General features: G+C 61.8%; 63 protein-coding genes and 1 tRNA gene (2 of these 64 running past the window's edge). 36 read left to right on the top strand and 28 right to left on the bottom strand.

The features are described 5' to 3' along the window. Together glp and PMI07_RS27530 are read left to right on the top strand one after the other, a co-directional pair. Positions 1-340, top strand: the 3' end of a protein-coding gene (gene glp / locus PMI07_RS27535) for a gephyrin-like molybdotransferase Glp (RefSeq protein WP_007755065.1). The gene continues 875 nt to the left of window position 1, outside the view; 340 of the gene's 1,215 nt are visible here — the last part of the coding sequence; its start codon lies beyond the left edge, outside the window; its stop codon occupies positions 338-340. 63 nt (positions 341-403) lie between these two features. After that, positions 404-1,837, top strand: a complete 1,434-nt coding sequence (locus tag PMI07_RS27530) for a deoxyribodipyrimidine photo-lyase (RefSeq protein ID WP_007755063.1) — start codon at positions 404-406, stop codon at positions 1,835-1,837. Between the two features lie 24 nt (positions 1,838-1,861). Here the strand turns inward: PMI07_RS27530 and PMI07_RS27525 are convergent, their stop codons facing one another. Together PMI07_RS27525 and PMI07_RS27520 are read right to left on the bottom strand one after the other, a co-directional pair. Then, positions 1,862-2,266 carry a VOC family protein gene (locus PMI07_RS27525; RefSeq protein WP_155956663.1) on the bottom strand — a complete coding sequence of 135 codons (405 nt, stop codon included), beginning with the start codon at positions 2,264-2,266 and terminating at the stop codon, positions 1,862-1,864. A 113-nt stretch (positions 2,267-2,379) separates the two neighbouring features. Beyond that, positions 2,380-3,519, bottom strand: coding sequence for a citrate synthase (locus PMI07_RS27520; protein WP_024164211.1), 1,140 nt, complete (start codon positions 3,517-3,519; stop codon positions 2,380-2,382). An 80-nt stretch (positions 3,520-3,599) separates the two neighbouring features. Between PMI07_RS27520 and PMI07_RS27515 the strand changes: the two genes are divergently transcribed. Beyond that, positions 3,600-4,691: a citrate synthase/methylcitrate synthase gene (locus tag PMI07_RS27515; protein WP_007757736.1), complete on the top strand. Its 1,092-nt coding sequence runs from the start codon at positions 3,600-3,602 to the stop codon at positions 4,689-4,691. Between the two features lie 7 nt (positions 4,692-4,698). Here PMI07_RS27515 and PMI07_RS27510 read toward each other — a convergent pair whose 3' ends face one another. The 5 genes from PMI07_RS27510 to PMI07_RS27490 all read right to left on the bottom strand — a co-directional run bounded on the left by PMI07_RS27510 (position 4,699) and on the right by PMI07_RS27490 (position 9,717). After that, positions 4,699-5,469: an SDR family oxidoreductase gene (locus PMI07_RS27510; RefSeq protein ID WP_007757735.1), complete on the bottom strand. Its 771-nt coding sequence runs from the start codon at positions 5,467-5,469 to the stop codon at positions 4,699-4,701. Between the two features lie 130 nt (positions 5,470-5,599). Next, the gene (locus PMI07_RS27505; RefSeq protein WP_037088535.1) at positions 5,600-7,228 is read right to left on the bottom strand and encodes a CTP synthase; all 1,629 of its coding nucleotides are present in this window, start codon (positions 7,226-7,228) and stop codon (positions 5,600-5,602) included. Between the two features lie 135 nt (positions 7,229-7,363). Next, the gene (gene secG / locus PMI07_RS27500; RefSeq protein WP_007757733.1) at positions 7,364-7,822 is read right to left on the bottom strand and encodes a preprotein translocase subunit SecG; all 459 of its coding nucleotides are present in this window, start codon (positions 7,820-7,822) and stop codon (positions 7,364-7,366) included. 95 nt (positions 7,823-7,917) lie between these two features. Next, positions 7,918-8,688, bottom strand: a complete 771-nt coding sequence (tpiA, locus tag PMI07_RS27495) for a triose-phosphate isomerase (RefSeq protein WP_024164210.1) — start codon at positions 8,686-8,688, stop codon at positions 7,918-7,920. Positions 8,689-8,832: 144 nt separating this feature from the next. Next, positions 8,833-9,717, bottom strand: a complete 885-nt coding sequence (locus PMI07_RS27490) for a dienelactone hydrolase family protein (RefSeq protein WP_037088532.1) — start codon at positions 9,715-9,717, stop codon at positions 8,833-8,835. A gap of 195 nt (positions 9,718-9,912) precedes the next feature. Between PMI07_RS27490 and parE the strand changes: the two genes are divergently transcribed. Then, entirely contained in the window at positions 9,913-11,964 is a 2,052-nt protein-coding gene (gene parE, locus PMI07_RS27485; protein ID WP_037088531.1) for a DNA topoisomerase IV subunit B, read from the top strand. Positions 11,965-12,032: 68 nt separating this feature from the next. On the opposite strand, the gene PMI07_RS27480 is transcribed toward parE, so the two are convergent. Continuing rightward, positions 12,033-14,582, bottom strand: coding sequence for an HWE histidine kinase domain-containing protein (locus tag PMI07_RS27480; RefSeq protein ID WP_024164209.1), 2,550 nt, complete (start codon positions 14,580-14,582; stop codon positions 12,033-12,035). 251 nt (positions 14,583-14,833) lie between these two features. On the opposite strand from PMI07_RS27480, the gene PMI07_RS27475 reads away from it, so the two are divergent. Next, the gene (locus tag PMI07_RS27475; RefSeq protein WP_007760093.1) at positions 14,834-16,042 is read left to right on the top strand and encodes an AI-2E family transporter; all 1,209 of its coding nucleotides are present in this window, start codon (positions 14,834-14,836) and stop codon (positions 16,040-16,042) included. On the opposite strand, the gene PMI07_RS27470 is transcribed toward PMI07_RS27475, so the two are convergent. Continuing rightward, positions 16,020-16,478 carry a GNAT family N-acetyltransferase gene (locus PMI07_RS27470; protein ID WP_007760092.1) on the bottom strand — a complete coding sequence of 153 codons (459 nt, stop codon included), beginning with the start codon at positions 16,476-16,478 and terminating at the stop codon, positions 16,020-16,022. The two genes, PMI07_RS27475 and PMI07_RS27470, sit on opposite strands and share 23 nt — an antisense overlap. Before the next feature lie 122 nt (positions 16,479-16,600). Between PMI07_RS27470 and PMI07_RS27465 the strand changes: the two genes are divergently transcribed. Further along, positions 16,601-17,038: a hypothetical protein gene (locus PMI07_RS27465; protein ID WP_007760091.1), complete on the top strand. Its 438-nt coding sequence runs from the start codon at positions 16,601-16,603 to the stop codon at positions 17,036-17,038. A gap of 7 nt (positions 17,039-17,045) precedes the next feature. On the opposite strand, the gene PMI07_RS27460 is transcribed toward PMI07_RS27465, so the two are convergent. Then, positions 17,046-18,173, bottom strand: coding sequence for a DUF2336 domain-containing protein (locus PMI07_RS27460; protein ID WP_007760090.1), 1,128 nt, complete (start codon positions 18,171-18,173; stop codon positions 17,046-17,048). A 110-nt stretch (positions 18,174-18,283) separates the two neighbouring features. Between PMI07_RS27460 and PMI07_RS27455 the strand changes: the two genes are divergently transcribed. After that, positions 18,284-18,940: an aldolase/citrate lyase family protein gene (locus PMI07_RS27455; RefSeq protein WP_197032569.1), complete on the top strand. Its 657-nt coding sequence runs from the start codon at positions 18,284-18,286 to the stop codon at positions 18,938-18,940. On the opposite strand, the gene PMI07_RS27450 is transcribed toward PMI07_RS27455, so the two are convergent. Then, positions 18,930-19,550, bottom strand: a complete 621-nt coding sequence (locus tag PMI07_RS27450; protein ID WP_007760088.1) for a flavin reductase family protein — start codon at positions 19,548-19,550, stop codon at positions 18,930-18,932. The genes PMI07_RS27455 and PMI07_RS27450 overlap by 11 nt on opposite strands. 8 nt (positions 19,551-19,558) lie before the next feature. Next, positions 19,559-20,137 (bottom strand): nitroreductase, encoded by a 579-nt coding sequence (locus PMI07_RS27445; protein WP_007760087.1) that lies wholly within the window; start codon positions 20,135-20,137, stop codon positions 19,559-19,561. Between the two features lie 108 nt (positions 20,138-20,245). On the opposite strand from PMI07_RS27445, the gene PMI07_RS27440 reads away from it, so the two are divergent. Beyond that, positions 20,246-21,232: a hypothetical protein gene (locus PMI07_RS27440; RefSeq protein ID WP_007760086.1), complete on the top strand. Its 987-nt coding sequence runs from the start codon at positions 20,246-20,248 to the stop codon at positions 21,230-21,232. A 102-nt stretch (positions 21,233-21,334) separates the two neighbouring features. Here PMI07_RS27440 and thrS read toward each other — a convergent pair whose 3' ends face one another. The 4 genes from thrS to PMI07_RS27420 form a co-directional block, all read right to left on the bottom strand. Continuing rightward, entirely contained in the window at positions 21,335-23,347 is a 2,013-nt protein-coding gene (gene thrS / locus PMI07_RS27435) for a threonine--tRNA ligase (RefSeq protein WP_007760085.1), read from the bottom strand. A 126-nt stretch (positions 23,348-23,473) separates the two neighbouring features. Continuing rightward, positions 23,474-23,998 carry a DUF1697 domain-containing protein gene (locus tag PMI07_RS27430; protein ID WP_007760080.1) on the bottom strand — a complete coding sequence of 175 codons (525 nt, stop codon included), beginning with the start codon at positions 23,996-23,998 and terminating at the stop codon, positions 23,474-23,476. A gap of 7 nt (positions 23,999-24,005) precedes the next feature. Next, complete coding sequence (yidD, locus tag PMI07_RS27425) at positions 24,006-24,380, bottom strand: membrane protein insertion efficiency factor YidD (protein ID WP_037088529.1); 375 nt, start codon at positions 24,378-24,380, stop codon at positions 24,006-24,008. Between the two features lie 4 nt (positions 24,381-24,384). Next, a complete protein-coding gene (locus PMI07_RS27420) occupies positions 24,385-24,834 on the bottom strand; it encodes an iron-sulfur cluster assembly scaffold protein (RefSeq protein ID WP_007760075.1) in 450 nt (149 codons plus the stop codon). A gap of 285 nt (positions 24,835-25,119) precedes the next feature. Here PMI07_RS27420 and folE point away from each other — a divergent pair, with 285 nt between their 5' ends. The 3 genes from folE to PMI07_RS27405 all read left to right on the top strand — a co-directional run bounded on the left by folE (position 25,120) and on the right by PMI07_RS27405 (position 27,290). Then, entirely contained in the window at positions 25,120-25,734 is a 615-nt protein-coding gene (gene folE, locus PMI07_RS27415; protein WP_007760073.1) for a GTP cyclohydrolase I FolE, read from the top strand. A 26-nt stretch (positions 25,735-25,760) separates the two neighbouring features. Further along, positions 25,761-26,222 (top strand): phosphoribosyl-AMP cyclohydrolase, encoded by a 462-nt coding sequence (gene hisI, locus PMI07_RS27410; RefSeq protein ID WP_007760069.1) that lies wholly within the window; start codon positions 25,761-25,763, stop codon positions 26,220-26,222. Between the two features lie 108 nt (positions 26,223-26,330). After that, positions 26,331-27,290, top strand: coding sequence for a patatin-like phospholipase family protein (locus tag PMI07_RS27405; RefSeq protein ID WP_007760066.1), 960 nt, complete (start codon positions 26,331-26,333; stop codon positions 27,288-27,290). A 66-nt stretch (positions 27,291-27,356) separates the two neighbouring features. Here the strand turns inward: PMI07_RS27405 and PMI07_RS27400 are convergent, their stop codons facing one another. Then, positions 27,357-27,791 carry a CBS domain-containing protein gene (locus tag PMI07_RS27400; protein WP_007760062.1) on the bottom strand — a complete coding sequence of 145 codons (435 nt, stop codon included), beginning with the start codon at positions 27,789-27,791 and terminating at the stop codon, positions 27,357-27,359. A 130-nt stretch (positions 27,792-27,921) separates the two neighbouring features. After that, entirely contained in the window at positions 27,922-28,662 is a 741-nt protein-coding gene (locus PMI07_RS27395; protein ID WP_197032573.1) for a rhomboid family intramembrane serine protease, read from the bottom strand. A 247-nt stretch (positions 28,663-28,909) separates the two neighbouring features. Here PMI07_RS27395 and PMI07_RS27390 point away from each other — a divergent pair, with 247 nt between their 5' ends. From PMI07_RS27390 to PMI07_RS27365, 6 genes are all read left to right on the top strand, one after another. Continuing rightward, a complete protein-coding gene (locus PMI07_RS27390) occupies positions 28,910-29,491 on the top strand; it encodes a PAS domain-containing protein (protein WP_007760056.1) in 582 nt (193 codons plus the stop codon). Positions 29,492-29,604: 113 nt separating this feature from the next. Next, positions 29,605-30,216 (top strand): PilZ domain-containing protein, encoded by a 612-nt coding sequence (locus tag PMI07_RS27385; RefSeq protein WP_037088527.1) that lies wholly within the window; start codon positions 29,605-29,607, stop codon positions 30,214-30,216. A 541-nt stretch (positions 30,217-30,757) separates the two neighbouring features. After that, positions 30,758-31,369, top strand: a complete 612-nt coding sequence (locus tag PMI07_RS27380) for a transglutaminase-like cysteine peptidase (protein ID WP_007760053.1) — start codon at positions 30,758-30,760, stop codon at positions 31,367-31,369. A 247-nt stretch (positions 31,370-31,616) separates the two neighbouring features. Further along, a complete protein-coding gene (locus PMI07_RS27375; RefSeq protein WP_007760052.1) occupies positions 31,617-32,351 on the top strand; it encodes a hypothetical protein in 735 nt (244 codons plus the stop codon). A 279-nt stretch (positions 32,352-32,630) separates the two neighbouring features. Then, a complete protein-coding gene (locus PMI07_RS27370) occupies positions 32,631-34,079 on the top strand; it encodes a D-alanyl-D-alanine carboxypeptidase (RefSeq protein ID WP_051484289.1) in 1,449 nt (482 codons plus the stop codon). 87 nt (positions 34,080-34,166) lie between these two features. Continuing rightward, positions 34,167-34,436, top strand: coding sequence for a hypothetical protein (locus PMI07_RS27365; protein ID WP_007774471.1), 270 nt, complete (start codon positions 34,167-34,169; stop codon positions 34,434-34,436). Between the two features lie 37 nt (positions 34,437-34,473). On the opposite strand, the gene PMI07_RS27360 is transcribed toward PMI07_RS27365, so the two are convergent. Next, positions 34,474-34,911 (bottom strand): DUF1489 family protein, encoded by a 438-nt coding sequence (locus PMI07_RS27360; RefSeq protein WP_037088649.1) that lies wholly within the window; start codon positions 34,909-34,911, stop codon positions 34,474-34,476. 71 nt (positions 34,912-34,982) lie between these two features. Then, positions 34,983-36,383: an L-serine ammonia-lyase gene (locus PMI07_RS27355; protein ID WP_024164206.1), complete on the bottom strand. Its 1,401-nt coding sequence runs from the start codon at positions 36,381-36,383 to the stop codon at positions 34,983-34,985. Positions 36,384-36,914: 531 nt separating this feature from the next. Between PMI07_RS27355 and PMI07_RS27350 the strand changes: the two genes are divergently transcribed. Next, a complete protein-coding gene (locus tag PMI07_RS27350) occupies positions 36,915-37,613 on the top strand; it encodes a DUF599 family protein (protein ID WP_037088647.1) in 699 nt (232 codons plus the stop codon). Positions 37,614-37,635: 22 nt separating this feature from the next. Continuing rightward, entirely contained in the window at positions 37,636-38,622 is a 987-nt protein-coding gene (locus tag PMI07_RS27345; RefSeq protein ID WP_007770765.1) for a DUF1624 domain-containing protein, read from the top strand. Between the two features lie 15 nt (positions 38,623-38,637). On the opposite strand, the gene PMI07_RS27340 is transcribed toward PMI07_RS27345, so the two are convergent. Beyond that, positions 38,638-39,030 carry a MerR family DNA-binding transcriptional regulator gene (locus tag PMI07_RS27340; RefSeq protein ID WP_007770768.1) on the bottom strand — a complete coding sequence of 131 codons (393 nt, stop codon included), beginning with the start codon at positions 39,028-39,030 and terminating at the stop codon, positions 38,638-38,640. Positions 39,031-39,087: 57 nt separating this feature from the next. After that, entirely contained in the window at positions 39,088-40,506 is a 1,419-nt protein-coding gene (mgtE, locus tag PMI07_RS27335; RefSeq protein ID WP_024164204.1) for a magnesium transporter, read from the bottom strand. A 207-nt stretch (positions 40,507-40,713) separates the two neighbouring features. On the opposite strand from mgtE, the gene PMI07_RS27330 reads away from it, so the two are divergent. The 3 genes from PMI07_RS27330 to PMI07_RS27320 all read left to right on the top strand — a co-directional run bounded on the left by PMI07_RS27330 (position 40,714) and on the right by PMI07_RS27320 (position 42,099). After that, positions 40,714-41,205, top strand: a complete 492-nt coding sequence (locus tag PMI07_RS27330) for a peptide deformylase (protein ID WP_007758244.1) — start codon at positions 40,714-40,716, stop codon at positions 41,203-41,205. 69 nt (positions 41,206-41,274) lie between these two features. After that, a complete protein-coding gene (locus PMI07_RS27325) occupies positions 41,275-41,532 on the top strand; it encodes a BON domain-containing protein (protein WP_007758252.1) in 258 nt (85 codons plus the stop codon). Between the two features lie 75 nt (positions 41,533-41,607). Next, positions 41,608-42,099, top strand: coding sequence for a BON domain-containing protein (locus tag PMI07_RS27320; protein ID WP_007758253.1), 492 nt, complete (start codon positions 41,608-41,610; stop codon positions 42,097-42,099). A 15-nt stretch (positions 42,100-42,114) separates the two neighbouring features. Here PMI07_RS27320 and PMI07_RS27315 read toward each other — a convergent pair whose 3' ends face one another. From PMI07_RS27315 to PMI07_RS27300, 4 genes are all read right to left on the bottom strand, one after another. Continuing rightward, positions 42,115-42,537, bottom strand: coding sequence for an OsmC family protein (locus tag PMI07_RS27315; protein WP_007758258.1), 423 nt, complete (start codon positions 42,535-42,537; stop codon positions 42,115-42,117). Between the two features lie 158 nt (positions 42,538-42,695). Continuing rightward, positions 42,696-43,301 carry a hypothetical protein gene (locus PMI07_RS27310; RefSeq protein ID WP_007758259.1) on the bottom strand — a complete coding sequence of 202 codons (606 nt, stop codon included), beginning with the start codon at positions 43,299-43,301 and terminating at the stop codon, positions 42,696-42,698. A gap of 13 nt (positions 43,302-43,314) precedes the next feature. After that, the gene (locus tag PMI07_RS35525; RefSeq protein WP_037088524.1) at positions 43,315-43,776 is read right to left on the bottom strand and encodes a hypothetical protein; all 462 of its coding nucleotides are present in this window, start codon (positions 43,774-43,776) and stop codon (positions 43,315-43,317) included. 321 nt (positions 43,777-44,097) lie between these two features. Continuing rightward, positions 44,098-44,182, bottom strand: a tRNA-Leu gene (locus tag PMI07_RS27300). A gap of 176 nt (positions 44,183-44,358) precedes the next feature. Between PMI07_RS27300 and lipB the strand changes: the two genes are divergently transcribed. The 14 genes from lipB (at position 44,359) to PMI07_RS27235 (ending at position 53,793) form a co-directional block, all read left to right on the top strand. Continuing rightward, positions 44,359-45,087, top strand: a complete 729-nt coding sequence (lipB, locus tag PMI07_RS27295; protein ID WP_007758260.1) for a lipoyl(octanoyl) transferase LipB — start codon at positions 44,359-44,361, stop codon at positions 45,085-45,087. A gap of 62 nt (positions 45,088-45,149) precedes the next feature. Continuing rightward, positions 45,150-46,070: a DMT family transporter gene (locus PMI07_RS27290; RefSeq protein ID WP_007758261.1), complete on the top strand. Its 921-nt coding sequence runs from the start codon at positions 45,150-45,152 to the stop codon at positions 46,068-46,070. A 157-nt stretch (positions 46,071-46,227) separates the two neighbouring features. Beyond that, a complete protein-coding gene (locus tag PMI07_RS27285) occupies positions 46,228-46,869 on the top strand; it encodes a hypothetical protein (protein ID WP_155956660.1) in 642 nt (213 codons plus the stop codon). A 138-nt stretch (positions 46,870-47,007) separates the two neighbouring features. Beyond that, the gene (locus PMI07_RS27280; RefSeq protein WP_024164202.1) at positions 47,008-48,276 is read left to right on the top strand and encodes a hypothetical protein; all 1,269 of its coding nucleotides are present in this window, start codon (positions 47,008-47,010) and stop codon (positions 48,274-48,276) included. 44 nt (positions 48,277-48,320) lie between these two features. Continuing rightward, positions 48,321-48,935, top strand: coding sequence for a GNAT family N-acetyltransferase (locus PMI07_RS27275; RefSeq protein ID WP_007760420.1), 615 nt, complete (start codon positions 48,321-48,323; stop codon positions 48,933-48,935). A gap of 111 nt (positions 48,936-49,046) precedes the next feature. Further along, positions 49,047-50,174 (top strand): S-(hydroxymethyl)glutathione dehydrogenase/class III alcohol dehydrogenase, encoded by a 1,128-nt coding sequence (locus PMI07_RS27270; RefSeq protein ID WP_007760417.1) that lies wholly within the window; start codon positions 49,047-49,049, stop codon positions 50,172-50,174. Positions 50,175-50,260: 86 nt separating this feature from the next. Further along, complete coding sequence (locus PMI07_RS27265) at positions 50,261-50,449, top strand: YegP family protein (protein WP_007760415.1); 189 nt, start codon at positions 50,261-50,263, stop codon at positions 50,447-50,449. Between the two features lie 208 nt (positions 50,450-50,657). Further along, positions 50,658-50,912 carry a type II toxin-antitoxin system ParD family antitoxin gene (locus PMI07_RS34550; protein ID WP_007760412.1) on the top strand — a complete coding sequence of 85 codons (255 nt, stop codon included), beginning with the start codon at positions 50,658-50,660 and terminating at the stop codon, positions 50,910-50,912. Positions 50,913-50,918: 6 nt separating this feature from the next. Further along, entirely contained in the window at positions 50,919-51,218 is a 300-nt protein-coding gene (locus PMI07_RS34545; protein ID WP_197032568.1) for a type II toxin-antitoxin system RelE/ParE family toxin, read from the top strand. Between the two features lie 4 nt (positions 51,219-51,222). Then, the gene (locus PMI07_RS27255) at positions 51,223-51,675 is read left to right on the top strand and encodes a YaiI/YqxD family protein (protein ID WP_037088520.1); all 453 of its coding nucleotides are present in this window, start codon (positions 51,223-51,225) and stop codon (positions 51,673-51,675) included. A 17-nt stretch (positions 51,676-51,692) separates the two neighbouring features. Next, positions 51,693-52,355, top strand: coding sequence for a DUF1345 domain-containing protein (locus PMI07_RS27250; RefSeq protein WP_007760401.1), 663 nt, complete (start codon positions 51,693-51,695; stop codon positions 52,353-52,355). Between the two features lie 18 nt (positions 52,356-52,373). Beyond that, a complete protein-coding gene (gene fghA, locus PMI07_RS27245; RefSeq protein ID WP_007760399.1) occupies positions 52,374-53,210 on the top strand; it encodes an S-formylglutathione hydrolase in 837 nt (278 codons plus the stop codon). 41 nt (positions 53,211-53,251) lie between these two features. Further along, positions 53,252-53,530 (top strand): hypothetical protein, encoded by a 279-nt coding sequence (locus PMI07_RS27240; RefSeq protein ID WP_007760397.1) that lies wholly within the window; start codon positions 53,252-53,254, stop codon positions 53,528-53,530. Beyond that, entirely contained in the window at positions 53,527-53,793 is a 267-nt protein-coding gene (locus PMI07_RS27235) for a CopG family antitoxin (RefSeq protein ID WP_007760395.1), read from the top strand. The genes PMI07_RS27240 and PMI07_RS27235 overlap by 4 nt, the downstream gene beginning before the upstream one ends. A 3-nt stretch (positions 53,794-53,796) precedes the next feature. Here PMI07_RS27235 and PMI07_RS27230 read toward each other — a convergent pair whose 3' ends face one another. Next, entirely contained in the window at positions 53,797-54,285 is a 489-nt protein-coding gene (locus PMI07_RS27230; protein ID WP_007760393.1) for a hypothetical protein, read from the bottom strand. Between the two features lie 57 nt (positions 54,286-54,342). Continuing rightward, positions 54,343-54,465, bottom strand: the 3' portion of a protein-coding gene (locus PMI07_RS27225; protein WP_024164201.1) for an ATP12 family chaperone protein. 669 nt of this gene lie beyond the right edge of the window; the window shows 123 of its 792 coding nt (coding positions 670-792); its start codon lies off the right edge, out of view; the stop codon is at positions 54,343-54,345.

Genomic DNA, 54,465 nt, shown 5'->3' with positions numbered 1-54,465 from the left:
GCACGTCCTCGGCCTGCCGGGCAATCCGGTCGCAAGCCTTGTCACCAGCCTGCTCTTCCTCGAACCCCTGATCCGCAAGCTCGCGCACCTGCCGGAAAGGCACCGCGAGGTGCAGGGCATCACGGCACACAGGCTTGCAGCCAACGACCAGCGCCAGGATTATCTGCGCGCCAAGCTGACGAGGGACCGCGACGGCAATCTGGTCGCCGAGGCGTTCGGGAAGCAGGACTCGTCGATGATGAAGATCTTCGCCCATTCCGACGGCCTCATCATCCGCCCGGCGCATGCTCCGGAACTGCCGGCCGGTGCCCCCTGCCCGATCCTGCTGATCCGCCCCTGACGGTGATCCGATCCGCTGCGAAATCCGTACCTTGGGGCAGCAATGCCCTGAACGGAGAAGACCGTGTCTCTTGAAAAACCGGCCCCCGCCATCCTCTGGTTCCGCAAGGATCTGCGCCTCGACGACAACCCGGCACTGCACGCTGCGATCGAGGCCGGCGGCCCGGTCATCCCGGTCTATATCCGCGAGCCGGCACACCTGAACATCGGACCGCTCGGTGCCGCGCAGGCCTGGTGGCTGCATCACTCGCTAGCCGCACTCAAGGCATCGCTGAAGTCGCTGAGTGGTGACCTCATCTTCATCTCCGGCAAGGCCGAGGACGTGCTCACTGATCTCGTCCGCAAGACCAATGCAAAAACCGTCTTCGTCAACCGCGCCTATGAGCGGACGTTGTTCGACCGGGGCATCGCCATTGAGCTGAAAAAGCACGACATCGCTATCCGCGCCTTCCACGGACAGCTCCTGCACGAGCCGAAATCTATCCGCACCGGTGCCGGCAACGCCTTCAAGGTGTTTACGCCATTCTGGAACGCGCTCCAGAAGGTGGGCGAGCCGCAGGAACCAACCGACGCGCCGACGAAAATCCCCTCGCCCGAGCATTTTCCACTTTCCGAAAATCTCGATCACTGGGCTCTGCTGCCGAAGAAGCCGGATTGGGCCGCGGATTTCGGGAGGATGTGGACGCCCGGCGAAGCGGGTGCGCAGGAAAAACTTGCCGACGTCGTCGATCGCGATCTGCAGGACTACAAGCGCGGCCGGGATCTACCGTCAGTCCATGCCACCTCCCTCCTCTCGCCACATCTTGCGCATGGCGAGGTCTCGCCGGCCCGCATCTGGCATGCCGTCCGGGGCCTGCCCCCAAAGGCGTCTGAGGATGTTGCCCATTTCCGCCGCGAACTCGCCTGGCGGGACTTCTGCTACAATCTGCTGGCCGAATTCCCCAAACTTCACGACAGGAACTGGGACGACAGGTTCGACGGCTTCAAATGGGAATACGACGCCAAGGAGTTCAGCGCCTGGACGATGGGCCTGACGGGCTATCCCATCGTCGATGCCGGCATGCGCCAGCTCTGGCGCACAGGTTTCATGCACAACCGGGTTCGCATGATTACCGCGTCCTTCCTGATCAAGGATCTGATGATCGACTGGCGCCGCGGCGAAAGATGGTTTCGCGACACGCTGGTCGACGCGGATCCGGCCAACAATTCCGCCAACTGGCAATGGGTCGCAGGCTCCGGCGCCGACGCCTCGCCGTTCTTCCGGATCTTCAACCCCGTCCTGCAGGGCGAGAAATTCGATCCGGATGGCGATTATGTCCGGGAACATGTACCGGAATTGGCGAGGCTGGATCGCAAATACGTCCACAAGCCTTTCGAAGCGCCAGAGCATGTCCTGGAAAAGGCGGGCATCGAGCTCGGAAAGACCTATCCGAAGCCGATCGTCGATCACGCTTTTGCCCGCGACCGGGCCCTGGCTGCCTATCGCGACATCCGCTGATCGAGCCGAACGGCCAGGACGAAACTATTCCTCGTCCTGCCCGCGCTCGATCAATACCCAGACATGGCCTGCGGGATCGAAGATCGACGCTACCTGCCGACCGTTCATGTCCGTCTGGATCCTGTCGCGCATCATGCCGCCGAATTCGAACGCTGCATCGACGACGCTTTCGACATCCGGCACCGTCAGCTGGAAGATCGTGCTGACGGCGCCGTCGTTTTTCGGATGGTAGGGCCCCTGATAGGAAGGCGCTGCTTCCATGTCCGGATCGGAGCCGCACACGACGATACCGATCGATCCGAGCTCAAGCTCGATCATCGTCAGACGCAACATCTCGTAGGAATTCGTTTCCTTGGCACCGAAGACGTTCTTGTAGAACTCGGCTGTATCGCGTTCGCGGCCTTGCGCCACGAACAGGCTCAAACTCAAGCTAAAATCGCTGCCCAACATTGCCCATGCTCACCCTGATTCCCTTCGCAAGATAAAGGAGTTTCCGTGATGGTGTCATGTCGACCATGAAAGCCGCCGGCTTTTAAAAGACGCTATACACCAGAATCGCTGCCGGGGCCGGCATAGCGCGCCCTGGGCCGGATCAGGTGGCCGCTCTCGATCTGTTCCATGGCGTGCGCCAGCCAGCCGACGGTCCGCGAAAGCGCGAAGATGACGAGCGGTGCGTCTTCCGGAAGTTTGAAAGTCGCGGCGAGCGCCGCCAGCGCGAAATCGATATTGATCGGCTCGCCCAGGAGTTCCTCCCCGGCCTCTGCGAGCGAAACATAGAGCGGCGGCGCTTCGAAACTCGCCATCAGGGCCCGCGCCCGCGGATCGCCATGCGGATAGAGCCGGTGGCCAAAGGCCCTCACCACGCCTTCAGAAGACAACATGCTGCGGATCGCCTCGCGCACACCAACCGACGCCGCCTTTTCCGCGAGCATCGTGACGCTGATCCAGGCGCCGCCATGCCGCGGACCCGTGAGCGTGGCAAGGCCGGAAAGCGTCGCAGCGGAGAGTGCCGCGCCCGACGACGCCGTCACGCGCGCCGCAAAGGCGGAAACGTTGAGCTCGTGTTCGGCCGCCAGCACCAGTGCCTTGCGGATCGACCCGGCCGCATCGGGCCGCTGCCAGCCGAGCGCCAGCCGCTGATGCAGGAGCAGCGGCTCCGGCCACGGCGCCAGCGCCTTGGCTGCGGTCGAGAGCACGTCCGCCGCTTCGGCGCGCAGGATGAAGGGTTTCCGGCGCAGCGCCGGCAGGTCGCTCGTCACGCGGGCCGCAAGCCCGGCAAAAGCCGCCGCCATGCGCGTGGAGCCGCCTTGCCCTGCCCCCGCCGCGACGCGCACGCTGTCCGTATCCCAGAGCAGGGCTGCCACCTCCTCCAGCGTCGCATGCTCGCACAGCTCGACGGCATCGCGGCCGCGATAGAAAAGCCGCTCATTGGAAATGGTCGAGATCGACGTCGGCAGGACCGGATCGCCCCAGCGGATCGCGTCTGCCGCCACCGCTGCCGACTGGCGCCGTCCGGCATGGCGTGCCGCAAGACGCTTGACGTCGTCGGCCTGGTAGAGGCTGCGGCGCGGATCTGCCGGATCCGCCTTCGCCCGAATGCGGCCGCGGCTGACATTGGCGTAGAGCGTCTGCGGTTTGGTCCCGAGGAGGGAAAGCGCCTCTTCGGCTGTGATCCAGAGCATGCTTCACATTGATCGATTGCATCAAGATTGACGTCAATAAGACTAGGTCCGATCATCCTCCCCGTAAAGGAGAAACACTCATGAAAAACAACGGACTTGAAGATGTCATCGCCGCCGAGACCCGGCTTTCGGACGTTGACGGAGAAGCGGGTCGCCTCGTCATTCGCGGCGTATCTCTCGACCTGCTCGTCTCGCGCGCGACCTATGAAGATGTCGCTGCGCTGCTGCTGGATGGCCTGCTGGAACGACCCGTTACCGCAGCCGATCTGAGGGTCCGTCTTGGCGAGGCCCGCGCCGACGTTTTCTTCCATGTGGGTGCCGCGGATGACGCGCTTTTGAACCTGCCGCCGGTCGATGCCGTCCGCGCCTTGATCGCGCGGTTGCCGGATGGCGAGGATCTGGAAACGGCCCTGCGTCTGCTCGCCGCTCCTGCCGTCTTCCTGCCCGCCGTGCTGAGGCTCCAGAAGGGGGAGACTCCCGTGGCGCCACGCCCGTCGCTCTCCCAGTCCGCGGATATTCTCGCCATGCTGAATGGCCGCCTGCCGACGCAAGAACAGGTCGCAGCGCTCGACGCCTATCTGGTGACGATCTCCGACCACGGTCTCAACGCCTCGACCTTCGCCTCGCGCGTCGTCGCCTCGACCAAGGCCGGCCTCACCTCCTCCGTGCTCGCAGCGATCAGCGCGCTGAAAGGCCCGCTGCATGGCGGTGCGCCGGGACCCGTACTCGACATGCTGGATGCGATCGGCGCGCAGGAGAATGCCAAGCCATGGCTTGCCGATGCGTTCGACCGCGGCGAGCGTCTGATGGGCTTCGGCCATCGCATCTACCGCGTTCGGGACCCGCGTGCCGATGCGCTGAAACAGGCTCTAAAACCGCTTGTCGTCACTGGTCAGGTGGATCTCGATCGAATCCGTCTTGCCGACGCCGTCGAGCAGGCAGCGCTTGCCATCCTCAAGGAGCGCAAGCCCGATCGGCCGCTCGACGTCAACGTGGAATTCTACACCGCCCTTTTGCTCGACGCTCTGAAATTCCCGCGCGAAGCCTTCACCGGCGTCTTTGCCATCGGACGCACGGTCGGCTGGATCGCCCACGCCCGCGAGCAGGCACTGGAAGGCCGGCTGATCCGCCCGCGTTCGGTCTATGTCGGCCCGCTGCCGCAGGCGGCATGAGTGGCGATCACATCTGTATGGACATGCCGCCGTCGACGGTCAGCACATGGCCGTTGACGAAAGAGCCGGCGTCGCTGGCCAGGAACAGCGCGGCACCGGCGATCTCCTCGGGCCGGCCCCACCGCTGCAGCGGCACGCGCTGGCGCATGAATGCGATCATGTCGGGATCCGCGGAAATCCCTGCATTGGTCTCGGTGGCGAACATGCCAGGCGCAATCGCATTGCTGGTGACGCCGAACGGGCCGTATTCAGCCGCAAGGCTTCGCACCAGACCGGTCAGCCCCTGTTTGGCGACGGGATAGATGGCGTCGCCGGGACGAGCCATGCCGCCGATGATCGAGGTAATCGAGATGAGACGGCCGTGGCCCTGCCCCCTCATGATGTCCGCAGCACTGCGAGACAGGGCGACTGCCGAGAGCAGGTCGGTCTGGATCAAGTTCAGGATTTCGGCATCGCTGAACGCTGCAAACGGGCGCCGGTCGCGGGCACCGACATTGTTGATCAGGATATCCAGCCGGCCATGATCTGCGTGAAGTCTGGCGATCGTCTCGCGTCCGGCATCGAGATCTGCGACGTCGAAGGCAGCAGCACTCGCCTTGCCGCCCGCACTGGCGATGGAAGCCACTGCCTGTTCGAGCATTTCGGTCGAGCGGCCGCTGAGCACGACATGCGCGCCGGCCTCCGCCAGAGCCTTCGCCATCTGCAGGCCAAGCCCCCGGCCGCTGCCTGTGACGAGCGCCACGCGTCCGTTAAGAGAAAATCTGTCGAAAATGGCCATATCGCACCGCTGAAATGAAAAGAGCAATTCCGGCGAGCATAGGGGATGTCGCAGCAGTGCCGCCAGAGTGAAAATCTCCGCCTGATGGCAAAAAGGCAGGATGCGGAATCCTGCCTTTTGTCTCATATCCTCAGACGAGGCGGCTTTGTTCCAGCGCCGCTTCGACGAAGCTCGCAAACAGCGGATGCGGATCGAGCGGCCGGCTCTTCAGCTCCGGATGGTATTGGACGCCGATGAACCACGGATGGTCCGGATATTCGATCGTCTCCGGCAGTACGCCGTCCGGCGACATGCCCGAGAAGACCAGGCCGCAATTTTCCAACCGGTCCTTGTAGTCGATATTCACCTCGTAACGGTGACGGTGCCGCTCGGAAATATCGGTCGAACCGTAGATCTCGGCGATCTTAGTGTCCTTCTTGAGCGCCGCCTTGTAGGCGCCAAGACGCATCGTGCCGCCGAGGTCGCCGGCCGCCGAGCGGATTTCGAGCTCGTTGCCCTTCACCCATTCGGTCATCAGGCCGACCACCGGCTCCTTGGAGGGGCCGAATTCGGTGGAAGACGCCTTCTCGATGCCGGCGAGGTTGCGGGCAGCCTCGATGACGGCCATCTGCATACCGAAGCAGATGCCGAAATACGGCACCTTGCGCTCGCGCGCGAAACGGGCCGCATTGATCTTGCCCTGCGAACCGCGCTCGCCGAAACCGCCGGGTACCAGGATACCGTGAACCTTCTCGAGCCACGGCGCCGGATCCTCCTTCTCGAAGATCTCCGATTCGATCCACTCAAGATTGACCTTGACGTGGTTGGCGATGCCGCCGTGGTGCAGCGCCTCGATCAGCGACTTGTAGGCGTCCTTGAGGCCCGTATATTTGCCGACGATCGCGATCGTCACTTCGCCTTCCGGGGTGCGGATGCGGTTGCAGACCTCTTCCCAGGCTTCCAGACGCGGCTTCGGAGCCGGTTCGATGCCGAAGGCGGCCAGGACCTCGTTGTCGAGGCCTTCCTTGTGATAGGCCATCGGCACGTCGTAGATATTGGCGACGTCGAGCGCCTGGATCACGGCGGAGGCCCGCACGTTGCAGAACAGCGAAAGCTTGCGGCGTTCGGCCTCCGGAATTTCGCGATCGGCGCGCACCAGCAGGATATCCGGCGCGATGCCCATCGCCTGCAATTCCTTGACGGAATGCTGGGTCGGCTTGGTCTTGAGCTCGCCGGCCGCCGGAATGAACGGCATCAGCGTCAGGTGGACATAAATCGCGGTGCCGCGCGGCAGATCGTTGCCGAGCTGGCGGATCGCTTCCATGAACGGCATCGCCTCGATATCGCCCACCGTACCGCCGATCTCGCAGATGACGAAATCGTAGTCGTCATTGCCCTCGGTGACGAAATCCTTGATCTCGTTGGTGACGTGCGGGATCACCTGGACGGTTGCGCCGAGATAGTCGCCGCGGCGTTCCTTGTCGATGATGTTCTTGTAGATGCGACCCGTGGTGATGTTGTCGGTCTTGGTCGCGGAACGCCCCGTGAAGCGCTCGTAGTGACCGAGGTCGAGGTCGGTTTCCGCCCCGTCGTCGGTGACGAACACCTCGCCGTGCTGCGTCGGGCTCATCGTGCCCGGGTCGACGTTGAGATAAGGATCGAGCTTTCTCAGCCGAACCCGGTAACCTCGTGCTTGTAACAAAGCTCCGAGTGCCGCGGCCGCAATTCCTTTTCCGAGGGAAGAAACCACGCCGCCAGTTATGAATACATATCGCGCCATGGGATTCACCGGATACCTTTTCATTGGTGATTCCGCCAGCCTAAATCGTCCGCTTTGTTAAAACGGCTGTGGAATCTTCACAAAATAAAACCGGCAGGCTTTTGGCCTGCCGGAGCTTGAAACGTCGACCGTGCCTTACTGGCCGGTCGGAACACCCGTCGGGGCAGTCGGAGCGGCGGGCGCCGAACCGGTCGCGGGTGCGGGCGCAGCACCGGTTGCCGGAGCTGCTGGCGCCGGAGCGGATGCGCCGGAGCCGGACGGAACGCCGTTGCCTGCCGGAGCGGGCGCAGGTGCCGGGCCGAGCTGGTCGAGAATGCCGCCGCCCGTGCCCTGCTGGCTCTGCGGGATGCGGTTCAGGATGTCGCTCGGGCGGGATTCGTATCGAGCCAGGATGCCGAGCGCCAGCGAGGTGATGAAGAACAGCGTCGCGAGGATGGCGGTCGTGCGGGTCAGCGCATTGGCGGTGCCGCGTGCCGACATGAAGCCGGAGCCGCCGCCGATGCCGAGCCCACCGCCTTCGGAGCGCTGGATCAGCACGACGCCGACGAGCGCCAGCACGATCATGAGATGAATGACGATCAGAACGGTCTGCATGAATTAAAGATCCCTGCCCCTCGACGAGGCAATAGAAGAAGATTGGCGGCTCTTTACATGAGGCCCGCGCGCATTCCAAGCCCTTATCAAAAGCTTTAGGCCGTCAGTTCCTCATAGACACGATAGATGGCGAGAAAGTCCGAGGCTTTCAAGCTCGCGCCGCCGATCAATGCGCCGTCGACATTCTCGACGCCCATCAACTCCCTTGCATTGCCCGGCTTGACCGAACCGCCGTAGAGAATGCGCATCTGTCTGCCTTCGTCGCCGAACCGCTGGACGAGTTCTGCCCGCATGAACGCATGGGCGATTTCGATATCCTTGACGGTCGGCGTCAGTCCGGTGCCGATCGCCCAGATCGGTTCATAGGCGACGACGGTATTGGCAGCGTTTGCCGACAGTGGCAGCGAGCCGAAAATCTGGCGTTTCAGGATATCGAGGGTCTGGTATGCGTCGCGTTCATCACCGGTCTCGCCGATGCAGATGATCGCCGTCAGGCCGGCGGCATAGGCCGCCTCCGCCTTGGCGCGGACCAGATGGTCGGTTTCGGCATGGTCGGCGCGACGTTCGGAATGTCCGACGATCACATAGGTGCCGAAACAATCGGCGATCATTTCCGCGGAAATATCGCCGGTATGGGCGCCGCTGAGGTTCTGGTGGCAATCCTGGCCGCCGATCTCTAGCGGGCTATCGGTCGATAGCGCGGTCGCGACGTAAAGCAGCGTTGCCGGCGGGCAGATCAGCGTATCGACCTTTTCCGAAAGCGCTCCCATCACCCCATCGGCAATCGTCTTGATTTCGGTCAGGAACTCGCGGGTGCCGTTCATTTTCCAGTTTCCGGCAACGAGCGGGCGCACATCAGGCGTCATCGGCAAATATTTCCTCTCCATTCGGTTCCGACGAGCGGAACCGAAGCCTCCATCTATTCGGGAACGTGTTTTTAGACACATCCTGCATGAATTGGTATGTAAAAGACAGGTTTTGGTTCAAGTCTTTGGTTAACGGCCAGCCTTTCAGTGGCTGGTCAGCAAAAAATTCAGAACCTTCTTCCAATCGACCATCCGGATCGGGGTGCCGTGGCTGCCGGTCGCAAACAGCGTGAACCGGGTCGGGTAGCGCGCTGCCTTCAGCTTGCGATAGACCGCCGCCTGATCCTCGGACTTGTAGACGCTATCGCTGCCGCCATGCGCGAAATAGATCGGCAGCTTGCGCTTTGCCAGGGCCGATTTCGGCAATTCCGGGTCCGGCGGGCCGCCGAGGAGTGCCACGCCCCTGAGATACCGCACGGCCTGTGCGTCCCGGCTGATGCCCTGGCAGATGAACCCGCCCATCGAGGCGCAGGCGACGATGACAGGCCGTCCGGAGGACTGGTCGGACGCGTAGCGGATCAGTGCCGCGATATCGGCCACCCCCTTGTCGTCGAACGAGGTGACGCTCGGCGAATAATAGGTGCCGCCATTGCCGGTGGCGAGGTTCTTCAGGCGGTTGAAATTGCCGCCGAACGTATAGTCGTTGACGCCAAGCCGGCGGTCGCCGCCGCGGCCGTGGATGAAGATCACCGTGAAGGCGGCGCCCGCGGCCTGTCCCACCCTGGTGACATCGAGCCGGCGCCCGGCAAGGTCCAGCGTCTCGTTCTGCTGGTAGCGCCTGACGCCCAGGGAAACATAGTCATCCTTGACGCGCCGTTCCGGCTCGCGGTCGCGGCCGTTGATGTCGCGCATTTCCTGGTAGTCGATCACCTCGTAAGCGCCGCCATCAGAGGATTGCAGCACCGTCATCCGGGAAAAAAGCTCGTCCTTGAAAGGCTTTATCGGCCCTTCCTGGGCTTCTGCACGCACAGTGGCAAGAGTTGACAGAAGAGCAAGAACCGTGCCGAAAACGAAATGAACTGTGGACATGCTTGGTTTCATCAGGTTCCCTCAGCCTCGCAAGCTTGCCATGGCCCGATCGGCGAAGCATTGGTGAAAAACGACCGTTTCCATGCGGCATCGCGAAAAAGCCGGGTTTCTGGCAGAATCGCAAGTGATTCGAAACAGCACGAGATGGGTATGGCTTCCTTTTCCGCACCCCGACAGGTAGTACCGACGCAGCCGATGGATGACAATAACGACCTTTTTGCCGATTTGCCTGTGACATCAAAGCCGGTTGCCGTCGAACCCGCGCCGGCCGTCAAGGCGGCGCCTTCGACGCCCCGCCCTGCTCCGACGACATTGTCCGGCGACGACTACGGCGCCTCCTCGATCCGCGTGCTCGAGGGCCTCGAACCGGTGCGCATGCGCCCCGGCATGTATATCGGCGGCACCGACGAGAAGGCGATGCACCACCTCTTCGCCGAAGTCATCGACAATTCGATGGACGAGGCGGTTGCCGGCCATGCGGACTTCATCGACGTCCATCTCGACGCCGAGGGTTTCCTGACCGTCACCGACAACGGCCGCGGCATCCCGGTCGAGAATCACCCCCAGGTACCCGGCAAGTCGACGCTCGAAGTCATCATGACCAAGCTGCATGCGGGCGGTAAGTTCGACGGCAAGGCCTACGAGACATCGGGCGGTCTGCACGGCGTCGGCGTCTCCGTCGTCAACGCGCTATCCGATCTTCTCGAAGTGGAAGTCGCTCGCAATCGAAAACTCTACCGCCAGCGCTTTTCGCGCGGCGTACCGCAGGGCGGCCTGGAAGAACTCGGCGACGTTCATAACCGCCGAGGCACCAAGGTTCGCTTCCATCCAGACCCGCAGATTTTCGGCGACCACGCGAAATTCGATGCCGGCCGTATCTTCCGCATGGCGCGCTCAAAGGCCTATCTCTTCGGCGGCGTCGAAATCCGCTGGAGCTGCGATCCGGGCATGGTGCCGGCCGGTGGCGACATTCCGGAAAAGGCGGTCTTCCACTTCCCCGGAGGCCTGAAGGACTATCTGTCCGCGACGCTCGGCAAGGATTTCACCGTCACCCGCGAAATCTTCGCCGGCCGCACCGAAAAGACCGGCGGCCACGGCGCGATGGAATGGGCGATCACCTGGTATGGTGGCGATCCCGAACTGCATTCCTACTGCAATACCATCCCGACGCCCGAGGGCGGCACGCACGAGGCGGGTCTGCGCATCGCGCTCACCAAGGGCCTCAAGAACTATGCGGACCTGACCCAGAACAAGCGTGCGAAGGACATCACCACCGACGACGTGATGATTTCCGCGGTCGGCATGCTCTCGGTCTTCATCCGCGAGCCGGAATTCGTCGGCCAGACCAAGGACAAGCTCGCGACCGTCGAGGCCCAGCGCATCGTCGAAAACATCCTGCGCGACCCCTTCGATCACTATCTCGCCGGCAACCCGGCCGAAGCCGCGAAGCTCCTCGAATGGGTGATCGAACGCGCCGAAGAGCGCCTGCGCCGCCGCAAGGAAAAGGAAGTCAACCGCAAGACCGCGGTGCGCAAGCTGCGCCTGCCCGGCAAGCTTGCCGACTGCTCGCAGAACACCGCCGAGGGTGCGGAACTCTTCATCGTCGAAGGGGACTCGGCCGGTGGCTCCGCCAAGCAGGGGCGCAACCGCGCCAACCAGGCGATCCTGCCCTTGCGTGGCAAGATCCTCAACGTCGGCAGCGCCAGCCGCGAAAAACTGTCCGCCAACCAGCAGATCGCCGATCTCATCCAGGCGCTCGGCTGCGGCACACGGACGAAATACCGCGAGGAAGACCTCCGCTACGAGCGCATCATCATCATGACCGATGCCGACGTCGACGGCGCCCATATCGCTTCGTTGCTGATCACCTTCTTCTACCAGGAAATGCCCGAGCTGATCCGCGGCAACCATCTCTACCTGGCGGTGCCGCCGCTCTACGTGCTGCGCCAGGGCGGCAAGACCGTCTATGCCCGCGACGACGCCCACCGGGCGGAGCTGATGGAAACGATGTTCAAGGGCAAGAAGGTCGAAATCGGCCGCTTCAAAGGCCTTGGCGAGATGATGGCGGCGCAGCTGAAGGAAACCACGATGGATCCTGCCCATCGCACTCTTCTACGCGTTTCGATCGATGACGTGGATTTCGAAGGCACCCGCGAAGCCGTCGATAACCTGATGGGCACCAAGGCGGACGCCCGCTTCCGCTTCATCCAGGAACGCGCCGCGTTTGCCGAAAACCTCGATATCTGAGCCGGATTTCCGGCTCGGATATTTCACATGCCCAGGGCGGCCACGATCAGCAGGCCGCATAGTTGCGGTCAGCTCCGTTCGCCGAGCACTTTGGTGACGGCGCTGATCAGTGCAGCCGCCTCATAGGGCTTGCGTACGACCGGCGCCGAGAAGCTTGCGGGGATGATAGCCTTGTCGCTGTAGCCGGTCGCGAAAACGAACGGAATATCCCGCCGGATCAGCTCCTCGGCGATCGGCAGCGAGGTACCGGAGCCGAGATTGACGTCGAGGATTGCGACGTCAAACGTGAAGTCCTTGAGCTTGCGGAAGGCGTCGGCAGCCGAGGGCGTCGTCGTCACCTTGTCTATGCCATGGTCTGCAAGCATCGCTTCCACATCCGCAGCGATCAGCATCTGGTCTTCCACCAGCAGGAATTCGAGATCCTGAAGCCGTGGCACAGCTGCCTCGGGGCTGACGGGGCTGACGCTTTCCTCGGCTTCGACTTCTGCCAACTCGTCATCGCCGTGGATGTGTTTCGACGGCACCATGAAGCGCGCCCTTACCCCTTCAGGCGGATATTCGACCTTTGCCTCACCTTCGAGCTCATAGGGCACGCTGCGGGTGATCAGGACGCTGCCAAAACCGGTTCGTGACGGCAGGCTTACAGGCGGCCCGCCGTTTTCGGTCCAGACAAGCTCGCAATCGTTGTTGGCAAGCCGTCGCCACTCGATATCCAGCCGTCCGCCGTTGATCGAGAGCGAGCCGTATTTGGCCGCATTGGTCGACATCTCGTGCAATACCAGTGCCATGACCGAAAAGGCGCGGCTGTCGAGCCAGACGCGCGGACCTTTGAGCGTGACGCTGCGCGTCCCCTCGCTATAGGGCTTCAGTTCCGCTTCCAGAAGATCGGACAGCACACCGCCGTCGCCGCCGCGCACCACCTGGTCATGGGCAAAGGCAAGCGCCTGGATGCGTCCCTTGAGCGAGCCGATATAGTCCTTGAGGCTGACCTCGGCGTCGACCGAATGCCCGACCAGCGCTTTGATCACCGAAAGGATGTTCTTGACCCGGTGGTTGAGCTCCTCGTTCAGCATCCGCTGGCGCACGTCCGCCTTGCCGCGCTCGTCGGCGAGCAGCTCGTTGTGGTGCAGAACCACCTCGACCAGCACGGCGCGGATCGCGTCCGCGATCTCGCGGTCGCTGTCGGTCCAGGCCTGCGCCTGCTGATGCACCATTTCCTTCCAGATGGCGAAACTCTTGCGGGGTGTCAGTCTGTCCCCGAGGGGCCCTGTCCCGTAGGATTTCTCAGGATTGCCGGCCCAGCTCAGCGTCTGCACCATTTCGCGGCGGAAGAAGAAGAGGTAGTCGCGCGGACGCTGGGAAAGCGGGATGGCCAGCACGCCGCAGACCATGTCGGGAGAAATGCGTATTCCGGGCAGATCCACGGAGAGCTGGAAGCTGGACCAGATCTTGCCGCCCGCGGCATCACCGACAAACTCGGCGAGCTCTGCGACCAGGCCCTGCGGCGGCACGGCCCCTTCACCGGTCCACACGCCCCCGAGCCACAGGCCTATGCCGTCGCAGGACAGCATCTGACCGAACTCTGCAAGCGAACTGCGCAGCAGCGCGGTGATATCCGCATGGTGGGAAGCAGCCTGCAGGAAGCGGTCGAGCGACCGCCGCGCCTGCCCCGCGGTCTCCATGAGCTGGCGTTGCTTCAATGCGCTCAGATGCAGCGAGAAGAATTCGCCAAAGGTCTCCGCCGCCACCCGCTGCGGCATCGAGAGTACTTTGGGAGAATAGTGGTGGCAGGCGATCAGGCCCCAGAGCTCGTTGTCGACCACGACCGAGATCGACATGGAAGCGGCGACCCCCATGTTGCGCAGATATTCGCAATGGATGGGCGATACGCTACGCAAATGCGCAAAGGACAGATCGAGCGCCTCGCCTGCCTCGTCGATTTCCGGCACGATCGGGATGCGCGGATTACTGGCGTCGGAGATCACCCGGATGGTGTTCTTCACATACAGCGCCCGGGCCTGTTTCGGAATGTCGCCCGCGGGAAAATACTGGCCCTTGAAGCTTTCGAGGTCGCGCCTCTTGTATTCGCTGACGACTTTCCCGGCACCGTCCTCCTCAAAACGATAGATCATCACCCGGTCATAGCCGAGCATGGCATAGATCAGCCGCGCTGAGCTTTCGATCAACCGGTCGAGGCTGGCCACGTTGCGGATGCGGCTGATCAGCATGCGTGCCACTTCGAGCGGCTGGTCGGAATCGGTCGATGCCGGCTCGAACTCGAGGATCACCTTGGATTCGAAACGATGGATAGAAACATCGAAAGCGGCGCCAGAGGCAAATCTGAGGCCATGTCGAAGCGCCGGTCGCGCCGGGTTGTCGGACGTGGCGAGCGCGTTGCGCAAGGTGTGCGCCGCCTCCCCGCCGACGATCTCCTCAAGTCGCCGGCCGTTGATGTCTCCGGTGATCGCAAGCATGTCCGCCACGTTGGCGGAATGCTGCACGACAATCGATCCGGCAGCATCGCAGGCGATAAGGCATCCATGAGGCTGAATGCTGCCGGGGATATGGATCGGCTCTCGGTCGCAATTGTTAAGATCGACCGCATCCCTGTGAGGCATATTACAAGTCCCTGAAGACAGTCCGGCCAATAGAATGGGACAGCAGACGCTTCGGCATTCCATCGAAGTTAGGAAAACTTCATCAAGAAGGTTTGTTCCGTACTTCCGGCTTTACCGGAAAGCGATTTCATATTTCTATCGTATCTGCCGTCTAGGGCAAGGAGTAAGCTTCCTTTTAATGGATGACGCATTAGTCTTGTACCAGGAAGTCCCATAAGCCATATGATGGTGAAAATGAAAAAGGAAAAGCGGTGAGCGGAAATAACGATCGCAAAGGCCCGAAAGAGCCGCGCTGGCTTGGGCCAGTCGCACCGAGCAGGGTCGCGCTTATCCCGCCGATCTCCGCTGCTCGCTGGCTTCTGGTGCTCGTCGCCGCCGCCGGCATCTATTTCTTCCACGGCTTCCTGGTTCCCGTTCTGGCCGCTCTGGTGATCGGCTTCGCAAGCTGGCCGCTTTATCGGGAACTGCTGCGCCGCGTCGGCGGCAATACGACCATCGGCGCCTCGCTCGCCATCATCTTCATCCTCACCTTCCTCATCGTGCCGATTGGCATTGCGATCTCCTACACGATCGGCGAAGTCCGCCAGTGGATCATCTGGGCCGCCGAAGTGAACCGTTTCGGCGCGCCGCCGCCGGCCTGGATCACCGGCCTTCCGTGGGTCGGCGAATGGCTCGGCATCCAGTGGGTCCAGCATGTCGGTTCGCCCGGTGCGGTTGGCGAACTTATCCAGATCGTCTCCGGCGCCAATATCGGCAATATCTACCGCGCCATCGTGGCCGCGGGCGACGGCGCCTTTCACCTGGTGCTGACCCTGCTCTTCATGCTGATCGCGCTGTTCTTCGTCTATCGCGACGGCGGTTCCTTCAGCGAGCAGATCGACCTACTGGGCGAGCGCATCCTGCCGACCCGCTGGGAGCGTATCTCCCGCGTGGTTCCAAGGACGATCAGTTCCACCGTGACCGGCCAGACGCTGATTGCGATCGGCGAAGGCATCGTACTTGGCATCGCCTACTGGATCGCGGGCGTCCCCTCGCCCGTCACACTCGGCGTCCTGACCGGCCTGATGGCGCTGATCCCGGGTGGTGCGCCTCTGTCCTTCTCGCTGATCTCGTTCTATCTGGTCGCCAACGGCGCTTACGTCGCCGGCGGCGGTCTTTTCCTTTGGGGCACGGTGGAACTCTTCATCGTTGACAAGACGCTGCGGCCCCGTCTGGTTGGCGGTCCGATCAAGCTTCCCTTCCTGCCGACATTCTTCGGTCTCGTTGGCGGCGTCAGCACCATGGGCTTTCTCGGCCTGTTCATCGGCCCGGTCCTGATGGCGCTGCTCGTGTCGATCTGGCGCGAATGGATCCGCGAAGTGAAGATGGCTGACGTGACCGAAGCGGAGTCCACCGACATTGCCAAGGCGCCGGACCTGCCGCCCGATCTTCCGATCGTCAGGAAAGTCTCTTCTCCATGAAGATGCTGAGCGGATCGGGCCTGTAGTTTCCGAACGGCCCGATCTCCACAAAGCCATAGGCGCGATAAAGCCCGATCGCCTGCGGTTGATGGATGCCTGTCTCAAGCCGGACAACCGAAAGGCTGAGTTCGCCAGCGCGTTCCAGGATCGCGTCGATCAGCCGCTTGCCGAGCTTCAGGCCGCGCGCCGCCTCGTCGACGAACATCCGCTTGATCTCCCCCGAGCCGTCACCGGCCTCGACCAGCGCAGCGCAGCCGAGAACAGCCCCTTCCTTGCGCGCCACGAAAAAGGAAACGCCAGGCCCCTCGAGCGTCGCGACATCCAACATGTGATTGCTCTCGGCGGGATAAAGCGAGGCGGCATAGGCGTCGGAAAGTTCCAGAAGCCTGAGCACGCCAGCCTGGCGCGGCGGTTCTATCGCGATCGTCACGGTCATCCTTGTCTCCGACGGCCCTTCCACAGGTGCAATGATTAGCGGATGCGATGCCGCGCCGAAAGCTGCCTTGGTCGGGCCAAGATTGCCCGCTCTAAAGCGATTGCCACATTTGAGGGGACGATATGAATTCCGCACTGATTGTCATGACCATTCTTGGCTGCAACGACGCCGGAACGGACTGCCACTATATCGCCACTGCCGAAAACCGCTGGCCGAGCATCGAGATGTGCAACTCGGTTTCGGAACAACAGCTTTCCGGATATGCCAACCAGCCCTATCCGATGCTCATTGCCGTTTGTCAGAAGCCGGAAACAACCGAGGTCGCCAACGCGCCAATTCCGCAGTCGCGACCGGAGACGCCGCAGCCGGCGCCGGCGATCGCCCAGGAGCTGGTGAAGGAGCCGGTGACGCAGCAGGAGAAGGAAACGCTTGCGGGCCGCGCTATCCAGCGGGTCAAGACCGTGCTGCCGACGACGGAAGGCGTGAAAACGCTGATGACCAGCCCGGTGCGGCTGGTCGAGAACGGTTATTCCTGGGTTGCCAAGAAATTCCAGCGCTAGACAGGCTTCACGCCGCCAGCGACACTTCGTTGGCATAGGACCGGGCGCTGAGCCTGACTTCCAGCCGATGCAGCTTTTCGACCATGTCGAGGATCTCGGAGACCGCCGAAAGCTGCAGGTCGGGCCGCTGAAACTTTTCAAGCAGTATGCCGGCGATATTGTCGAGCGTGCCGCTTGCGGCGGCCTTGCGCCAGAGGAAGACCGATTCGACGAAGACGGCGGCGATATCCCGTCCGAGGCCGGAGGCTTCGAAAAGTGCCCGCACCGCATGCATGCGGCCGGTGGCAAGGATCGCCCGTACGCGGCGGTCGTCGAGCCCGGAAAGCGAGACCATCGCGCCGGCAAAGAAATCCACCTTGCCGCTGCAGAGCGCGTGGATGAGGAAAGCGGGCGTCAGCCGTCCGGCTGTGCGCAGATGTTCGACGAGGCCCGGAATTTCCTCCTGCAGCACCGTGCCGGCAATGGCGACGGCTGCCGCCTCCCCCGCCTCGCGGGTCATGTGTTCGATCCGTGCCGGTGCCATGCTCGTCCGCACCAGACCGGAACCGGCAAGTGCCGCCGTGATATGATTGACGAGCATGTGGCGGGCATCAGCCGGCAGGGCTTCGCGCTCCAGCAGCAGGTTGCGGATATCGCAGCACTGCCCGAACCGCTCGGCGATCCGCCGCAGCGAAACCCGTGTTACCGAGGCGGTCTCGTTCTCCAGCAGAATGGTGACTTCGCTTTCGTCGCCGATCTCGGCGATCGCGGCGGCGACCCCGCGCGACAGTTTCGGCCTTGCGGCAATCATTCCGCGGGTGAGGCTGTCACTGCGCCCGGCGAGATCGACGAGGTCGTTTTCGGTGAGCACGGGCGAACAGGCAATGACCGTGCAGGCGATCTCCGGCTGGTCTTCGGCAAGGCACACGATGACGGCGCGCGGCGCATCTGCGGACCCGGCGAGCGCCTCGGCGAGCGCCAGGCGCACCAGCGGCGAAGGGTCGTCGAGAAGATAGGTCATGGCAAGGGCCGCTGCGCGATGCTGCTCGCCGCCCATGGGTGAGCGGAGATAGGCTCGCCCGAGAGCATTGGCCGCCTTCGCCCTCTCAGCCGTTCTTGCCGTTTCAGCCCAACGAAGAAATGCCTGTACGATCACACTCGGCCTCGACTACACATGCCAGTTCAGATCCGGCTGGCTCAAGAGGTCACGCTAGAGTGAAAAAGTTTAAGATTGGTTCACCACGTTCCTTAACCATGGCGAAGTCCTTGAAAATACGGTCCTGGCTTGTCGTCGAACCCTCTGCGAATGCCGCAATGGTCCATTCGGCGGGCGCGGATGTCACCGTGCTCGACCTGACGGGTTCTCCTGAGTCGTGGAATGCGGTGACGGATTTCCACCGTGGATGGACCGATATTTCGCCCCACGACCGCCTGACATTCCTCCTGCCGGCCTTCTCCTCGGCACGAACGAATGCCGCCGTCGATATCGCAGTCCGATGCGCGGCCGCCTCGGTCATCCTCCCGGGCGCCCGCAGCGGCGCCGACGTCCAGAGACTGGATACGATGCTGCGCGTGGCGGAAATCCGGGCCGGTCTGATACCGGGACACACCGCGATCGCCGCGCTTGCCGATGCGGCCGGTATTCTTGCCGCCCCGAGCTTCGAGCGCTGCAGCACCCGTCTGAAGTTTATCGGCTGGGAAAGCGGTCATGATCCCCTTTCCGACACGGCGCGCTTCGCGGCTGCGGCCATAGTGCTCGCCGCCTCCGCAGCCGGCGTGGCGGCCATTGACGCCGTCTCGCCGACTAGCGACGCGGCGACCTTCCCGTCCGAATGCGAAACAGCAAGAATGAACGGCTTCTCCGGCAAGCTTTGCCGCAGCCTCGATCAAATTCCGATCATCAATCGGATTTTCAGCTCTTAGGCTCGGCGCCCACCGGCCGGGTCATTTCGAACACGTCAGCGCCGCCGTCGGAGAAATCGCGATAGCCCATACGGGCGATCGGCCGGGCGAGCCCCATGTCGATCCGACCGCCCCGCAGAATCTCCTCGCTGATATGGATGCCGACCACCTGGCCGAAAACCATGTAGGCCTCCGTCGCCTCGCCGTCTAATCCAATGGGCTGGATCACCTGCGTGACGCGGCATTCCAGCACCGTATAGGCTTCGGCGACGTAAGGCGCGTCGATGAGTTCTGCCATCTTGGCGGTCAGTCCCGCCACCTCGAACTCGCTGACACCATAAGGCACAGCCTCTGACGAGGCGTTCATCTTCTCGGCCAGGTGACGGCTTGCGAGGCTTGCAGTGAAGACGCCGGTTTCCTCGGCGTTCTTCAGGCTGTGCTTGCGGCCGCTGGACGAGAACATCACCAATTTGGGGCTGTCGGAAATGGCGTTGAAGAAGGAATAGGGAGACAGGTTCATCGACCCGTCCCTGCCCTTCGTGCCGATCCAGCCGATCGGCCGCGGCGCGACGATCGCCTTGAATGGATCGTGCTTCAGTCCGTGCTGGTTGGTATCGGTGGTGTAGAACATCGAAACCCCTATTGCCCGGCGTAGGTGACGATCTGCGTAAGGTCTGGCCGCGGGCGGTCCGGCGTCGGGAAATCGCTCGAACCGATATGGATGAAGCCCGCCACCTTTTCGCCCGGCTTGATGCCGAGGAGCGCCAGTGCCTCGTCGTCATAGGCGACCCACTCGGTACGCCAGTTGGCGACGTAGCCATGCGCGTTCGCGGCCATCAGCATGTTGAAGCAGACGGCACCTGCGGAAAGCACCTGTTCCCATTCAGGGATCTTCGGATGCGGTGCCGCGGTGCTGACGACGGCAACGACCAGCGGCGCACGGGTGAAGCGCGTCAGCTCCGCTTCCCTGGCGGCATCGGCCATGTCGGGCATCTTCTTCAGCGACAGGGCCAGAAACTGTTCGCCAAGCGTCTTGCGCACGTCGCCGCGATAGACCACCACGCGCCAGGGGGCGAGCTTGCCATGATCCGGAATGCGGGTTGCGAAGGTGAGAATCGCTTCCAGTTCCTCCTGCGACGGAGCCGGCTCCTTGATCTGGGCAACCGGCGTGGAATGCCTGTCGCGCAGGAAATCGATGAGTTTAATATCATTTTGCATGGTCAAAGCTTTCATTTGGATCTGGCGAGGTCTGAAGGTCTTGAAATTGCCTTGTCATTGGTCTTCAAGTGACGTCTCGGAAAACAAGAGTCAACCGGTAGACAACAGATGGCAGGCACTTCCCTTGCGGCACGCTGGTTCCTCGCCGGAGCAATGGCTCTCGGCTCAGCTTTCAGCGCATTGGCCCAGGAAGACGCCTTCAAGAATTTTCGCGCGCTGGACAGCACCGCGAAGATGCCGAAGCTCAATGCCTTCTCGGCCCTGCCGGGCGGCCCTCCCGGCATGCTCTCAAGGGACGTTCAGTTCGATGCCAAGCTGACGTCCGACGGCCAGCCCATGCAGGAAGGCCTCACCTGGCGCGTCTTCAGCCCGATCGCCGGCGATGACGGCAAATTGCCGCTGGTTGCCAGTTCCGAAGGCGGCTCCGCGTCATTCCAACTTGCCCCCGGCGACTATTTCGTCAATTGCGCCTTCGGGCGCGCCGGCGTCACCAAGAAACTGAAAGTCCCCGAAAATGGCACCGTGCCGAAACAGACGCTGGTGCTCGACGCCGGCGGTTTCGTGCTTAATGCGGTTGCCGGTACCGACCAGCGCATCCCGCCCAAGGAGCTGAGCTTTTCGGTCTATTCCGCCGAAGTGCGCGACAACGGCGACCGGGCGCTGGTGATGTCGGACGTCAAGCCGAATACTGTTGTGCGGCTGAACGCCGGCACCTATCACGTCGTTTCCGAATATGGCGACGTCAACGCGGTGGTGCGGGCGGATATCCAGGTGGAGGCCGGCAAGCTCACCCAGGCGGTCCTGCAGCATCGTGCCGCCCAGATCACCCTGAAACTGGTCTCTCAGCCGGGCGGGGAAGCGATTGCCGATACGGCCTGGTCGGTGCTGACCGCTGCCGGCGACATCGTCAACGAAAGCGTCAGCGCTTTCTCGACCATGGTTCTGGCGGAAGGCGAATATCTTGCCGTCGCCCGCAATAAGACCAAGATCTATCAGCGCGGCTTTACCGTCAAAGCCGGCCGCAATACCGAGGTCGAAGTGCTGATGCGCGATACGCCTCAGATGGCCGGCGCGGTCGCCAACGACCGGAACTAGCCGGTTTCGGCGGGTCGCTTCAGACCAGCCAACGGCTATTTTTCCACTGACATTGCCGTCTTCTGACAGCGCCCGCGTTCACGGGCGCTGTCAGGGATTGGATCAGGCGGCTGCCTTCGCGGCCTTCCTGGCTTCGAGACGGCGCAGCACATCCGGCGGTGTCGCCTCGAGGCTGAGCGAGGCGATCGCCTCGTCCAGCGTCATCGAGGTCTGGGCCTGCGAGCCGAGACGGCGGATATTGACCGACCGCTCCTCGGCCTCCTTCTTGCCGCAGACGATGATGACCGGCACCTTGGTGACCGAGTGCTCGCGGATCTTGTAGTTGATCTTCTCGTTGCGGAAATCGGTCTCGACGACCATGCCCACTTCCCGAAGAGCTTCCGCGACCTCGCGGCCGTAATCGTCGGCGTCCGAGGTGATCGTCGCCACCACCACCTGCATCGGCGCGAACCAAAGCGGCATGTGGCCGGCAAAATTCTCGATCAGGATGCCGAGGAAACGCTCCATCGAGCCGCAGATGGCGCGATGGATCATCACCGGCTGGGTCTTTTCCGAGTTCTGGTCGATATAGAAGGCGCCGAACCGTTCCGGCAGGTTGAAGTCCACCTGCGTCGTGCCGCACTGCCATTCGCGGCCGATCGCATCCTTCAGCGTATATTCGAACTTCGGACCATAGAACGCACCCTCACCCGGCAGGATGCCGGTCTTGATACGGCCTTCCGATTGCGCCTCGATCGTCTTCAGCACGTCCAGCATGACCGATTCGGCACGATCCCAGAGCGCGTCGGTGCCGACACGCTTGTCCGGCCGGGTCGAGAGCTTGACGACCACTTCCTTGAAGCCGAAATCCTCGTAGACCGACAGGATCAGGTCGTTGATCCGCAGGCATTCGGCAGCCATCTGCTCGTCGGTGCAGAACACATGCGCGTCATCCTGCGTAAAGCCGCGCACGCGCATCAGCCCATGCAGCGCGCCGGATGCTTCGTAGCGATGCACGAGACCGAATTCCGCAAGCCGGATAGGCAGTTCGCGGTAGGACTTCAGACCATGCTTGAAGATCTGCACGTGACCCGGGCAGTTCATCGGCTTCAGCGCGAAGACGCGGTTGTCAGCTTCCTTGTCGTCCGGATGCGTGAAGGCATAGGCCGACTTCACCGCGAACATGTTCTCCTGGTACCAACCCCAATGCCCGGAGGTTTCCCAGAGCGAGGCATCGAGGACCTGCGGTGCGTTGACTTCCTCATACGTGCCGGCGAGACGACGGCGCATATAGGCGGTCAGCGTCTGGAACATGCGCCAGCCCTTGCCGTGCCAGAACACCACGCCCGGACCTTCTTCCTGGAAATGGAAGAGATCCATTTCCCGGCCCAGTTTGCGGTGGTCGCGCTTTTCGGCTTCGGCCAGCACATGCAGGTACTGGTCGAGCTCCTCCTGCGTCGCCCAGGCGGTGCCGTAGATGCGGGTCAGCATGGCGTTGTTCGAGTCGCCGCGCCAGTACGCGCCGGCAACCTTCATCAGCTTGAAAGCCGTACCGATCTGGCCGGTCGAGGCCATATGCGGACCGCGGCAGAGGTCGAACCAGTCGCCCTGATAATAGATCTTGAGGTCCTGGTCCTCCGGGATCGCGTCGATCAGCTCGACCTTGTAGCCCTCGCCCTTGGCGGCGAAGACTTCGCGGGCCTTCTCACGAGACCAGACCTGCTTGGTGAACGGTTTGTTTCGGCCGATGATTTCCTTCATCTTCGCTTCGATCTTCGGCAGATCGTCGGGCGTGAAAGGCGCGTTGCGGGCGAAATCGTAATAGAATCCGTTCTCGATCACCGGGCCGATGGTGACCTGCGTGCCGGGCCAAAGCTCCTGCACGGCCTCCGCCATCACGTGGGCGGCGTCGTGGCGGATAAGCTCCAGCGCGCGGGCGTCGGTGCGGGTGACGATCTCGATCTTTCCGTCGGTCACCGGCTCGGCAAGGTCCTGCACGGTGCCATCGATGGTGACGGCGACCGCCTTCTTGGCGAGCGACTTGGAAATGCTCTCTGCCACGTCACGGCCGGTCGTGCCGGCGTCGAAAACGCGGACGGAGCCATCGGGAAATGTAAGGGAAACGGATTGGGACATGTCTTTCTCCTGTCCAGTCCCGCCAACGAATGCGGGTGGTGTTGGAATAAACGGCGGTTCGCCATTGCGGCGCAGCCGGCGTGGCTGATAAATGCTTTTGGCGTTTTAGTAAAGGCGAGCGGCCGATCAGCCGATCATTTCGGCCAGTCCGGCGACCGTATTGGCATTGCGGATCGTGCCGATGCCGAGCTTCCTGGTGGTCATCGCCGAGAGCAGCCGTGTCTCGCTCGCCTTGCCGCCGAAATCCACCCAGAGATCGCCGTCGACGATCGACATCCTCTCCTCGCCGCGGTGGCGTTCGAGCAGGTCGAGGACGCTTTCGTCGAGCGGCTTGCGCATCACCCGCACGCCGACCTCGGAACCTTCTCCCGACGGAAAGGGATTGCCGGCCGCGAGCTTCAGCCAATCGGCGCCGGTTCTTGCGATGATATCGACATGTTTGCCGAACCGCTTTTCGAAAGCGCTCTCCAGTCGCTGCTCGAGATCGCCGATCGGCGACCTGCCCGTTTCGAAGACGAGGTTGCCGGTCGAAACCAGGGTCCGGCAGTTCCGGCAACCGAGCTCTTCCGCCATCGCGCGAAGGTCGGCCATCACGACCCGCTTGCCGCCGCCGAGAACGATGCTGTGAAGCAGCGCGACATAGGTGATCATCAGTTCCTCAAGGCGATGCCGATTTGACATGACGTCGCCAGTATCGCCACGGCGTCCACCAATGCTGGCGCACTTCGAGCGCGTCCGGCACCGGATCGAGCCCGCCCGTGCCGCCCGGCCCGCAACGGGCCACCCGAAACAGTGTCATCCATCCGCCGGGCCACAGCCCATGCCTCGCCACCGCCTCGTAACCGTATTCCGAACAGGTCGGGATATGCCGGCAGGAATTGCCGATGAAGCCGGACAGCGTCAGCTGGTAGAGGCGGATCAGCCCCATGCCGAGCAGCCGGCCGGGCGTCTTGTCGAAAGGCCCGGACCAGTTGCGGGAAAAGCCAGGCTTCGGCTTGGAATGGTCATGCCCGCAGTCGGGAGCGTCGCACATCGTATCAGACGGCGGCCGCTTCGGCCCGTTCCTTCGCCTCGATCTGGTCGATCGCATCGACGACCGCCTCGAAGGTCAGCATGGTGGAGGCATGGCGGGCTCTGTAGTCCTTGACCGGCTTCAGGTAGCGCATCTCCTCGAACCGGCCGTCCGGCCCCTCGCCGCCTTCCTTCAGCATGGCGAGCATGTCCTGGCGCGCCTTGCGGATTTCGGCGGTCGTCGCGCCGATCACATGCCGCGCCATGATCGAGGACGAGGCCTGGCCGAGGGCGCAGGCGCGCACCTCATGGGCGAAATCAGTCACCCGGTCGCCGTCCATCTTCAGATGCACGCGCACCTTGGAACCGCACAGCTTGGAATGTTTTTCGGAACTCGCATCCGCGTCCGCCAGTATGCCCGCATGGGTAATATTGGCGGCGAATTCGAGGATCTTGCTGTTGTAGATGTCGTCCATCAAGGCTCGCTTTGAACCCGCCGTCGCGCGTTGAACACTGTGTCACGTCCGGCGGACTACCATAAAAGGGTTCCTGCCATTATATGTTATGTCCGGGCGAGATCATCAAGAAACGATGTTTTCACGAAATCCTACCGAAAACGGAACAGGATATCTTGTAAAAATGTTCGCTGAAGGTCAGATATCGCCGGATTGCCCAAAAATCAGCCGCAGGTGCCCAGCGGCTGGTCAGTCCGTGAGTAACGCCAGTCGGATGCGGCCTTGAACCGCATCAGGAGACGATAGATGGATGCCATTGTGAAGAATTTCCCGGCTTCGAAAGAGAAGCAGGTCCGCCCCTCGCAGCAGGAAGCCGAAGAAGCCGTGCGTGTCCTGCTGCGCTGGGCCGGTGACGATCCGGCCCGCGAAGGCCTGCTCGACACCCCGAAGCGCGTCGCTGCCGCCTATCGCGAACTGTTTGCCGGTTACGAACAGTCGCCGGAAGACGTGCTCGGCCGCACCTTCGAGGAAGTCTCGGGTTATGACGATATCGTGCTGGTGCGCGACATCCCGTTCTTCTCCCATTGCGAACACCACATGCTGCCGATCATCGGCAAGGCGCATGTCGCCTATCTGCCGAACGGCCGCGTCCTCGGTCTGTCGAAGATCGCCCGCGTCGTCGAAATCTTCGGCCGCCGGCTGCAGACGCAGGAAAACCTGACGGCGCAGATCGCCAATGCGATCGAGGAAACTTTGAAGCCGCGCGGCGTTGCCATAATGATCGAGGCCGAGCACCTGTGCATGGAAATGCGCGGCGTGCAGAAGCAGGGCTCGCATACGATGACGACGACCTTTACCGGCGAGTTCAAGGCGAACGCCGCCGAACAGGCCCGTTTCTTCACCCTGGCCCGCAACCGCTAAGGCGCGGTTTCCGGGCGGAGTTTCCGATGTCGCTTTCTTTCGACCAGCCTTCCGCCGACAAGACGGAACTCGAAGGCGCCGGCGCCTTCACGCCCCGCTTCGATCAGAACGGCCTCGTTACCGCCGTCGTCACCGATGTCCGCGACGGCGAGCTGCTGATGGTCGCGCATATGGATGCGCAGGCGCTGGCGCTGACGGTCGAGACCGGCATCGCCCATTATTACAGCCGCTCGCGTGCCAAGATCTGGAAGAAGGGCGAATCCTCCGGCAATCTCCAGACCGTTCACGAACTGCGCACCGACTGCGACCAGGACGCCGTCTGGCTCAAGGTCTCGGTCGCCGGACACGACGCCACATGTCACACGGGACGCCGCTCCTGTTTCTATCGGGTTGTCACCCAAAGTGATGGGCGGGCGGTTCTTGAAATCACCGACGATCAGCGTCATTTTGACCCAGATATCGTCTATTCGGATCAAGGAACCATTTAGGCATCTGCCCCGTTTTTTGGCATGTCTCGACTGAATAAACGATTTTGAAACCTGTCGGTGCGTTAATCGACAGACCGGGATTTGTTCAGCTGTGGAGGGGTTTTGTCGATGCTGAACTGGAGTTGGAACCGTCACGATCCGCTTGCGGCACCTGCCGAAGGCGGAGAAACACAAGTTCTCGACCCCACACCTCCTCCCATCGTCGAAGCCCCTAAAAAAGCAAAGCTTTCTCTCGCCCTTGGCGGCGGCGCGGCGCGGGGTTGGGCCCATATCGGCGTACTCAGGGCACTTGACGAGGCGGGCATCGAAGTCGGCATGATCGCCGGCACCTCGATCGGCGCTCTGGTCGGCGGATGTTATCTGGCTGGCAAGCTCGACGAGCTCGAAAGCTTCGCCCGCTCGCTGACCATGCGCCGCATCGCCGGCCTGCTCGATCTGACGATCGGCGGCGGCGGCCTTCTCGGCGGCATGCGGCTGACCAAGCGGATGCAGGAACATCTCGAAGGCCTGTCGATCGAAGACCTGGACCGGCCTTTCGTGTCGGTCGCGACCGAACTTCATACCGGCCACGAGGTGTGGATCTCCAGCGGCTCGCTGATCACCGGGCTTCGCGCCTCCTACGCCCTGCCCGGTATTTTCGAACCGGTGAAATGCAACAACCGGACACTGGTCGATGGCGCACTCGTCAATCCGGTGCCGACCTCCGTCTGCCGTGCCTACGAACAGCCGCTCGTGGTTGCCGTCAACCTGAACTACGAGATTTTCGGCCGTTCGGCCGTCGTCAAGCACAATGCCAGCGTCCAGCCAATCGATGACGGCCGCAAGAAAGCCGACGATGTGCGTGTCGGTCTGACCGGCACCATGGTGCAGGCTTTCAACATTATCCAGGAACGCATTTCCCGGGCCCGTCTCGCGGGCGATCCGCCGGATCTGGCGCTGCATCCGCGTCTTGCCGATATCGGCCTGTCCGAATTCCACCGCGCCGGCGAAGCGATCGACCGCGGTTATACCGAGACCATGGCACAGATTTCCGCCCTGAAACGCATGCAGGAAGTCTTCGCTCGCTAGGCCGCAGAGGCCTCGCGTCACGCAGGTAAAAAGCCTCGCCTTGCGGCGAGGCTCAGGCACAAACACTCAGCCGGCGATATAGGCCTTGATGTGTTCGGCCTCGAGTTCGATCTCGCGGATGCGCGACTTCACCACGTCGCCGATCGAGATGATGCCGGCGAGCTTGCCGTCCTGCTCGACGGGCACGTGGCGGAAACGGCCGCTGCTCATCATCCCCATCAGTTCATCGACGGTCGTATCGTCCTTGCAGCGCTGCACCGCAGTGGTCATCGCCGACTTGACCGGTTGATCGAGCACGCCGGCGCCCTTGCCGGCGATGGCGCGCACCAGGTCACGTTCCGTGAAGATGCCGGCGATGCGGCCTTCCATGCCGGTTACCACGACGGCACCTATCTTCTTGTCGTTGAGGATTCCGGCGACTTCGAGCAGCGTCTTGTCAGGCCCGACGGTCACCACGTCACGACCCTTCGCATCCAGCATGTTCTTGACGACTATTGCCATGGCTCTCTCCTCGCAACCAGCTTGGCCTGGACATCGCTCATCCCGAGAAGCAAAGCGCCTGGGGTGGAGGAACCGTCCCTGCACGTGTGGAGAAGTGTAGAGCGAGGCGGGAAATAGATCAAGAAAGAGATCAAGCTTGCGTGATCGGCATGACGCGGCGCGGCAAGGGATCGAAAAGTCCGAACAGCAGGAAACCGAACAGGAAGCCGCCGATATGGGCGTCCCAGGCGATCGGTCCCATATCCGCGCCGAACAGCGTCACCCCGAAAGCGATCAGCAGGTTGCCGGCGAACCACATGACGGTGAAGATGACGACGGTGCGGTTGCGGAAGGAACCCAGGATCGACTGGCGCGGATAGAGATGGCCATGCGTCCGGTCGTAACCCCGGCGTTCCGGGAAAGCGAAACGGCAGGCCGCCCCCATCAGCGCCGAGACGACCCCTGATGCGCCGATCAGCAGCGTCTCGTCCCCCCAGTTGAGCGCCGCATGGAAGAAGGCGGCAGCCACTGCCGAGAGGATCCAGAAGATCACGTAGCGCAGAGTGCCGATCCGCCGCACCACCGGAGCTCCGAAGGCCATCAGCCACAGCGCGTTGAAGAGGATGTGCTCGATGCCGCCGTGCAGAAGCGAATAGGTGACCGGCGTCCACGCCCAGGCAAAACCCTGGTCGGCGAGCGGGTAGACGTAGCGCAAGGGCGTGAACGCCAGGTTCACAACCATATAGGCGCGCGTATCCGCGTCCAGCACATAGTCCTGCACGATGTAGATGACCGCAAGCAAAGCCAGCGTCACGACAAGGCTCTGCGGAAGGTTGAAAATCGGCTGCGAGCGTTCGCCGTCGTCATCCGTCTCGCGCGGTTCGTCAGCCATATCCGGCCCGTCGTTCATGCCAGTCCCTTCTGTCTCTCATTCCCCTGCCGAATGGTCCGACAGCCATATAGGAGCGGCGGTTCAAAGGAAAGCGCGGGCGAGATCACGGTAACGCCAGCGCCAGCGCGTGTTGGCAGGTCATGGATCATTAAACCTGACGCCTTGGCCGTGGCACGGATTTCGCTGTGTGAGGAAGATCAGCCGCGCATGAGGCGCGGTCTGCCTCGAAATGTAACAGGTATGATGGATGCGGAATCAGGCCAGCCGGGCAATCTTCGACTATTGGATCAATCTCAAGCATGACGGGGAAGTTCCCCTCAAGACCGAGATCGATCCGACCGCCCTGCGTCATCTTCTTCCGCATCTTTTCATGGCTGCCCTGGATCCGACCGGCACCCTGGCATTCCGGCTGGCCGGGACCCGGATCTGCGATCTGTTCGGCCGCGAATTCCGCGGCGAGGCTTTCGCCGGCCTCTGGCAGGAGAGCGATCACCGGCAGCCGGTGGAAATTGCCCACAACGTCATCCAGTCTCAACAGCCGGCGCTCCTGGACGTTTTCGCTTCGAATGGCCACATCCATCACGCCTATGAGATGCTGCTTCTGCCAATCCGATCGGTGGAGGCGGTGGCGAGCGATCGCATTTTCGGGGCACTCCTGCCCCAGGTTTCTCCCTACCCTCCGACGGCAACCCCCGCCATGTTCCTGGCGCTTGAGAACTGGACGTTCCTGACCGGCAGCGGTTCGCATTTCGGCGTGCCGGTCACGGGCGATCGCCGCAGTCTCTATCAGGCACTCGGGCGGCTCCTGCCCGTCCGTCGCCCGTCCTGAGCAACATCCCCCATCACGGCAAGGGCGCAGCTGACGGTGCTTGCCAAAACCTTCTGTTAACCGCAGCGCGGTAATACTCCAAAGATAGACTTAGAAGAGAAAAGCTCTCTCAAATGTATTCTTTTCAATCGACTCATACTCCGTCGACACCCAGCGTTCCTGCACAGCGCTCTTTTCAGCGCGTGTCGGTCAATATCGCTGGACGGCTGATGCTGGCGACGCATGAGGAATTTCCCTGCAACGTCGTGGACATGTCGCCGGGCGACGTCAGCTTTGCCTGTGTGGGGCGCCCTCTCGTCGGCGAACGGGTCATCGCCTATCTCGATCATATCGGCCGTCTGGAAGGCATGGTCATCAGCCTGTCGAGCACCGGTTTCGTGATGTCGATCAACGCGACGGACCGCAAGCGCGAGAAATTGGCCGCCCAGCTCACCTGGATCGCCAACAAGCACGAGCTCGGCCTGCCCGAAGATCGTCGCCACGACCGTCTGGCGCCGCGCCAGACCCGCTCCGAGATCACGCTCGACGACGGCCGGCGTTATGCCTGCCGCATCGTGGACCTTTCGCTCTCCGGCGCGGCGATCGATATCGACATTCGCCCGGCGCTCGGCACGCCCGTTCGCCTCGGCAACATGCGCGGCCGCGTCGTGCGCCACTTCATGGAAGGCGTGGCGATCGAGTTCAATTCGGTCCAATCGCGCGAAACGCTGACCGAATTCCTTTAAGAGGCACTGAGGCCAACTCCTCCGCAAGCGTCCCATCCGGGACGCTTTTTTGTTGTCTGCCTCCTTCATTCCCTCCCGTCTCATTGCTGGACAGTTCGGTAGAAGCCGCTTGTCTGTGCCGAAATGAACTTTCTTCAAAAAAATGTGCCCTTTCGGCACTTTTTTCGAGCCCGAAAATCGGCCGTGATCGGCCCGATTTGGCCGCGGCGCAGCCCGACACCGGGCGTCACTCTCCTGGCCCCGCCGCCCGATCGTCGTCATTGCAAGACTTCAGTCACTCGACGAGCCGCTCGCGCGGATTTCAAAACCTCCTTTATTCACAGTTGGATAGAGGCAAGCCCGCGAAGCCCCGGGCTCCTGATAGTCGGCATTTTATGAAAATTATCGGCAAATTAGGCTCGAATTTTGTGAAAGTTCGAGATGTATTTGATGCTTGTTTTAGGCGAATTGAATTCAAATAAGATATTGATTTTACTACGAGATTTTGCGGTCGATCAAACCCTGTCTGGCAGTGTTCTTCCCACAACGGGGAGACATAAAAATGAAGTACAGCAAGGGACTGGGCCTCGCCGCCATCACCGCCTTCGTGGCTATCTTTACCGCCGGAAGTTCGTTCGGCATGCCGGCCGGCTCGGTGCGCGTTCTCGGCCAGGCCAATCCGCCGCTCGGCCACTATGAATTCTGCAAGACCTATGTGAGCGAATGCGCTGCGACCTACAAGGACGCCGGCCCGCTGGTGCTGACAGAAGACAAGTGGCGCACGCTTCTGGACGTCAACTACACGGTCAATTCATCGATCACGCCGATGACCGATCAGGAAATCTATGGCGTCGAAGAGCGTTGGGCCTATCCCCGCACCGTCGGCGACTGCGAAGACTTCGTGCTTCTGAAGCGTAAGATGCTGATGGCGAAAGGCTTCTCGCCCTCCGACCTCTTGATCACCGTCGTGCTGCAACCGAATGGCGAAGGCCATGCGGTGCTGACAGTCCGCACTGATCGCGGCGACTTCGTGCTCGACAACATGCGCAACAAGGTCATGGTCTGGTCGGATACCGAATACACCTTCCTCAAGCGCCAGGCGAACGACGATCCCGCCCGCTGGGTCAAGCTCCAGGACGGCCGCGCCACCGCCGTCGGTTCGGTCGGCCAGTAACCCGCCTGCCCTCCCGGCAAAGCCGCGGCGATCCGAGCCGCGGTCATCGCGCGGGACTGCATATCTGCAGGCGAGCGATGAAGGGATCACCGGATCCGTGACCATTCCGGACCTAGCTTCATTTACGAAGCGTTAACCGTAACGATCCAGACTGCGGCCAAATCGCCTGGCCGCGTTTCCGTATCCGCATTCCTGTCCCATTCCGGCGCTGGCGAATTCCCTCTCGGTCGAGAACATGGAGCGCGTCATGGCAGGTCCAGCCCGGAACCTCTCGGCTGCAGAAGAAGCGCCCCTTCTCTCCAACCGTTTCGTCTATCGGCTGACGGCCATAGTCGCGGTTCTTGCGCTGTTGACCGCGGCGATCAGTATCGGCGGCCACTGGTTCGGCCAGCGCATCGCGCTTGCCGGTCATACCGACAGCCGGGAAGAATTCCTGGTCCGGATCGGCCAGGACAAGCTCAAGCTTCCGGCCAACACGATCCGCTTCCGCGACCAGCGTCAGGCAGGCGTCACCGAACGCGTCGACCTCTATCTCACCTGGCCGGAACTCGAAGGCTATAGCGCGGGCGTGCGGTCGCGCTTCGATGATGTCGCCCAGTCTTCCTCGTTGATTTTCCTGCAGTTATCCCAGAGTACCATGTCGCGCGACATGTCCGGCCGGCTGGAACCGATCTATTCAAAACTGTTCGACGGCGCGCCACAGCAGGCCGCCTTCGGACTGGCGCTTCATCGCCTGCGCGCCGATTCGGGCTACGGCAGCGAAGTCGTTCTGACCGGGCAGGTCGCCGGCGCACCGGATTACGTCGTGCGTTGCGTGCTGCCGGTCTCCGGAGACAAGGCGACCAGCGGCGACTGCCAGCGGGATATCCACATCGGACAGGACCTGACGGTGCTCTATCGCTTCTCCAGCGCGCTTTTGAAGGACTGGCAACATATTGATGCCGCAGTTCGCCTCTTTGTCGAAAACCGGCTGGTGAAATAGGCGGCCGCGGACGGGGCGGGTTCAAGGCCCGGGTTGATGTCTAAAATGCAGCATATCGAGGCAAGCTGCTGTTCATCATAAACCTCTTGGTAACGCTAATCTCCTAGATTGAGCGGTAACGGCCGTGGCGGGGGCGCGTCCGGATGTGTGACTAATGTGATGCAAGCGATGAGTGCGGCAGTGTCGAAAAAAATGATTTCTGCATCCCTTTCCAAGGGTGATGCGACGGTCCCGGGACGGTTCCTCGGTTTTCTCTTCACATTGGCTGTGACGATCTCGATGTTTTCGACGCCGGCGGCTGCCGGTCCGAAATACGCCGGCATCGTCGTCGACGCCAAGACCGGCAAGGTTCTCTATTCCGAGGATCCGGACGGTCTGCGCTATCCCGCGTCGCTCACCAAGATGATGACGCTCTATCTGACCTTCGAAGCACTTGAGTCGGGCCGTATAAGTCTCGAAACGCAGGTTCCGGTTTCGGCACACGCCGCTTCCGAGCCGCCTTCCAAGCTCGGCGTTCGTGCCGGCGGTTCGGTCTCGGTCGATCAGGCCATTCGCGCGCTCGTCACCCGCTCCGCCAATGACATCGCTACCGCGCTCGGCGAATTCGTCGGCGGCTCTGAGGAGCGCTTCGCCTCCTTGATGACCAGCAAGGCCCGCGCGCTCGGCATGACCCGCACCACCTATCGCAATGCCAACGGCCTGCCGAACACGGCGCAGATGACGACGGCACGCGATCAGGCGCGTCTCGGCATGGCTTTGCGTCAGCATTTTCCCCAGTATTACGGTTATTTCTCGATCCGCAGCTTCAATTTCGGCAGGCAGACGATCGGCAATCACAATCGTCTCGTCGGCACCGTCAGGGGCGTCGACGGCATCAAGACCGGCTATACCCGCGCTGCGGGCAGCAATCTTGCGACCTCGGCTCAGCTCGATGGTCGTTCGATCGTCGCCGTCGTGCTCGGTGGCCGCTCCAGTGCCGCCCGTGATGCGACGATGCGCAAGCTTGTTGCCGACTACCTTCCGGAAGCGTCCCGCGGTGGCAATAGCAACCTGATCGCCCAGGCCGCTCCCGCTGCCCCGGTCGCGCCCGCTCCTTCAGCGCCGGTCCGGGTCGCTCCGTCGGTTGCGGCGACGCAGTCCGACGTGCGCCAGATGGCGGCCTTCGATCTGCCGCCGAGCGGCCCGCTGCCAGGCGCCCGTTATGCCGAACAGCAGGTAGCGGCTCTGGCGCCTCCCGCGGCATCGGCCTATGCCGCTGAGCCGGAGCAGAAGAAGGTCATCACCCAGGCGATGAATTCGGCCATGGCAGGTGTTTCCGCCGTGCCGACGCCGGCTCCGGAATATATGCCGGCTCGCACCGAGGAGGCCGTGGCGCACCGTGCCGGCCGCTCGACCGTCGACGACGTAACGACCGCATCCACTAAGGTGTCCGCCGTGTCCGCGAAGGCCACCCAGTCCGCCGCGGCGGCCTCGATGGCCTCCAACGGCTGGGTCATCCAGATCGGCGCCTCGCCGAACCAGAAACAAGCTCAGGATCTCCTGCAGAATGCGCAGGATAAAGGCGGCAAGGTATTGCGTTCCGCCAAACCCTTCACTGTCGCCTACAGCAACAATGGCGAACAGATCTATCGTGCCCGCTTCGGCGGCTTCGACGACCAGAAGACGGCCATCGATGCCTGCAACGTGCTGAAGAAGAAGGGCATCAGCTGCTGGGCGTCGCTCCAGTGAGCGGCCTTTCCCGGCCCCCAAGGAAATGCCCGCGCCGATTTCTCGGCGCGGAGGGATCTCGAAAGTAACGCGTAGACGGGGTTTCCGATGATGATGAACGAAAACAGCGCCGAACTGGCCTTCAATCCGGCGCAAAAGCCCAGAGCAAAGGGCGTCGCCCTCAACCCGCTGCACGAGGCGGCCATGCGGCTTGCCGGTCTCGGCTTGAACCGATCCAAGGAAAAGACCCGCGACCTAGTCTCCATGCTGCTCAGCCACGGTGCACGTGCCTGGCGTCATTCCCAGCCGGAAGCCAATATCCACCTTCATATCGGCGTCCGCGCCGGCCGCGCGCCGGTTCGCATCAAGCTTCGCTGATCAGGATAAAGCAGGGCTGATCAGCCGAGCCTTGCCGTCATAGAAGTCCAAGCTCGGCGAGTTCCCGCCGCAGATCTTCTGGAAGCGCCGCAACGTCCTCGCCCAGTTTGCCGAGGTCCCGCGGCGCTTCTTCGTTTTTCAGATACCGCCATCCCTGGAAGGGTCGCTTCGGCTGCGGCGCAGTTTCGATGACCTCCGGCCCGAGCACTAGCTGGCAGCGCTGAATGCCGTCGCCGCCGGTGACCGTGCGGATGTCGAGCAGCTTCTGCCGCGCCATCACCTGCCCCTTGATCACCCAGTAGAGCGATCCGTCATCGAGCAGTTCGTCCATGCGCTTCGGCACCATGCGGGTCGTATGGATGCTGTGCGGTTCGAGGCCGGCGGCCATTGCGTTGAGCGAGCGCTCGGCGACCCAATCCTGGAGATCCTGGATGGAATCGGCACCGACGCAGAGTTTGATGAGATGAAGAGCCATGGCTTCGTTGAAAACCCATCGGTCCACAAGGTCAAGCCTTTGTGCCGGCCACTCCACAGTGACGCTGCGGCTCAGCACTCGACGACGTTGACGGCGAGGCCGCCGGTCGAGGTTTCCTTGTATTTCTCGCTCATGTCGTTGCCGGTCTGGCGCATGGTCTCGATACAGGCGTCGAGCGGCACGAAATGCGTCCCGTCGCCCTTGATGGCGAGCGAGGCTGCCGTGACCGCCTTGACCGCGCCGAGCGCGTTGCGCTCGATGCAGGGCACCTGCACGAGGCCCGCGATCGGATCGCAGGTCATGCCGAGATGGTGTTCCAGCGCGATCTCGGCGGCGTTCTCGATCTGCTCCGGCGAGCCGCCCATGACGGCCGCAAGCCCCGCCGCAGCCATGGCGGCGGCCGAGCCCACTTCGCCCTGACAGCCGACTTCGGCGCCCGAGATCGAGGCATTGTGCTTGATGATGCCGCCGATGGCGGCCGCAGTCAGCAGGAAGTTATGGACGTCTGCCTGCGTCGCGTCGTCGTGGAAATGCAGGTAATAACGCACCGTCGCCGGGATGACGCCCGCCGCGCCATTGGTCGGCGCGGTGACGACGCGCCCGCCGCCGGCATTTTCCTCGTTGACCGCCATCGCATAGACACTCAGCCAGTCGTTGGCGAGCAGCGGGTTCAGCCGGTTGCTGCGCCATTCCTCGTTCAGCTTGTCGTGGATCGCCCTCGCCCGGCGCTTCACCTTCAGCCCGCCCGGCATTATCCCGTCAACCTTTAGGCCGCGGTCGATACAGCTCGACATCGCCTCCCAGATGCGGTCGAGGCCGGCCTCGAGCTCTGCGGAACTCATCTTTGTTTCCTCGTTGGCCCGCTTCATCTGGGCGATCGTCAGGCCCGAACCGCGCGCCATGTCCAACATCTGCTTGGCGGATGCGAACGGATAGGGAATGCGCGAGTCGGCGGCCGTTTTCTTGGGCGTACGCATCGCGTCCAGCTCGGTGTCGGTCACCACGAAACCGCCGCCGATCGAATAGTAGATCCGCTTCAGCAGCAGCCGGTCGTACCGGTCGAAGGCGGAAAAGCTCATGCCGTTGGCGTGGCCCGGCAACGGCTGCTTCTTGTCGAAAATCAGGTCGGTCTTCGGCTGGAAGTCATAAGCGGGATGGCCGGGCGGCGCCACACGGCCCGTCCGCTCCACATCGGCGATGATCTCGTCCATCCGATCAGGATCGACCTTGTGCGGTTCCTCGCCGACGAGGCCCAGGATCACCGCCCTGCCCGTGCCATGGCCGATGCCGGTGAACGCCAGCGAACCATGCAGGCTCACCTTCAGCGCCGCGACATGCGCGCCGGTCGGCCGCGGCCAGTCATTGGACAGGATGAGCTCCAGGAACCGGTTGGCGGCCGACATCGGTCCCATCGTGTGCGAGCTCGAAGGGCCGATACCAATCTTGAAGACGTCGAAAACGGACAGGAACATGGGGATCCGTGCGGTAATGAGATGATGTCCAAGCCTATGTCAGACCGCCGCCATGCCTTGGCGGTTGCCCGACATCCGGTGAAACGGCCGCGACATGATCTTAAAATAGAAACGGCGCGGTACGAATACCACGCCGAGGACCGAAATTCCGGAATTTCACCGCGACAATCGGATCATGGGACGATCAGATGGCGCCGAGCAGATACGCGAGAGCCAAAACCCCTGCAAATCCCAGGAGCGCCTTGAAGGTCACGCCCCAGCAGGACTTCTGCGCCGTATCTTCCATGTGGTCTCCAGGTTCCTGCCGCATCGATCAACGTCCGCTCCGGATCGTCATCCCTAATGGTCTATTAAAATCCCGCCGCCTTCGCAATCCGGAAAATGGCGAAAACACGGCGGAGGCCTTTAAGTGGTCGCATTCGTAACGCCGCGCGCTGTTTGAGGTTCCATCCGGATGCATGAGGCTTGCCGCCGAAACCGAAACAAAGCATGACGGGACGGATCAAGACCGATTCCAGACCGGTGAAGCCTATGACGAACGCTGACTATATTGCGCTTGCCCTCTTTGCCGTCCTTTGGTCCCTCTATTCCTGGGTGACCGCCGGCTCCGGCTCGCGGCTCTTTCCGCGTGCCAGCCTCAACCGGGCGATGGCCGAACGGCGGAAGGAGTGGATCTACAATTCGCTCCGCCGCGACCTGAAGATGATTGACACTCAGATTTTAGCGGGCCTGCAGAACGGCACCGCCTTCTTCGCCTCCACGTCGATCTTCGCGATCGGCGGCTGTTTCGCGCTGCTGGGTGCCACCGAACAGGTCGAGGCGGTCTTCCGCGACCTGCCCTTCGTCGCTTACGGTGGCCGCACCGCCTTCGAACTCAAGGTCGCCGGGCTCACCTTCCTGTTCGGTTATTCCTTCTTCAAGTTCGGCTGGTCCTACCGGCTGTTCAACTACTGCACCATTCTCTTCGGCGCCCTGCCGATGATGCACGACACCCATGCCGACCGCGCCGCAGCCGAACGGGCGGCCGACCAGGTGGTGCGGATGAACACGATCGCGGCCGGCCATTTCAATTCGGGCCTGCGGGCGCTCTTTTTGTCGGTCGGCTATCTCGGTTGGTTCATTGGGCCCTATATGTTCATCGCCATGACCATTGTCGTGGTCGTCGTACTCACCCGCCGCCAGTATTTCTCCGAGGCCCGGCTGGCGATCATGGACCGCGGGACGCCCTGAAACTGATCCGGAAAGACAAGCAGTGACTGTTGCCGAAGCCCAGAACCCCGCCCCGCGCACGCCCCGCATCACGCTGATCGATACGCTGCGCGGCGTCGCCCTCATCGCCATGGCGACCTATCACTTTACCTGGGATCTCGAGTTTTTCGGTTATGTCGATCCTGGCACGGCGACCCAGGGCGTCTTCAAGGTCTATGCCCGCTTGATCGCCAGTTCCTTCTTGTTCCTGGCGGGCGTGAGCCTCGTCCTCGCGCACTTCCCGAAGATCCGCTGGCACTCCTTCTGGAAGCGTTTCGCCATGGTCGCGGGTGCGGCCCTCGCAATCAGCATCGCGACACTCATCGCCTTTCCGAGCGAGTGGATCTATTTCGGCATTCTGCACAATATCGCGCTGTCGAGCCTGATCGGCCTCGCCTTCCTGCGCCTGCCCCCGTTTCTGACCGGCGCGATTGTCGTTCTGGTCATCGCAGCGATGATCGTCGACTACAGCCTTTTGCCCGGCGCCCTGGATTCGGCCCTGTTCGACGCCCGTTACCTGAGCTGGCTCGGCTTTGCCGAGATCCCGCCCCGGTCGAACGACTATGTGCCGCTGTTTCCCTGGATCGCTGCCCTGCTGGCCGGGGTGACGGTCGCGCGCATCGCGTTATCGAGGAAATGGTTGCCGAGACTCGCGGCGGTCCAGACTGAGCCGAACCTGCTTTCCAAGGCCGGTCGCCACAGCCTGATCGTCTATCTCGTCCATCAGCCGGTGCTGATCGCGCTCGTCTATCTCTTTTCGCTCGTCCACCCCGCCCCGCCGCCGGACCCGCGGATCGGCTACGTCCGAAGCTGCGAAGCGGGATGCACCGGCCAGGGCAACGACCGCGGCCTCTGCCAGAAATTCTGCGGTTGCACGGCCGACAAGCTGATCGCCCAGTCGCTGATGACGCCGCTGCAATCCGGCACCATCGCCCCGCAGGACGAGCGGGTGCAGTCGCTCGCCGAGCAATGCTCGATCGAGGCGCAATAGCCGGATTGTGGGAGATCAGGTCCCGACGCCGATTTCCGCAAGCCGGGTCAGGCAGGCTTCCTCGACATTGTCGAGTTCCGTCAGCGTGTCGTCGATATCCTTGCGCTTCTGGCGCAGGTCGTTGCGCTTCTCGTCGAGGCGCGTCATCAGGAGCTTGAGCTGCCCCAGCTCTCCCGGTGGTTCCTTGTAGACCTGGATGATTTCGCGGATCTCGGCGATCGTGAAGCCGATCCGGCGGCCGCGCAGGATTTCCTGGATCAGCCGGCGATCCGTTGCCCGGAAAAGCCGCGTGCGGCCCCGGCGCTCGGGGTGGATCAGACCCTCGTCCTCATAGAAGCGCAGCGTGCGGGTCGAGACCCCGAATTCACGCGTCAGCTCCGTAATGCTATAATACTTGTTCACGATCATGTCCTGCTACTCGTCAGCCAAACTAATTGACTTTTACGTAACAGTCAATTTTTGAGCTCAGCTCGTCATGAACCACCAAGTCGCCAATCCCAGGAACGAGAAGAAACCGGTCGTATCGGTAATCGCCGTGACGAACACCGCCGACGATACCGCCGGATCGGCACCGGCCCGGTCGAGCAGCAGGGGGATCATGATGCCGGCCATGGCGGCCGCGAACATGTTGATCAGCATGGCGGTGGCGATCAGCCCGCCGATATGGACGTCGTGGAACCAGAGCCCCGCCACGGTGCCGACGAGACAGCCGATCACCACGCCGTTGATCAGCCCGACGCCAGCCTCGCGTCGCGCGACGCGCCAGGCATTGTGAATGTCGAGATTGCGGGTCGCGAGCGCCCGCACCGTCACCGTCATCGTCTGCGAGCCGGCATTGCCGCCCATGCCGGCAACGATCGGCATCAGGATGGCGAGTGCCACCACCTCTTCGATCGTCGCTTCGAACAGCGAGATCACCGAGGCGGAAATGAAGGCGGTGAACAGATTGACCAGCAGCCAGGGCACCCGCGACCGCGAAGTTTCCCGCACCGAGTCGGACAGTTCTTCGTCGCCGACGCCGGAGAGGCGCATGATGTCCTCTTCCGCCTCTTCCTGGATGACGTCGACCACGTCGTCGATGGTCAGAACGCCAACCAGCCGGCCGTTCTCGTCGACGACGGCGGCCGAGAGCAGGTCGTATTGCTCGAAGAGCCGGGCTGCCTCTTCCTGGTCCATGTCGGCCGGAATAGGGTAGTTCGTCTCCCGCATGATCGTCTCGATCTTCACCTGCCGCTTGGCGCGCAGGATGCGGTCGAGGTCGAGCACGCCGAGCAGCTTGAAGGTCGGGTCGATCACGAAGATCTGGGTAAAGCTCTCCGGCAGGTCCTCTTCGTCGCGCATGTAGTCGATCGTCTGGCCGACGGTCCAGAACGGCGGCACCGCGACGAATTCCGTCTGCATGCGGCGGCCGGCCGACTGCTCGGGATAGTCGAGCGCGCGGCGCAGCCTCACCCGCTCGGTGAACGGCAGTTGCGCGAGAATTTCTTCCCGGTCCTCGTGGTCGAGGTCTTCTAGAATGTAGACCGCGTCGTCCGAATCGAGTTCGCCGATCGCCGCCGCGATCTGCGCGTTCGACATCTGATCGACGATCTCCATGCGGATGTTTTCGTCGACTTCGGTCAGCGCAGTCAGGTCGAAATCGTCGCCGAGCAACCGCACGAGCGCATGGCGCTGGTCGGGCAGGATGGCTTCGAGCAGGTCGCCGAGTTCCGATTCGTGCAGGCGCGCCACGTGGCTGCGCAGGAAAAGCGTGTCGCGATCGGCGATTGCCGCCCCGACCATGGCCAGGAAGTCGGCGCGGATCGAGCCGTCCTCGGAATAGATGTCGTCACCGGCATCGTCGGTCTTTGTGCGCAGGCGGTCGTCCTCGCCGATATCGCTCATCTGCCGCCCTCGCTGCTGGTATTTGACAAAAGGAGAATGGCGGCAAAAAACATATTGTCAACAACCGGATAGCTGCACCCGGCGCTATTGCTCATGCCACCGTTTTTCCTGCTAGAACAATTGCCGCACCGGGTCCAGAGTGCGCTGCACGAGGATACTAAAACCGGCCTACCGGAACCTTAAGAAGCGGCGAGAGGAGTTCGAAAATTGGCCATCCGAACCATCCTGAAATATCCCGATCCGGGCCTGTCCACCTCCTGTGAACCGGTCACCATCTTCGACCCGAGCTTGACTGCGCTGGCCCACGACCTTCTCGATACGATGCGGGCAGCACCCGGCGTCGGCATCACCGCCGCGCATGTCGGCGTCTTCACCCGGCTCGTGGTGCTGGAACTGTCGAAGCAAAGCGGTCCGCGCTTCTACGCAAATCCGGAAATCCTGGTCTCTTCGGACGAGCTCATGCGGCATATGGAAGGCAGCGTCTCCATGCCCGGGGCAAACGACGAGATCGAACGCCCGAAAAGGATCCGGTTCCGCTATCAGGATCTCGACGGTGCCGTCCACGAAGAGGACGCCGAGGGCTTCTATTCCATCTGCATGCAGCACGAGATCGACCAGCTCGACGGGATCTTCTGGCTGAAACGGCTGTCCCGCCTGAAGCGCGATCGGCTGCTGCGCAAATGGGACAAGGGAAAATAAAAATCCCGGACCGAACCAAATCCGCGTTCGCCCGTTGTGAGGTCGCAAGCCCAGCGAGGAGCTACGACCATGAATGCGACAGCAGACAAGACCGCAGCCGAACTCGAACGACAAGTATCCGAGCGTCTGGCCACACTGCCGGACGTCGACTCATCGACGATCGAACCCCATGCCGAGGGAACCAAGGTTGTCCTCGAGGGTTCCGTCGATACCGTGTTCTCGGCCAGGAAGGCCGTATTGAGCGCGGAAACAGTGGATGGCGTACATGATGTCGAAAGCCATCTGACCCTGACGGGTAACAAGAATGGCGCATCCACGAGCCATTGAAGCGAAAACCCGGCGCACCAGCCTTTTGTGAATTGGGGGTGCGCCGGGTCCATTTTGGAATGACAGGAGGCGCTCGTGCCGGGCAAGAAAAAAGCTGACGATATTTCCCGCGAAGAAGATTTCCGCGACTACGATGACCGAAATATCGATGACGGCTGGCCCTATGACGACGCAACCGGCGCCCGCCCCGTCGACAATGCCGCCTATGGCGATCCCAAGGCTAATTTCGACGCGGAACGCAATCGTGGCTATCAGGTGGACAGCGTCGAGCGCGACGGCTCGGAAGAGCGGCTGGTCGATACCATTCGCCCGGGCACGAAGGGCATTGAAGAGGCCGACGATCTGGAAGAGCGGGTCACCGACGCGATCGAGGAACTCGATATGATCGACATGGCGTCGATCGACGTGCATGTGGAGGACGGCACCGTCACGCTCGAAGGCGCCGTCGACGATGCGGTGACCTCACGCAAGATCGCCCGCCGGATCCAGCGCGTCGCCGGCGTCCGCGAACTGGTCAACAACCTGCGCCTCGAAGGTGTCGACAGCCACATTCCCGACGACGACTAAGGGGCGTGCCGGCCCCTAACAGATCGTCAGCAAGATATCCGGCGAACTCTTCAGCGTATTGCTGACGGTGCAGATTTCCTCGGCAATATGGGCGATCTGCTTTTTTTCTTCGTCGTCGAACTCCCCTTCGACGCGGAAATCCACGATGAATTTGGTGATGCGCGACGGCCCTTCGTGGGCCTTTTCGCCTGTCACATGCACCCTCACCTCAGAGAGCCTCTCGAGGATGCCGAGCTTGCTCGCGGCGATCCGGCCGCTGAGCACCAGGCAGGCGGCAAGCGACGAGAACATCAGGTCGAGCGGATTGAAGCCGGGCTCGGAAGCGCCGGTGACCACGTCCACATGCCCGTTCGTCTCGCTCGTCACCTGGGGGTGACCGGTGCGTCCGAGGATGGCCATCGCGCCGATCGGCCGTGTCTTGATTTTCAGTTCGACCATGGGCTAGTCCTCGCCTTGCAGCACAGGTACAATGACGCAACTGAACCCTGATTACAGTCCGCACCAACGACGGACTGTGGGTTTCGGAAATCGGGTATGTGGAGGTGATCCAGTGACCGAAACGACGGGCTTCTGCCATCCATCAAACTAGCATTTCGTCAGGGTGTCCCCTTACCTTCACCATGTGTGGGGCCATTGTCCTCAGCATGTGCAAGGCGCATCGCGAACTCAGTGGATCTTGCAGCAAGGCGCTCGAGCTCGCTCCTGTCCCATTTTATTTCGGCATTATTCAAGCCTCTCAGGTCGATAAAGTATATGTGCGCAATGGGCTGGTTCTTCTCTAAGAGATTTTCTTCATCCAACATATTTTTGATTCCGAAACGTACCAGTTGGTACTTTTCTGTCATATTACCATAGTCAGGATCCAGCTTTCCAAGTGTCAACGAAAAGCCCTGTTCGATAAGCCTAGAGGAGGGCAGAAAATGTCCAACAACACCAGGGCAAAGGTGGAGGTACTCCTTGATTTCGACTATAGCATACTGATTAGGTTTGAAGGTAAAGTCGCCATGCTCGTTCAAGTCATGCGTAGGTGACTTCTGACGCTTGCCTGATACGCCAATTTTTCCTGGCACGATTACCCCGCCAGCCGTCAGAGGATAGTGCGCGAGTTTTAGACGCTTACTCTGAAAGCCAGAGATCGTGATTTTCTTCTGATCTTCGACAAGTGAAGTTATCTGCGCGTTATTAAGGACATTCCCGTACATGAAAGTCTCCCTATTAGAATGAACTGCGCGCCAATTCCGACAAGCGCTTAAGGTCAGCGACGTAGAAGATATCTGTTCCTCTGGCCGCGGGGACCGTTATGAATGCAGAAGCGAAACGGAAGACCCTGAGCGCAGAATCATTATCCAGCGCAACGATGTGAGGTGCAGAGGCACGGTAGATTGGCAGTGCTTCGCCTCTAAGTGCCACAACTTTGCATTCTACGGCTTCATGGCTCGTTTGGATTGCAGTGACGCGATCCAGCTCGTCAGCAATGACAGCTATCTCCAGCTGAGCTGCCCGTAGAGCATTCCGCGCCGCCACTCGGCTGTTAAAGAACGCGCTTGCCCAGGCCGCGCAAATCACTGCTGCAAAACCAACGAGTGCTGCGGGTATAGTGGCTGTTACTGAGCTTCCAAAATTGCCTGCCGCGATTGCCCGAAGGGACTCCGCGATGCTGTGTAGTTCAGTTTCCATTGTGGTCCCGACTCGCGTGCTTCAATCAGTAGAGCAGTTACGCAACCATTAGTCGAGTCTCTCCTGTTAAGAGAGCACGAACTAGGTCAGGCCCCAACCAAAAGCACGACGGTGATCACAATCCACGCCGGAGTTCGTCCGATCTGCCGTGATACAGTCACAGTCTTGCAGCTGCAGATGCGCTACCCGGCGCGTTGAGCGCTGGAACCTGCCAGGACTTGCTCTGTCGGGGATAGATTGGTCCAACGCCTCAGAAACGTTGACCAACAAAACAAGCACGCGTTGAAACGGCAACAAAAAACCCGGCCGAAGCCGGGTTCTTGGTGCGGTCGAGAAGACTCGAACTTCCACGTCTTGCGACACAGCGACCTCAACGCTGCGCGTCTACCAATTCCGCCACGACCGCATCGTGGTAGATGCCGACTTGCGCCGGCGGGGCTGCATGTAGCAAAAGCATTTGGGGTGCACAAGTGCGCCGTGACAGATTTTTGAAGGATAAAAATTCCAGGTCTGAATGCCTATATAAACCGGGCCGAAACCGGCCCCTTGCCGCACCCATTTGTTTTTGCCAGAAGATTTTCCATGCTTACACGCACCGACCTCAATCTGTCCATGCTGCCGCAAGCCGGTTCCCCGCCGGTGCGCTGGCGAATCTCCGATGGCCTGGTTCCATATGAAGATGCGGTAGCCGAGATGGAGCGCGAGGTGGCGGCGATCGCCGACGGTCGTGCCGACGAGCTCGTCTGGCTGCTCGAACACCCGCCGCTCTACACCGCCGGCACTAGCGCCAATTCCGCCGACCTGATCGAGCCGGACCGGTTCCCGGTGTTTTCCACAGGCCGCGGCGGCGAATATACGTATCATGGCCCCGGCCAGCGCGTGGCTTACGTGATGCTGGACCTCAAACGCCGGCGCCAGGACGTGCGCGCCTATGTGGCGGCGCTCGAGGAACTGGTGATCCGCACCCTCGACATGATGAACGTGCGCGGCGAACGGCGCGAGGACCGCGTGGGCGTCTGGGTGCGCCGGCCGGAAAAGCCGCTTCTGCCGGATGGTTCGATGGCGGAGGACAAGGTGGCCGCCCTCGGCATCCGCCTGCGCCGCTGGGTCAGCTTCCACGGCCTGTCCCTCAATGTCGATCCGGACCTCTCGCATTTCACCGGCATCGTGCCCTGCGGCATCAGCACTTACGGCGTGACGAGCCTCGTCGATCTCGGGCTTCCGGTGATGATGGCCGATGTGGACATGCGCCTGCGCGAAGCCTTCGAGGAAATCTTCGGCGCCACGGCCTCCGAGCCTGCAGCCGCCTGATCGCGGCTTGAACATTGCACACCGCTGTGGTTGAAGAACCCGGTTCCTAGAAAGTCCCGGGCATGCCCCCTTCCACACCTGAAAATCCGCTGAAGGGCATGGCCATCATGGCCACCTGCATGGTCATCCTGCCGCTGATGGATGCCATCGCCAAATACATGGCGACCTTCGAGTCGATGTCGCCCGGCCAGGTGACCTTCTACCGCTTCTTTTTCCAGCTCGTCTGCATCCTGCCGCTCGTCGTCTTCACGGGCGCTGCCATCTTCCGTCCGAAACGCCCCTGGATGAACCTGCTGCGCGGTGTGCTGCATGCGGCCGCCAGCCTGATGTTCTTCGCGGCGGTCAAATACATGCCGCTCGCCGATGTCTTCGCCATCTATTTCGTCGAGCCCTTCATGCTCACGATGATGTCGGCGATCTTTTTGCGCGAAAAAGTCGGCTGGCGGCGGTGGCTGGCGATCGTCGTCGGTTTCGGCGGCGCCATGATCGTTATCCAGCCGAGCTATGCGATCTTCGGCTGGACCGCGCTCCTGCCGGTCGCCTGCGCCTTCCTCTTCTCGCTCTACCTCTTCCTCAACCGCGCGATCGGCGAGGCCGATTCGCCGCTGGTGATGCAGACGATGGCAGGCGTCGGCGGCACGCTGTTCATGGCCGCAGCCCTGGTGATCGGGGATAGCGCCGGCGCCGAGGATTTTCTGCCGTCGCTCCCCGCCTCCTGGCTCGGTCTCGTCCTGCTGATTCTGCTCGGCTCGATCTCCGGCTATATGCACCTGCTCGTGGTGCGTGCCTTCCGGCTGGCGCCGCTGTCGCTGCTGGCACCCTTCCAGTATTTCGAGATCATCTCGGCGACGGTGCTCGGTTACGCCCTGTTCGGCGATTTCCCGACCGCTTCCAAATGGCTCGGAATCGCCATCATCGTTGCCTCCGGCCTGTTCATCATCTGGCGGGAACGTTCCAAATCGACGCAGGTCGAAGCGGTTTGACGGCTTTGTTTTCCGCCGGTTAACCGCGCTTCTTGTCTGCCCCTCAACTTCTCTCATTTATCCCCCACATTCAGTTTCATGATGAAACGGAGAAAAGAAGATGAGCGGGTTCCGCTTTTCTTTTCCGGCATGTGTCATCGCCGGGAAGGGTCGGATTGTGACCGACGATATTTTGATGCTGCGCAAATACGCGTTCCCGGATGGCATTCGCTCCTCCGAAGACGCTCTCGCCCTGTTTGCGCTGAATGATTCCTGTCCCGAACCGAGCCCCGAATGGTCGACCTATTTCGTCGAAAGCCTGGCGGTGTATCTCACGCCGACGGGGCGCATCGATGACGCCAAGGCCGCATGGCTGATGCGCACGATCGCTGCCGACGGAGCCGTTCATTCGGCGCTGGAGCTCGAATTGCTGCTGCATGCCATGGAAGTCGCCTCCGACGTGCCGGAAAGCCTCTCGGCCTTTGCACTCGACCAGATCCGCCTGGCCTTCGAGCCCGGTGCGCGCGGCGCCTATCATGCCGCCCGCCCGGCCTCTGCCGGCATCACCGCCTACGATCTCACCTATGTCTGGCGGGTGCTGCGCGGCGCGATGGAACGGGGCCGGCTGATGCTCTCGCCGCTCGAAGCGCTCGTCCTGCGCGAGATCGACGAGATGGCCGATCCTGAAGCCCATCATCCCGCCTGGCGGGAGATGATCGCGGCTGTGGTGACCTACGAACGACCGAAGGAAGTGCTGCGCTCCGGTCCCTGGCTGGTGACCGATGCCGGACATAGCCTGACGGAAGAGGCGGCGGCCTGACGAACCGTCGGGTAGTAACACCTCGCTCGGCTGTTCATTCGCATTTGAGCGATTGGCTAAACCGTGCGGAAAATCAATCGCCTTAATGGTGTCCGGGATGATCGGCCGATCGCAAGCCGAAAGGCTCCGGAGGTCGACATGATGCCCATTGTTTCCGCCGTCCTGTTGCTGACGATCAATCTCGGCCTGCTCTGGCTGCTGATGGCGGCACCTGTCGGCCGCCGCACCATCACGCTGCATCGGACGCTCGAAGTCTCTCCGGAGCGCCTCTGGAGCGCCTTTCATCCCGGCGGCGAGGAGGCGAGCTGGAACCCCTCGATCCTGTCCTCGAAGCCGGAAAAGAACCGCGGCGGCATCGAGATCGCCTACAGCCATCCCGACCGCCACGGTGCACCGATCCGGCGGATCTTCAAGGTGGAGGAGAATGTCGATCGTGTCCGGCACAGTTACGAGAGCCATGCACGTGTGATCGACGACACCGCGCTCGACATTTCCTTCTGGCGCAATTTCGAGGAATACCGCGCCGTCTCGGCGGCGTCAGGCGGCTCCACGCTGATCCTTGCCCAGACGGATACCTATCGCGGCCTGGCAGGCTACCTGCTCCGCTATTTCATGATCCGCCGCGAGCTTTCGTCGCTGACCGCCTGGCTGGAGAGCGGCCGGCCGAAGGCGGGCGGCCTGATCGAGCACCCGGTGACCCAGATATGTCTAGCCCTCCTGTCGACGCTGCTGCTCTGGCCCTTCTTCGGGCTCACGGCCGGCGGTCTGACGATCTCCATAATCCTGACCCTGGTCATCGTGCTGCACGAACTGGGGCACATGGCGGCCTATCGCGCCTTCGGGCACGAACGGGTCAGGATGATCTTCGTACCGCTTCTCGGAGGCATCGCCATCGGCGGTCGGCCGTACAACAGCCGCTTCGAGGTCGCCACCTGCGCGCTCATGGGCGCAGGCATGTCAGCCTTCCTCGTCCCCGTGGTGATTTCCGTCCACGAATTCTCAGCCACCCGCGTGTTTCCTTCATCCCTGGGGGAACCGGCGCTGGTCTTCCTGCTGGTCCTCGGCGCCTTCAACCTTCTCAATCTTCTGCCCATGTACCGCTTCGACGGCGGCAAGGTCCTGAGGCAGATCTTTCCGACCCGCAGCCTGCTGGTCGCCGGCAGTTTCGGCATCACGCTGCTGATGCTCTGGGTCGGTTACCGAATCGGCCTGTCGTCCACCGCGCTGATCGCCGCGCTCTCTGTCTTCACGCTGATGAGCCTGATGGGCTTCTCGTCGGTCAAGCCGCGCGAAAGCCTGGACCCCATGCATCCCGGCGAGCGACTGATGGCCGGCCTCGGCCTGTATGCCGCGGTCGCCATCCATTCCTACGGTCTCGTCTACGCCTGCGATCGCCTGTTCGGTTGATTTGCCTCGGTTGACAGGCGAACCGGAAACGGCTCCATAAGCGCATGACCGAGCACCTGATCCTTCCCGACGGCTATTCATTCGTTCCTCCCGGCAAGATCGCCAATGTCGAGACGCGTCTGGAAATGCTGGCAAGACCAGCTGAAAAAGCGCCGCATCCGCCCGCGGAATCGCTTTCGCTGCAGCGCTTGCATTCTCCTTCGATTGCCGACTATCGGGCGCTCTTCCGCGCTGTCGGAGAGGAATGGATGTGGGTTTCCCGGCTGGAGATGGAAGAAGAGAAGCTCACCGCGATTCTCTCCGAGCCGCTCGTCGAGATATATCGGTTGACGGATGATGGCCGGGAGATCGGCATGCTGGAATTGGATTTCCGGGAAGCGGGCGAATGCGAACTGACCTTCTTCGGCCTGGTGTCCGATGCCATCGGCAAGGGCGCCGGACGCTTCATGATGAACCATGCAATCGAGCTGGCCTGGAGCCGGCCGATCCGACGTTTCTGGGTGCATACCTGCACCCATGATTCGCAGGCTGCCTTGCCGTTCTACTGCCGCTCCGGCTTCGTCCCCTATGCGACGCTGGTCGAAGTCAGCGACGATCCCCGCCTGACGGGTCTCGTGCCCCGTCACGTCGCGCCGCATGCGCCCTTGATCGAACCCTGACCGCCCTCGCCGAATTGCGACACACGGCAATCTTTTCCGGGTTGAGCGGTCACGCCGGACCGTGCAAAAGTCCCGCACCGAACAGTTTTTAAAAGCACCAGGGAGAACATCATGGATGTCCGCGCCGCCGTCGCCGTTCAGGCCGGCAAACCGCTCGAAGTCATGACCGTACAGCTCGAGGGCCCGCGCGCCGGCGAAGTGCTCATCGAGGTGAAGGCGACCGGCATCTGCCATACGGACGATTTCACTCTGTCAGGGGCCGATCCGGAAGGCCTGTTCCCGGCGATCCTCGGCCATGAGGGCGCCGGCATCGTCGTCGACGTCGGTCCTGGCGTCACTTCGGTGAAGAAGGGCGACCATGTCATTCCGCTCTATACGCCGGAATGCCGCGAATGCCCGTCCTGCCTGTCGCGCAAGACCAATCTCTGCACCGCGATCCGCTCCACCCAGGGCCAGGGCCTGATGCCCGACGGCACCTCGCGCTTCTCGATCGGCAAGGACAAGATCCACCACTACATGGGCTGCTCGACCTTCGCGAACTACACCGTCCTGCCGGAGATCGCGGTCGCCAGGATCAACCCCGACGCCCCCTTCGACAAGGTCTGCTATATCGGCTGCGGCGTGACGACCGGCATCGGGGCGGTCATCAACACCGCCAAGGTGGAGATCGGCGCCACCGCCATCGTCTTCGGCCTCGGGGGCATCGGCTTGAACGTCATCCAGGGCCTGCGGCTTGCTGGTGCCGACATGATCATCGGCGTCGACCTCAACAACGACAAGAAGGCCTGGGGCGAACGCTTCGGCATGACCCATTTCGTCAATCCGAAGGAAGTCGACGGCGATATCGTGCCTTACCTCGTCAACCTGACGAAGCGCGGCGCCGATCAGATCGGCGGCGCCGACTACACGTTCGACTGCACCGGCAATACCAAGGTCATGCGCCAGGCGCTCGAAGCCTCGCATCGCGGCTGGGGCAAGTCGGTGGTGATTGGCGTTGCCGGCGCCGGCCAGGAAATCTCCACCCGCCCGTTCCAGCTGGTCACCGGCCGCACCTGGATGGGCACCGCCTTCGGCGGCGCCCGGGGCCGCACCGACGTGCCGAAGATCGTCGACTGGTACATGGAGGGCAAGATCGAGATCGATCCGATGATCACCCACACGATGCCGCTCGAAGACATCAACAAGGGTTTCGAGCTGATGCATGGCGGCGAATCGATTCGCAGCGTAGTGATCTATTGAGCGCGGTATCGGTGCTTTCCGGAAACGCGCTTCATTGCTGCAAATAAGTCCACGATTTCAACTCCGATGAATGGGAGATGCAGAAGATGTACAAATTCGAAATTTATAAGGACAAGGCCGGAGAATACCGTTTCCGCTTCAAGGCTCCGAACGGTCAGGCCATGTTCTCGTCCGAAGGTTATTCGGCCAAGGCTTCCGCCGTGTCGGCCATAGAATCCATCAAGAAGAACGCACCCGGCGCGACGGTCGACGACCAGACGACCGCCGTAGCCTGATACCGATTCCGGCGCGCAGCCCGCCGGGTCGGGCTGCGCTGCCTGCCCCTTCCAGCACGTCACCGGCCGCACCGAACGTCGTTGACGGGTACACGGAGGGCGCAGCGTGGTGATCTACTGCTTCCCGCCTCGGGGAGCGGAGGCTCCTCCCTAGCCTTACCGGCGCGGAGTTGATAAATTAGCTTGAACCGTCGTTCGAGGAGCCACCATGCCCCCAGCATCCGCCGTATCATTGACACCGCAGCAGCAGGATCTGATCGACCAGCTGGTTCGATCAGGACGGTTCGATGGTGCCAACGACGTCGTCGCGACCGGCCTGCGGCTTGTCGCGGAGCGGGAAAAGGAAGCCTCGGCCTTTATCGCCAGCTTGGAAGAGGGGATTGAAAAAGGCCTTAAGAGCGGCAACGCCCTTCCGATGGAATCTGCTGAGGAACTGCTCGCCAGTTTCCGCCAGCGGAAATAATTGCCAGTGGGACAGATCAGTCGCCGTCCACAATTCATCGAAGACCTCCGTGAAGTGTGGGATTTTATTGCGAAAGACAGCCAAGATCAGGCTGATGCATTCATTCTTCAGCTTGAGAAACGCTATCAAAACCTCGCCGACAATCCGCATCTGGGTGTTCGACGTTTTCCGAAATACCCGACGATGCGCATGTTTCCGTTCCGGAAATACATCATTATTTACCATCCTTTCGCCGATGGCTCGGGCGTAGAATTGATCCGTCTCCTTCATGCGGCTAGAGACTATCATCGTTATTTCGATGATTGAGCCTATGCCAAAAATCTATGTCGATGCCGATGCCTGCCCGGTCAAGCCCGAGATCCTTAAGGTCGCTGAACGCCACGGCCTGGAAGTGACCTTCGTCGCCAATTCCGGGCTTCGTCCCTCCCGCGATCCGATGGTGCATAACGTCATCGTCTCGGCGGGCTTCGATGCCGCCGACAACTGGATCGCCGAACGCGCCGGACCCTCCGATATCGTCGTCACCGCCGATGTGCCGCTTGCCGTGCGTTGTGTTGCGGCAGGCGCGCTGGTGACCGGCCCGACGGGCCGCGTCTTCGACGAGACCAATATCGGCATGGCGAGCGCCATGCGCGATCTTGGGGCACATTTGCGGGAAACCGGCGAGAGCAAAGGCTACAACGCCGCCTTTTCGCCGCGCGACCGGTCGAAATTCCTGGAAACGCTGGACAGGCTCTGCCGCCGCGCCAAATCAGCCACGTGAGCGATTGGAAAACCCGGATGCCGAGCGCCTGGCACAAACTCAACTATCACCGGCATGGGCCTTTCTTCGCCGGGACGCTCGCTTCGCTCGCCTGCCTGCCGTTCCTGATCTTCTATGTGCCGGAGCTTGCACCCGGCATCACGGTCATCCTCTTCTTCCTGATCTACCTCGTAATGATGGCTGTGCGCATCCCGAAACTCGACGGCGGCACGCTACGCGGCAAGGGGCAGAACGACGACGAACCGGCACCCGTCATCCTCGCCGTGACCTTGCTTGCGGTCGCCGCTGCGGTCATTTCGCTGTTCGAGGCGCTGAACCGCTCGCAACCGGCGAGCCTTGTCGTCGTCGCGCTTGCCTTCGCGTCGGTCGTGCTCGGCTGGCTGACCATCCACACCATGTTCGCCATGCATTACGCCCATCTCTTCTGGCGGCCGGAAGAGCAGGCTCAGGAGAACGAGGCAAGGCGCGGCGGCCTCGATTTCCCCGAGACCAACGAACCCGGCGCCTATGATTTCCTCTATTTCGCCTTCGTCATCGGCATGACCGCCCAGACGTCGGACGTCCAGATCACCACGACCGACATGCGCCGCATCAACCTCCTGCACGCGGTCGTGTCCTTCTTTTTCAACACTGTCCTTGTTGCCGCGGCCGTCAATGCCGTCGTGTCGATGGGAACCTGATACCCTTGAGGAGCACCGATGAAGGTCCTTTCCCAGAACACCGCCTTCGGCGGCATGCAGGGCGTTTTCATGCACGAATCCGAAGCCTGCAAATGCGAGATGACCTTCGCCGTCTTCGTGCCCCCGCAGGCGATCAAAGCGCCCTGTCCGGTTCTCTGGTACCTCTCCGGCCTCACCTGCACCCATGCGAACGTCATGGAAAAGGGCGAATACCGGCGGATGGCCGCCGAACTCGGCCTCATCATCGTCTGCCCGGATACCAGCCCGCGCGGCAATGACGTGCCCGACGAAATTACCAACTGGCAGATGGGCAAGGGCGCCGGCTTCTATCTCGACGCCACGGAAAAGCCCTGGGCCGAACACTACCAGATGTACACTTACATCACCGAGGAACTGCCGAATTTCGTCAGCCAGCATTTTCGCATGGACATGGACCGCCAGGGCATTTTCGGCCATTCCATGGGCGGCCACGGCGCCATGACGATCGCGCTGAAGAACCCGGCGCGATTCAAAAGCTGCTCCGCCTTCGCCCCGATCGTCCAGCCCTCGACCGCCGACTGGTCGGCCCCCGCCTTCGAGAAATATCTGGGCGCGGATCGCGCCGCCGCTTGGCGGCAATACGATGCCTGCGCGCTGGTCGAAGACGGCGCCCGTTTCCCGGAATTCCTGATCGACCAGGGCAAGGCGGACGGTTTCCTGGAAAACGGCCTGCGGCCCTGGCTGTTCGAAGAGGCGGCCAAGGGAACGGATATCGACGTGACGCTACGTCTGCACGAGCGCTACGACCACTCCTACTACTTCATCTCGACCTTCATGGACGACCACCTGCGCTGGCACGCGGAGCGGCTGTCATAGGCGCTTGATCAACAATAGTCTCGGATATATATTCCATATGCATGGAGATTCACTGGTCGGACGAAAAGAATGATCTTCTCAAACAGAAGTTCGGTTTCGGCTTCGAGAGGATCGTGATCGCCTTGAGTGAGGGCATGCTCCTTGATGACCGCCGCCACGTGAATATCGAGCGGTATGCGCATCAGCGTCAATTGGTCGTGGAAATCGAAGGCTATGCCTTTATAGTGCCATATGTCGAAACGGAGGGAGGGGTTTTTCTGAAAACCTTTTTCCCCAGCCGCAAGGCAACCCGAGACTATGTGAAGGGTGAGAAGCCGTGAGCAAGAGCAAACTTGGCAGTGAACTGAGCGAGCAGGAAATCATCGTGCTCTCGGAGACCGACGAATGGGTGCCGGTTGGTGAAATCAAAGAACGCAAACGTCTCTGGCAGGATGCTGCGCGCAACGCGATCGACGGCAAGCGGCAGAGGATTTCCATTTCCATTCCGGAAAGAGATCTCGCGCGCCTGAAAGCCAAGGCGCTTGAACAGGGCATGCCCTATCAGACGCTGATCAATTCGATCCTGCACAAATACGTGTCCTAACTCTTACGGAAACAGCGCGGCCGCCATGGTTGGCCGCCGCGTTCCGTCGAGGCGGAATTCGCTGGCGATGCGGTCGGCGATCTTCTCGGCGAGGTCACGGTCCGCGGTATCTCCGTCCAGCAGGAAGATCGACGTCTTGAACGTCCCCCTGGCGATCGGTTCGCCGCTGTTGACCGAAATCGCCTGCACCGTCACCTTCGCCTCATGCCGGCTGCCGATCAGCATCGGCATATGCGACATCTCGTCGATACGCACCGAGATGATCGTCCGCGGTAGGGCGATCGACCGGACGGTCGCCCGGATCGCCTCGTCGACCAGCATGTCGGTGGCGATCACCAATCCCTTCGGCACGTCCGGCCGCGCGGTCACGAAGGCGCCGCGCACGTCATAGAGAAGCTTCTCCTGCGCCGTGTTTGCCTGTTCCAGACGGAACGACATCAGCGGCAGGGCCGTCAGCACGATGAAAGCAAAACGAAAAAGGCGACGGAACATGAAGGAACCCGCAAAACGGCACCTTCCGATGTTCCACCGAACACGGTTAGAGAACGATTAAGCCGAGGGCTTCAAGGCAAGAAAAGTTTCGGTCGCCGCCCGCATTTCCTCGAGCCGCTTGGCCCGGCGATGTTCGGCCTCGGCATCCGTGCCCCAGTGCTCGTTGGTCCAGTCCTCGTC

Origin of the sequence: Rhizobium sp. CF080 (genome assembly GCF_000282095.2) — a bacterium.
GTDB lineage: Bacteria > Pseudomonadota > Alphaproteobacteria > Rhizobiales > Rhizobiaceae > Neorhizobium.
This window is presented reverse-complemented; position numbering and strand designations above follow the sequence as displayed.

What these genes read in the sequence shown, in the direction of transcription:
- parE (WP_037088531.1), top strand. Translation starts at nt 9,913, where the DNA reads ATGGATGACAATAACGACCTTTTTGCCGATTTGCCTGTGACATCAAAG.
- PMI07_RS27450 (WP_007760088.1), bottom strand. Translation starts at nt 19,550, where the DNA reads ATGTTCTACACCACCGATACCAACCAGCACGGACTGAAGCACGATCCA.
- PMI07_RS27250 (WP_007760401.1), top strand. Translation starts at nt 51,693, where the DNA reads ATGCCGAGCGCCTGGCACAAACTCAACTATCACCGGCATGGGCCTTTC.
- PMI07_RS27255 (WP_037088520.1), top strand. Translation starts at nt 51,223, where the DNA reads ATGCCAAAAATCTATGTCGATGCCGATGCCTGCCCGGTCAAGCCCGAG.
- PMI07_RS27310 (WP_007758259.1), bottom strand. Translation starts at nt 43,301, where the DNA reads ATGTACGGGAATGTCCTTAATAACGCGCAGATAACTTCACTTGTCGAA.
- PMI07_RS27275 (WP_007760420.1), top strand. Translation starts at nt 48,321, where the DNA reads ATGACCGAGCACCTGATCCTTCCCGACGGCTATTCATTCGTTCCTCCC.
- PMI07_RS27430 (WP_007760080.1), bottom strand. Translation starts at nt 23,998, where the DNA reads ATGATCACCTATGTCGCGCTGCTTCACAGCATCGTTCTCGGCGGCGGC.
- PMI07_RS27480 (WP_024164209.1), bottom strand. Translation starts at nt 14,582, where the DNA reads ATGCCTCACAGGGATGCGGTCGATCTTAACAATTGCGACCGAGAGCCG.
- PMI07_RS27270 (WP_007760417.1), top strand. Translation starts at nt 49,047, where the DNA reads ATGGATGTCCGCGCCGCCGTCGCCGTTCAGGCCGGCAAACCGCTCGAA.
- PMI07_RS27360 (WP_037088649.1), bottom strand. Translation starts at nt 34,911, where the DNA reads ATGGCTCTTCATCTCATCAAACTCTGCGTCGGTGCCGATTCCATCCAG.
- PMI07_RS35525 (WP_037088524.1), bottom strand. Translation starts at nt 43,776, where the DNA reads ATGGAAACTGAACTACACAGCATCGCGGAGTCCCTTCGGGCAATCGCG.
- PMI07_RS27465 (WP_007760091.1), top strand. Translation starts at nt 16,601, where the DNA reads ATGAATTCCGCACTGATTGTCATGACCATTCTTGGCTGCAACGACGCC.
- PMI07_RS27445 (WP_007760087.1), bottom strand. Translation starts at nt 20,137, where the DNA reads ATGCAAAATGATATTAAACTCATCGATTTCCTGCGCGACAGGCATTCC.
- fghA (WP_007760399.1), top strand. Translation starts at nt 52,374, where the DNA reads ATGAAGGTCCTTTCCCAGAACACCGCCTTCGGCGGCATGCAGGGCGTT.
- hisI (WP_007760069.1), top strand. Translation starts at nt 25,761, where the DNA reads ATGTCGCTTTCTTTCGACCAGCCTTCCGCCGACAAGACGGAACTCGAA.
- PMI07_RS27420 (WP_007760075.1), bottom strand. Translation starts at nt 24,834, where the DNA reads ATGGACGACATCTACAACAGCAAGATCCTCGAATTCGCCGCCAATATT.
- PMI07_RS27350 (WP_037088647.1), top strand. Translation starts at nt 36,915, where the DNA reads ATGACGAACGCTGACTATATTGCGCTTGCCCTCTTTGCCGTCCTTTGG.
- PMI07_RS27390 (WP_007760056.1), top strand. Translation starts at nt 28,910, where the DNA reads ATGCGGAATCAGGCCAGCCGGGCAATCTTCGACTATTGGATCAATCTC.
- PMI07_RS27470 (WP_007760092.1), bottom strand. Translation starts at nt 16,478, where the DNA reads ATGACCGTGACGATCGCGATAGAACCGCCGCGCCAGGCTGGCGTGCTC.
- PMI07_RS34550 (WP_007760412.1), top strand. Translation starts at nt 50,658, where the DNA reads ATGCCCCCAGCATCCGCCGTATCATTGACACCGCAGCAGCAGGATCTG.
- PMI07_RS27490 (WP_037088532.1), bottom strand. Translation starts at nt 9,717, where the DNA reads ATGTCCACAGTTCATTTCGTTTTCGGCACGGTTCTTGCTCTTCTGTCA.
- PMI07_RS27510 (WP_007757735.1), bottom strand. Translation starts at nt 5,469, where the DNA reads ATGGCCATTTTCGACAGATTTTCTCTTAACGGACGCGTGGCGCTCGTC.
- yidD (WP_037088529.1), bottom strand. Translation starts at nt 24,380, where the DNA reads ATGTGCGACGCTCCCGACTGCGGGCATGACCATTCCAAGCCGAAGCCT.
- PMI07_RS27355 (WP_024164206.1), bottom strand. Translation starts at nt 36,383, where the DNA reads ATGTTCCTGTCCGTTTTCGACGTCTTCAAGATTGGTATCGGCCCTTCG.
- PMI07_RS27405 (WP_007760066.1), top strand. Translation starts at nt 26,331, where the DNA reads ATGCTGAACTGGAGTTGGAACCGTCACGATCCGCTTGCGGCACCTGCC.
- PMI07_RS27315 (WP_007758258.1), bottom strand. Translation starts at nt 42,537, where the DNA reads ATGGTCGAACTGAAAATCAAGACACGGCCGATCGGCGCGATGGCCATC.
- PMI07_RS27520 (WP_024164211.1), bottom strand. Translation starts at nt 3,519, where the DNA reads ATGCTCTGGATCACAGCCGAAGAGGCGCTTTCCCTCCTCGGGACCAAA.
- PMI07_RS27370 (WP_051484289.1), top strand. Translation starts at nt 32,631, where the DNA reads ATGTTTTCGACGCCGGCGGCTGCCGGTCCGAAATACGCCGGCATCGTC.
- mgtE (WP_024164204.1), bottom strand. Translation starts at nt 40,506, where the DNA reads ATGAGCGATATCGGCGAGGACGACCGCCTGCGCACAAAGACCGACGAT.
- PMI07_RS27265 (WP_007760415.1), top strand. Translation starts at nt 50,261, where the DNA reads ATGTACAAATTCGAAATTTATAAGGACAAGGCCGGAGAATACCGTTTC.
- PMI07_RS27515 (WP_007757736.1), top strand. Translation starts at nt 3,600, where the DNA reads ATGAAAAACAACGGACTTGAAGATGTCATCGCCGCCGAGACCCGGCTT.
- PMI07_RS27375 (WP_007760052.1), top strand. Translation starts at nt 31,617, where the DNA reads ATGGCAGGTCCAGCCCGGAACCTCTCGGCTGCAGAAGAAGCGCCCCTT.
- PMI07_RS27380 (WP_007760053.1), top strand. Translation starts at nt 30,758, where the DNA reads ATGAAGTACAGCAAGGGACTGGGCCTCGCCGCCATCACCGCCTTCGTG.
- PMI07_RS27505 (WP_037088535.1), bottom strand. Translation starts at nt 7,228, where the DNA reads ATGGCGCGATATGTATTCATAACTGGCGGCGTGGTTTCTTCCCTCGGA.
- folE (WP_007760073.1), top strand. Translation starts at nt 25,120, where the DNA reads ATGGATGCCATTGTGAAGAATTTCCCGGCTTCGAAAGAGAAGCAGGTC.
- PMI07_RS27240 (WP_007760397.1), top strand. Translation starts at nt 53,252, where the DNA reads ATGGAGATTCACTGGTCGGACGAAAAGAATGATCTTCTCAAACAGAAG.
- PMI07_RS27400 (WP_007760062.1), bottom strand. Translation starts at nt 27,791, where the DNA reads ATGGCAATAGTCGTCAAGAACATGCTGGATGCGAAGGGTCGTGACGTG.
- PMI07_RS27340 (WP_007770768.1), bottom strand. Translation starts at nt 39,030, where the DNA reads ATGATCGTGAACAAGTATTATAGCATTACGGAGCTGACGCGTGAATTC.
- PMI07_RS27395 (WP_197032573.1), bottom strand. Translation starts at nt 28,662, where the DNA reads ATGGCTGACGAACCGCGCGAGACGGATGACGACGGCGAACGCTCGCAG.
- PMI07_RS27440 (WP_007760086.1), top strand. Translation starts at nt 20,246, where the DNA reads ATGGCAGGCACTTCCCTTGCGGCACGCTGGTTCCTCGCCGGAGCAATG.
- lipB (WP_007758260.1), top strand. Translation starts at nt 44,359, where the DNA reads ATGCTTACACGCACCGACCTCAATCTGTCCATGCTGCCGCAAGCCGGT.
- PMI07_RS27325 (WP_007758252.1), top strand. Translation starts at nt 41,275, where the DNA reads ATGAATGCGACAGCAGACAAGACCGCAGCCGAACTCGAACGACAAGTA.
- secG (WP_007757733.1), bottom strand. Translation starts at nt 7,822, where the DNA reads ATGCAGACCGTTCTGATCGTCATTCATCTCATGATCGTGCTGGCGCTC.
- PMI07_RS27230 (WP_007760393.1), bottom strand. Translation starts at nt 54,285, where the DNA reads ATGTTCCGTCGCCTTTTTCGTTTTGCTTTCATCGTGCTGACGGCCCTG.
- thrS (WP_007760085.1), bottom strand. Translation starts at nt 23,347, where the DNA reads ATGTCCCAATCCGTTTCCCTTACATTTCCCGATGGCTCCGTCCGCGTT.
- PMI07_RS27290 (WP_007758261.1), top strand. Translation starts at nt 45,150, where the DNA reads ATGCCCCCTTCCACACCTGAAAATCCGCTGAAGGGCATGGCCATCATG.
- PMI07_RS27385 (WP_037088527.1), top strand. Translation starts at nt 29,605, where the DNA reads ATGTATTCTTTTCAATCGACTCATACTCCGTCGACACCCAGCGTTCCT.
- PMI07_RS27365 (WP_007774471.1), top strand. Translation starts at nt 34,167, where the DNA reads ATGATGATGAACGAAAACAGCGCCGAACTGGCCTTCAATCCGGCGCAA.
- tpiA (WP_024164210.1), bottom strand. Translation starts at nt 8,688, where the DNA reads ATGACGCCTGATGTGCGCCCGCTCGTTGCCGGAAACTGGAAAATGAAC.
- PMI07_RS27280 (WP_024164202.1), top strand. Translation starts at nt 47,008, where the DNA reads ATGATGCCCATTGTTTCCGCCGTCCTGTTGCTGACGATCAATCTCGGC.